Annotated in this window: 47 protein-coding genes and 2 rRNA genes (1 of these 49 only partly in view); 22 read left to right on the top strand and 27 right to left on the bottom strand. The window is 57.3% G+C overall.

From position 1 onward, the window contains the following. On the bottom strand, positions 1–260 hold the start of the coding sequence (locus WBR25_RS00560; RefSeq protein WP_005355542.1) for a sigma-70 family RNA polymerase sigma factor. It extends 310 nt beyond the left edge of the window; only the first 260 of its 570 coding nucleotides appear in the window; its start codon is at positions 258–260; its stop codon lies beyond the left edge, outside the window. 140 nt (positions 261–400) lie between these two features. Continuing rightward, complete coding sequence (locus WBR25_RS00555) at positions 401–967, bottom strand: LON peptidase substrate-binding domain-containing protein (protein WP_075116190.1); 567 nt, start codon at positions 965–967, stop codon at positions 401–403. A gap of 310 nt (positions 968–1,277) precedes the next feature. Between WBR25_RS00555 and argS the strand changes: the two genes are divergently transcribed. The 9 genes from argS (at position 1,278) to mgtE (ending at position 12,969) form a co-directional block, all read left to right on the top strand. Then, positions 1,278–3,023 (top strand): arginine--tRNA ligase, encoded by a 1,746-nt coding sequence (gene argS / locus WBR25_RS00550; protein WP_005355547.1) that lies wholly within the window; start codon positions 1,278–1,280, stop codon positions 3,021–3,023. 3 nt (positions 3,024–3,026) lie between these two features. After that, positions 3,027–3,872 (top strand): SPOR domain-containing protein, encoded by an 846-nt coding sequence (locus WBR25_RS00545; protein WP_322862996.1) that lies wholly within the window; start codon positions 3,027–3,029, stop codon positions 3,870–3,872. A 187-nt stretch (positions 3,873–4,059) separates the two neighbouring features. Next, on the top strand, positions 4,060–4,593 hold the full coding sequence (gene hslV, locus WBR25_RS00540) for an ATP-dependent protease subunit HslV (protein ID WP_257691419.1): 534 nt from the start codon (positions 4,060–4,062) through the stop codon (positions 4,591–4,593). 65 nt (positions 4,594–4,658) lie between these two features. Further along, positions 4,659–5,987, top strand: coding sequence for an HslU--HslV peptidase ATPase subunit (gene hslU / locus WBR25_RS00535; protein WP_005340773.1), 1,329 nt, complete (start codon positions 4,659–4,661; stop codon positions 5,985–5,987). Between the two features lie 264 nt (positions 5,988–6,251). Continuing rightward, positions 6,252–8,798 carry a nitrite reductase large subunit NirB gene (nirB, locus tag WBR25_RS00530; RefSeq protein WP_479749248.1) on the top strand — a complete coding sequence of 849 codons (2,547 nt, stop codon included), beginning with the start codon at positions 6,252–6,254 and terminating at the stop codon, positions 8,796–8,798. Further along, positions 8,798–9,115: a nitrite reductase small subunit NirD gene (gene nirD, locus WBR25_RS00525; RefSeq protein WP_017784191.1), complete on the top strand. Its 318-nt coding sequence runs from the start codon at positions 8,798–8,800 to the stop codon at positions 9,113–9,115. The genes nirB and nirD overlap by 1 nt, the downstream gene beginning before the upstream one ends. A 57-nt stretch (positions 9,116–9,172) precedes the next feature. Beyond that, positions 9,173–9,985: a nitrite transporter NirC gene (nirC, locus tag WBR25_RS00520; RefSeq protein ID WP_139410483.1), complete on the top strand. Its 813-nt coding sequence runs from the start codon at positions 9,173–9,175 to the stop codon at positions 9,983–9,985. 12 nt (positions 9,986–9,997) lie between these two features. Then, complete coding sequence (cysG, locus tag WBR25_RS00515) at positions 9,998–11,398, top strand: siroheme synthase CysG (protein ID WP_479749247.1); 1,401 nt, start codon at positions 9,998–10,000, stop codon at positions 11,396–11,398. A 146-nt stretch (positions 11,399–11,544) separates the two neighbouring features. Further along, the gene (gene mgtE / locus WBR25_RS00510; protein ID WP_058056414.1) at positions 11,545–12,969 is read left to right on the top strand and encodes a magnesium transporter; all 1,425 of its coding nucleotides are present in this window, start codon (positions 11,545–11,547) and stop codon (positions 12,967–12,969) included. Positions 12,970–13,050: 81 nt separating this feature from the next. Here the strand turns inward: mgtE and WBR25_RS00505 are convergent, their stop codons facing one another. Then, the gene (locus tag WBR25_RS00505; RefSeq protein ID WP_479749246.1) at positions 13,051–13,992 is read right to left on the bottom strand and encodes a hypothetical protein; all 942 of its coding nucleotides are present in this window, start codon (positions 13,990–13,992) and stop codon (positions 13,051–13,053) included. Between the two features lie 346 nt (positions 13,993–14,338). Between WBR25_RS00505 and WBR25_RS00500 the strand changes: the two genes are divergently transcribed. Continuing rightward, positions 14,339–16,330: a bifunctional 2',3'-cyclic-nucleotide 2'-phosphodiesterase/3'-nucleotidase gene (locus WBR25_RS00500; RefSeq protein ID WP_479749245.1), complete on the top strand. Its 1,992-nt coding sequence runs from the start codon at positions 14,339–14,341 to the stop codon at positions 16,328–16,330. Between the two features lie 266 nt (positions 16,331–16,596). On the opposite strand, the gene WBR25_RS00495 is transcribed toward WBR25_RS00500, so the two are convergent. From WBR25_RS00495 to WBR25_RS00480, 4 genes are all read right to left on the bottom strand, one after another. Then, positions 16,597–17,562 (bottom strand): ABC transporter permease, encoded by a 966-nt coding sequence (locus tag WBR25_RS00495; protein ID WP_005340795.1) that lies wholly within the window; start codon positions 17,560–17,562, stop codon positions 16,597–16,599. Positions 17,563–17,564: 2 nt separating this feature from the next. Then, complete coding sequence (locus WBR25_RS00490; RefSeq protein WP_005357011.1) at positions 17,565–18,683, bottom strand: ABC transporter permease; 1,119 nt, start codon at positions 18,681–18,683, stop codon at positions 17,565–17,567. Further along, a complete protein-coding gene (locus tag WBR25_RS00485; protein WP_042079884.1) occupies positions 18,683–20,266 on the bottom strand; it encodes an ABC transporter ATP-binding protein in 1,584 nt (527 codons plus the stop codon). Before WBR25_RS00485 ends, WBR25_RS00490 begins: the two co-directional genes overlap by 1 nt. Positions 20,267–20,351: 85 nt before the next feature. After that, positions 20,352–21,350 (bottom strand): BMP family lipoprotein, encoded by a 999-nt coding sequence (locus tag WBR25_RS00480; RefSeq protein WP_005340803.1) that lies wholly within the window; start codon positions 21,348–21,350, stop codon positions 20,352–20,354. A gap of 507 nt (positions 21,351–21,857) precedes the next feature. Between WBR25_RS00480 and uvrD the strand changes: the two genes are divergently transcribed. Further along, positions 21,858–24,029: a DNA helicase II gene (gene uvrD, locus WBR25_RS00475; RefSeq protein WP_041209786.1), complete on the top strand. Its 2,172-nt coding sequence runs from the start codon at positions 21,858–21,860 to the stop codon at positions 24,027–24,029. A gap of 80 nt (positions 24,030–24,109) precedes the next feature. Here the strand turns inward: uvrD and WBR25_RS00470 are convergent, their stop codons facing one another. The 5 genes from WBR25_RS00470 to ydfZ form a co-directional block, all read right to left on the bottom strand. Next, a complete protein-coding gene (locus WBR25_RS00470) occupies positions 24,110–24,661 on the bottom strand; it encodes a HEPN domain-containing protein (protein WP_479749244.1) in 552 nt (183 codons plus the stop codon). Beyond that, positions 24,658–25,824 (bottom strand): DUF262 domain-containing protein, encoded by a 1,167-nt coding sequence (locus WBR25_RS00465; protein ID WP_421258790.1) that lies wholly within the window; start codon positions 25,822–25,824, stop codon positions 24,658–24,660. Before WBR25_RS00465 ends, WBR25_RS00470 begins: the two co-directional genes overlap by 4 nt. Before the next feature lie 162 nt (positions 25,825–25,986). Further along, complete coding sequence (locus tag WBR25_RS00460) at positions 25,987–26,517, bottom strand: REP-associated tyrosine transposase (RefSeq protein WP_479749243.1); 531 nt, start codon at positions 26,515–26,517, stop codon at positions 25,987–25,989. A 209-nt stretch (positions 26,518–26,726) separates the two neighbouring features. Then, positions 26,727–27,164: a DUF2846 domain-containing protein gene (locus WBR25_RS00455; RefSeq protein ID WP_017788673.1), complete on the bottom strand. Its 438-nt coding sequence runs from the start codon at positions 27,162–27,164 to the stop codon at positions 26,727–26,729. A 203-nt stretch (positions 27,165–27,367) separates the two neighbouring features. Next, positions 27,368–27,565 (bottom strand): putative selenium delivery protein YdfZ, encoded by a 198-nt coding sequence (ydfZ, locus tag WBR25_RS00450; protein ID WP_005342516.1) that lies wholly within the window; start codon positions 27,563–27,565, stop codon positions 27,368–27,370. A gap of 311 nt (positions 27,566–27,876) precedes the next feature. Between ydfZ and WBR25_RS00445 the strand changes: the two genes are divergently transcribed. After that, positions 27,877–28,377: a DUF1993 domain-containing protein gene (locus WBR25_RS00445; RefSeq protein ID WP_111901569.1), complete on the top strand. Its 501-nt coding sequence runs from the start codon at positions 27,877–27,879 to the stop codon at positions 28,375–28,377. Positions 28,378–28,478: 101 nt separating this feature from the next. Here the strand turns inward: WBR25_RS00445 and WBR25_RS00440 are convergent, their stop codons facing one another. From WBR25_RS00440 to WBR25_RS00415, 6 genes are all read right to left on the bottom strand, one after another. Beyond that, positions 28,479–28,991, bottom strand: a complete 513-nt coding sequence (locus WBR25_RS00440; RefSeq protein ID WP_479749242.1) for a cupin domain-containing protein — start codon at positions 28,989–28,991, stop codon at positions 28,479–28,481. 278 nt (positions 28,992–29,269) lie between these two features. Beyond that, positions 29,270–29,926 (bottom strand): DUF3313 domain-containing protein, encoded by a 657-nt coding sequence (locus WBR25_RS00435; RefSeq protein ID WP_479749240.1) that lies wholly within the window; start codon positions 29,924–29,926, stop codon positions 29,270–29,272. A 390-nt stretch (positions 29,927–30,316) separates the two neighbouring features. Continuing rightward, positions 30,317–31,447, bottom strand: coding sequence for an ABC transporter substrate-binding protein (locus WBR25_RS00430; protein WP_236322930.1), 1,131 nt, complete (start codon positions 31,445–31,447; stop codon positions 30,317–30,319). A gap of 57 nt (positions 31,448–31,504) precedes the next feature. Beyond that, positions 31,505–32,140 (bottom strand): LysE family translocator, encoded by a 636-nt coding sequence (locus WBR25_RS00425; protein ID WP_100652235.1) that lies wholly within the window; start codon positions 32,138–32,140, stop codon positions 31,505–31,507. 40 nt (positions 32,141–32,180) lie between these two features. After that, the gene (locus tag WBR25_RS00420) at positions 32,181–33,002 is read right to left on the bottom strand and encodes a helix-turn-helix transcriptional regulator (protein ID WP_139399884.1); all 822 of its coding nucleotides are present in this window, start codon (positions 33,000–33,002) and stop codon (positions 32,181–32,183) included. A gap of 60 nt (positions 33,003–33,062) precedes the next feature. Continuing rightward, the gene (locus WBR25_RS00415) at positions 33,063–33,779 is read right to left on the bottom strand and encodes a substrate-binding periplasmic protein (protein WP_479749237.1); all 717 of its coding nucleotides are present in this window, start codon (positions 33,777–33,779) and stop codon (positions 33,063–33,065) included. A 299-nt stretch (positions 33,780–34,078) separates the two neighbouring features. Here WBR25_RS00415 and WBR25_RS00410 point away from each other — a divergent pair, with 299 nt between their 5' ends. Then, the gene (locus tag WBR25_RS00410) at positions 34,079–34,618 is read left to right on the top strand and encodes a hypothetical protein (protein WP_479749235.1); all 540 of its coding nucleotides are present in this window, start codon (positions 34,079–34,081) and stop codon (positions 34,616–34,618) included. A gap of 43 nt (positions 34,619–34,661) precedes the next feature. On the opposite strand, the gene WBR25_RS00405 is transcribed toward WBR25_RS00410, so the two are convergent. Next, complete coding sequence (locus tag WBR25_RS00405) at positions 34,662–35,861, bottom strand: 3-deoxy-D-manno-octulosonic acid transferase (protein WP_479749836.1); 1,200 nt, start codon at positions 35,859–35,861, stop codon at positions 34,662–34,664. 236 nt (positions 35,862–36,097) lie between these two features. On the opposite strand from WBR25_RS00405, the gene WBR25_RS00400 reads away from it, so the two are divergent. Both WBR25_RS00400 and WBR25_RS00395 read left to right on the top strand, forming a co-directional pair. Next, complete coding sequence (locus tag WBR25_RS00400) at positions 36,098–37,159, top strand: glycosyltransferase (protein WP_407959043.1); 1,062 nt, start codon at positions 36,098–36,100, stop codon at positions 37,157–37,159. Positions 37,160–37,211: 52 nt separating this feature from the next. Further along, entirely contained in the window at positions 37,212–38,189 is a 978-nt protein-coding gene (locus tag WBR25_RS00395; protein WP_479749233.1) for a WaaS/CpsH family glycosyltransferase, read from the top strand. Between the two features lie 38 nt (positions 38,190–38,227). On the opposite strand, the gene WBR25_RS00390 is transcribed toward WBR25_RS00395, so the two are convergent. The 4 genes from WBR25_RS00390 to rfaD form a co-directional block, all read right to left on the bottom strand. Beyond that, positions 38,228–39,304 (bottom strand): glycosyltransferase family 9 protein, encoded by a 1,077-nt coding sequence (locus WBR25_RS00390; protein ID WP_479749231.1) that lies wholly within the window; start codon positions 39,302–39,304, stop codon positions 38,228–38,230. Next, positions 39,301–40,527, bottom strand: a complete 1,227-nt coding sequence (locus tag WBR25_RS00385; RefSeq protein ID WP_371167163.1) for an O-antigen ligase family protein — start codon at positions 40,525–40,527, stop codon at positions 39,301–39,303. The genes WBR25_RS00390 and WBR25_RS00385 overlap by 4 nt, the downstream gene beginning before the upstream one ends. A 3-nt stretch (positions 40,528–40,530) precedes the next feature. After that, positions 40,531–42,291 (bottom strand): bifunctional glycosyltransferase family 4 protein/polysaccharide deacetylase, encoded by a 1,761-nt coding sequence (locus WBR25_RS00380; protein ID WP_479749228.1) that lies wholly within the window; start codon positions 42,289–42,291, stop codon positions 40,531–40,533. 118 nt (positions 42,292–42,409) lie between these two features. Beyond that, positions 42,410–43,366 (bottom strand): ADP-glyceromanno-heptose 6-epimerase, encoded by a 957-nt coding sequence (gene rfaD / locus WBR25_RS00375; RefSeq protein WP_040069912.1) that lies wholly within the window; start codon positions 43,364–43,366, stop codon positions 42,410–42,412. A 158-nt stretch (positions 43,367–43,524) separates the two neighbouring features. Between rfaD and WBR25_RS00370 the strand changes: the two genes are divergently transcribed. From WBR25_RS00370 to WBR25_RS00350, 5 genes are all read left to right on the top strand, one after another. Beyond that, entirely contained in the window at positions 43,525–44,169 is a 645-nt protein-coding gene (locus tag WBR25_RS00370) for a TetR/AcrR family transcriptional regulator (RefSeq protein WP_005340848.1), read from the top strand. 115 nt (positions 44,170–44,284) lie between these two features. Next, the gene (locus tag WBR25_RS00365) at positions 44,285–45,475 is read left to right on the top strand and encodes a glycine C-acetyltransferase (protein ID WP_265061881.1); all 1,191 of its coding nucleotides are present in this window, start codon (positions 44,285–44,287) and stop codon (positions 45,473–45,475) included. A gap of 55 nt (positions 45,476–45,530) precedes the next feature. After that, positions 45,531–46,559: an L-threonine 3-dehydrogenase gene (gene tdh / locus WBR25_RS00360; RefSeq protein ID WP_005340852.1), complete on the top strand. Its 1,029-nt coding sequence runs from the start codon at positions 45,531–45,533 to the stop codon at positions 46,557–46,559. Between the two features lie 197 nt (positions 46,560–46,756). Next, the gene (locus tag WBR25_RS00355; RefSeq protein ID WP_019444987.1) at positions 46,757–47,212 is read left to right on the top strand and encodes a c-type cytochrome; all 456 of its coding nucleotides are present in this window, start codon (positions 46,757–46,759) and stop codon (positions 47,210–47,212) included. Between the two features lie 84 nt (positions 47,213–47,296). Next, a complete protein-coding gene (locus tag WBR25_RS00350) occupies positions 47,297–49,573 on the top strand; it encodes a putative bifunctional diguanylate cyclase/phosphodiesterase (protein WP_100652217.1) in 2,277 nt (758 codons plus the stop codon). 2 nt (positions 49,574–49,575) lie between these two features. On the opposite strand, the gene rep is transcribed toward WBR25_RS00350, so the two are convergent. After that, positions 49,576–51,588: a DNA helicase Rep gene (rep, locus tag WBR25_RS00345; RefSeq protein ID WP_069529784.1), complete on the bottom strand. Its 2,013-nt coding sequence runs from the start codon at positions 51,586–51,588 to the stop codon at positions 49,576–49,578. 181 nt (positions 51,589–51,769) lie between these two features. On the opposite strand from rep, the gene WBR25_RS00340 reads away from it, so the two are divergent. Both WBR25_RS00340 and WBR25_RS00335 read left to right on the top strand, forming a co-directional pair. After that, on the top strand, positions 51,770–52,990 hold the full coding sequence (locus tag WBR25_RS00340) for a SufS family cysteine desulfurase (RefSeq protein WP_479749224.1): 1,221 nt from the start codon (positions 51,770–51,772) through the stop codon (positions 52,988–52,990). Between the two features lie 13 nt (positions 52,991–53,003). Further along, the gene (locus WBR25_RS00335; protein WP_201948443.1) at positions 53,004–53,438 is read left to right on the top strand and encodes a SufE family protein; all 435 of its coding nucleotides are present in this window, start codon (positions 53,004–53,006) and stop codon (positions 53,436–53,438) included. Between the two features lie 21 nt (positions 53,439–53,459). Here WBR25_RS00335 and tcdA read toward each other — a convergent pair whose 3' ends face one another. From tcdA to WBR25_RS00320, 3 genes are all read right to left on the bottom strand, one after another. Next, positions 53,460–54,296, bottom strand: a complete 837-nt coding sequence (gene tcdA / locus WBR25_RS00330; RefSeq protein WP_100652211.1) for a tRNA cyclic N6-threonylcarbamoyladenosine(37) synthase TcdA — start codon at positions 54,294–54,296, stop codon at positions 53,460–53,462. Positions 54,297–54,490: 194 nt separating this feature from the next. Then, positions 54,491–54,605: ribosomal RNA gene (gene rrf / locus WBR25_RS00325) — 5S ribosomal RNA — on the bottom strand. Positions 54,606–54,712: 107 nt separating this feature from the next. Beyond that, positions 54,713–57,602: ribosomal RNA gene (locus WBR25_RS00320) — 23S ribosomal RNA — on the bottom strand. Between the last annotated feature and the right edge of the window lie 69 nt (positions 57,603–57,671).

The following is a 57,671-nucleotide window of genomic DNA, read 5'->3' as shown; positions in this document are numbered from 1 at the left end:
AAGCACTGGTTGCGCATCACGGTATAGATCCAGGTGGTCGGCGCCCCCTTCTCGGGGTGGTAGAGACGCGCCTTCTGCCACACCAGCAGCATGGTTTCCTGCACCAGCTCCATGGCGTTGGCTTCGCTGCCGAGGTGGCGCAGGCCGTAGCTGCGAATACGCGGCGCAAAGTGTTGGAACAGGCGGGCAAAAGCAGCCTTGTCGGCCTGCTCTGCCACCCTGATCAGCAGAGATTTGAGGTCGCCATCCGGGTTATCCATCACGGGCGAGGTCCTGCGTATGGTCGAGTGTGGTTGGCCAGTATATGCCATTGCGCCATCCCTTTGGTGTGCTGTCGAACATGCTGTAGTGATGACTTGTACGGCGCTGCGGCAGTGGCGGATCAGCGGGTCAGAAAAAATCAGTGGCTGGCCACTAGTACCCCCTTGAGCAGGGCGATGGCGGGCTGATTGTCGGCAGCGGCCAGCAGCAGCTGCTTCTGTTCGGGGGGGATAGGCAGCACTTCCAGCCAGCGCTGGGCCACCCAGTTACCATCGTCCCAGCGGGGGGCGGGATAGAGGGCAGCATAGTCGGGATAGTCGGCAAACACCTCCCGCAATGCTTCGACCAGCGGTTGCTGATCGGGATGGAGCCGGCGGGGCGGCCAGGCCGTCAGCGGCGTCACCTCGCCGATACGCAGGCCATCCTGCTCCTGCCACAGATCCTCTATCTGCACCCGCTCCATCCCCTGCACTGTGATCCCCAGCATGCCGTCCGGCAGCCGGTCGAAATCGATGATGGTGACCCGGGTGGCGATGGGCAGCATGTTGCGCAGGGCGTCGGGCTGGCGAGGATCCACCATGCAGAGGGCAAAGCCGGACTCCCCCGCCTCGGCAATCATCCGCTGGTATCTCGGTTCGAAGATCCGCAGCGGCATGATGCCGCCGGGCAGCAGGTGGGCAGATAGGGGAAACAGCGCCAGTCGCATCGCAAACTCCTCGGTTGGGAACCTCTGTTGATACGCCGGGCCAGAGGGAGGAGATCATTCCCGTCAGCGGAAAGGAAAAACCCTTAACAATCAGGGGAAAATAGCCTGGACAAGCCGCTTCGATATGCAGTAGAAATGGATAAGCACCATAATTTCCGCCCAATATTCTGGAATATGGCGCCAAACGCAGTGAAATATCCGCCCGACAGCGAGCGGCGGGTCATCCCTATAGTTTTCTCGGGCCGATGCGGGTAAAATTCACGCCCTTATATATCAGTCATTTTTCGACGCGCAACCTTGGTGGTCAGTTATGAAAGAGCATATTCATCATCTACTTGAACAAACGGTAGCCAATCTCAAGTCAGCAGGCGTCCTGCCGGCGGACCTGGAAGCCCGCGTGCAAGTAGACCGATGCAAGGAAAAAGCTCACGGCGACCTGGCTACCAACCTGGCCATGCTGCTGGCCAAACCGGCCCGCAAGAATCCCCGTGAGCTGGCAGCTGCCATCATCGAGCATCTGCCTGCCTCAGACCTGATCGCCAAGGTCGAGATCGCCGGCCCCGGCTTCATCAACTTCTTCTTCGACCAGCGCTGGCTGGCCGGTCAGGTCGAGGCCATGGTGACCTCTGCCAACGCCAACGTACGGTTGCCCGCGCCACAAACCGTGGTGGTGGACTACTCCGCCCCCAACGTGGCCAAAGAGATGGCGGTGCACCACATCCGCTCCACCGTACTCGGTGACGTGGCTGCGCGCGCGCTGGAATTCCTCGGCCACAAAGTGATCCGCGCCAACCACATCGGCGACTGGGGCACCCAGTTCGGCATGCTGATCGCCTATCTGGAGAAGATGTCCAACGAGCACGCCAGCGACATGGCGCTCAAGGATCTGGAAGCCTTCTACACCCAGGCCAAGCGTTGCTACGACGAAGACGAAGCCTTCGCCGAGCGCGCCCGTAACTACGTGGTCAAGCTGCAGGGCGGCGACGAGTACTGCCGTACCATGTGGAAGAAGCTGGTCGACATGACCATGGAACAGAACCAGATCAACTACGACCGCCTGAATGTCTCCCTGACCAACAAGGACATCATGGGCGAGTCCATGTACAACGACATGCTGCCGGAGATCGTGGCCGACCTGAAAGCCAAGGGGCTGGCGGTCGAGAGCGAAGGCGCCACCGTTGTCTTCCTGGACGAGTTCAAGAACAAGGATGGCGAGGCCATGGGCGTCATCATCCAGAAGAGCGATGGCGGTTTCCTCTACACCACCACCGACATCGCCTGTGCCAAATACCGTTACGAAACTCTGGGCGCCGACCGGGTGATGTACTTCATCGACTCCCGTCAGCACCAGCACCTGATGCAGGCCTGGACCATCACCCGCAAGGCGGGTTATGTGCCGGAATCCGTGCCGCTCGAGCACCACGCCTTTGGCATGATGCTGGGCAAGGATGGTCGTCCCTACAAGACCCGCTCCGGTGGCACCGTCAAGCTGGTCGACCTGCTGAACGAAGCGGAAGAGCGCGCCGCCGCCCTGCTGGAGAGCCGCAACAGCGACCTCTCTGCCGAAGAGAAGGCCAATGTGGTCAATGCCATCGCCATGGGCGCAGTCAAGTATGCGGATCTCTCCAAGAACCGTACTACCGACTACATCTTCGACTGGGATCTGATGCTCTCCTTTGAAGGCAACACTGCCCCTTACCTGCAGTACGCCTACACCCGTATCCAGTCCATCTTCCGCAAGGCCAACATCGATGCCGAGACGCTGACCGGCAACGTGACCCTGAACGAAGAGGCCGAAGAGGTGCTGGCCCAGAAGCTGATCCAGTTCTCCGACGCGGTCAACGGCGTGGCCGACAAAGGCATGCCGCACCTGCTCTGTACCTACCTGTACGAGTTGTCCGGCAACTTCATGACCTTCTATGAAGCCTGCCCGATCAACAAGGATGGCGTGGACGAGGCAACCCGTCAGAGCCGTCTGCTGCTGTGCGCCGCCACCGCCAAGGTGCTGAAACTGGGCCTCGGCGTACTGGGCATCCATACCCTGGAGCGCATGTAATAGATGGCAACCCGGGATTATGTCGGCAGCCGCCCGCGACGTCGGGCGGGGGGCCGCAATACCAAGAAAGCGGCCCCTCGCCGCTTTCCTGTTATTCCAGTGCTGCTGGTCGTGGCACTGCTGGCAGGCTTTGGTGGCTTCCTTTACATGATCAATGGCAAGGGCAACGACGCCCCCACCATTGAGGAGCAGGTAAAGGCCAACAAACCAAAAGCGCAGAATAACGGGCTGCCTCAGGAGAAGTGGAGCTACATCGAACGGCTTGAGAACAAGCAGGTCGATATCATAGAGCCGCCGACCCAGCCGGGTGTGCTGCCGCCACCGCCGGCAGATACCGTTACCCTGCAGCCGGAAAAACTGCCGCAGCCGGTGCCGACCGACATTCCCCAACCGGGAACACCCATCGGCCAGCCCAAGCCCTATCAGCCCAATCCGGCGACCACCCCTTCCACCTCCGGTGCACCGGTTGCCAGCGCGCAAGAGCAGGTGATCGACCGCAAGGCCGAACGGGAACGGATGGAGCGGGAGATCCGCGCCGAGCTGGAACGGGAGCGCGCCGAAGCGGCCAAGGCCAAAGCGGCCACCCCGCCAGCCCAGACCGCAGCCGCCGACAGCGGTCGCTATATGATGCAGTGCGCCGCCCTGCGCTCGCAGGATTCCGCAGAGTCGCTCAAGGCACGTATCGCCTTCACCGCCGGCCTCTCTTCCAGCCTGCAGGTGATCAATGGCGCCAACGGCACCGTCTACAAGGTGATGGTGGGCCCCTTCAACGGCAAGGCGGCCGCCGACGCGGCCAACAGCAAGCTGCAGAGCTCCGGCATCAGCGGCTGCATTCCCAAGAAAGGGTAATCCGCTTACCGATGACGCAGGGCCGGGTGGCAACACCCGGCCCTGTTCTTTTGGTGTCACTCGCACCCACGCTGTTTGCTACCCCGTTTATCCCGACCAAAGGCAGGGTTGAAAAGCCCGTTTGCCATCCCCATCTTTCTTGCCATGCACAGTCAGGCCGTCATTCGGCTCAAGCGAGGTAAGTAAAGTGACTACCATAGTTTCAGTTCGCCGCAACGGTCAGGTCGTCATCGGTGGCGATGGCCAGGTCTCTCTTGGCAACACCGTCATGAAGGGCAACGCCCGCAAGGTTCATCGTCTCTATAACGGCAAGGTGCTGGCCGGTTTCGCTGGCGGTACCGCCGACGCCTTCACCCTGCTCGAGCGTTTCGAAGCAAAACTGCAGGCCCATCAGGGTAATCTGGAGCGCGCCGCCGTGGCGCTGGCCAAAGATTGGCGCACCGATCGCGCCCTGCGCCGCCTCGAAGCGCTGCTGGCCGTGGCCGACGAACACAAATCCTTCATCATCACCGGCAACGGTGACGTGGTGCAGCCGGAGCACGATCTCATCGCCATCGGCAGCGGCGGCAACTTCGCCCAGTCCGCCGCCATCGCGCTGCTGGAAAACACCGAGCTGGATGCCAGGACCATTGTCGAGAAGTCCCTCAAGATTGCGGGCGACATCTGCGTCTTCACCAACAGCAACCACACCATCGAAGTGCTGGACTACGCCGCCAAATAAGGCCGCCAGCCAACCCAATTTCCCAAGGGGTGGGCACTGCCCGCCCCGGATACAGGAACACCATCATGTCCGAGATGACCCCGAGAGAAATCGTCCACGAGCTGGATCGTCACATCATTGGTCAGGCCGATGCCAAGCGCGCCGTTGCCGTTGCCCTGCGCAATCGCTGGCGCCGGATGCAGCTCAACGAAGAGATGCGCCATGAAGTGACCCCGAAAAACATCCTGATGATCGGCCCGACCGGTGTCGGCAAGACCGAGATCGCCCGTCGTCTGGCCAAGCTGGCCAACGCCCCCTTCATCAAGGTGGAAGCGACCAAGTTCACCGAAGTGGGCTATGTCGGCAAGGAAGTGGACAGCATCATCCGCGATCTGACCGATGCCGCCATCAAGCTGGTGCGCGAAACCGAGATGGAGAAGATGAAATACCGCGCCGAGGAAGCCGCCGAAGAGCGCATCCTCGACGCCCTGCTGCCCAACCCGCGCAACACCTGGGGTGAGGAAGAGAAAGCCGACAACTCCAACACCCGCCAGATCTTCCGCAAGAAACTGCGGGAAGGTCAGCTGGATGACAAGGAGATCGAACTGGAGCTCTCCGCCTCCCCGATGGGCGTCGAAATCATGACCCCACCGGGCATGGAAGAGATGGCCAACCAGCTGCAGGGGCTGTTCCAGAACCTGGGCCAGAACCAGAAGAAGAAGCGCAAGATCAAGGTCAAAGAGGCCATGAAGGCGCTGATCGAAGAGGAAGCGGCCCGTCTGGTCAATCCGGAAGAGCTGAAGCAGAAAGCGATCGCAGCGGTCGAGAACAACGGCATCGTCTTCCTCGACGAGATCGACAAGATCTGCAAGCGCGGCGAGAGCTCCGGCCCCGATGTCTCCCGTGAAGGGGTACAGCGCGACCTGCTGCCGCTGGTTGAAGGTTGCACCGTCAACACCAAGCACGGCATGGTCAAGACCGACCACATCCTGTTTGTCGCCTCCGGCGCCTTCCAGATCGCCAAGCCGTCTGACCTCATCCCCGAGCTGCAGGGCCGTCTGCCGATCCGCGTCGAGCTGACCGCCCTGACCACAGATGACTTCGAGCGCATCCTGACCGAACCGAACGCCTCCCTGACCGATCAGTACAAGGCGCTGATGGCCACCGAAGGGGTCAATATCGAGTTCACCAAGGATGGCATCCGCCGTCTGGCTGAAGCGGCCTGGCAGGTTAACGAGCGTACCGAGAACATCGGTGCCCGTCGTCTGCACACCGTGATGGAGCGCCTGATGGAAGATATCTCCTACGACGCCTCCGAGAAGTCCGGCGAGACCTTTGTCATCGACACCGACTACGTCAACGCCCATCTCGGTGCGCTTGTCGAGGATGAAGATCTGAGCCGCTTTATTCTGTAAGCGAAGTTCTGTTTGTAAAAAAACGCCTCCAGAAATGGGGGCGTTTTGCATTTTAAGCCCCAGCCCCCTTCTCTCTATGTCCCACTCGCACCCAGCAGCAAAACACTCAACTGGTATACCTATTTTTGTATATCTTTGAATTTTATCGAATTACCCCTGACGAGATATATAAATAGACACTTGATTTGCATCAATTGCCCGCCCCGACTGACTGGGTAGCCTAGCCCCAGAATGATGTTTTATTACTCCAAACTAGAGGCAATCATGAGCAAAGTCAGACTGGTCGTTGTGGGCAACGGCATGGTGGGGCACCGCTTCATCGAAGAGTTGATCGAGCGGGCCGAGCCGGGCCGCTACGAGATCACCGTCTTCGGTGCAGAACCCCGTCCCGCCTACGATCGCGTCCATCTCTCCTCCTACTTCTCCCATCACACCAGTGAAGATCTCTCCCTCGTCAAACCCGGCTTCTACGACAAGCACGGCATCCGCCTGCTGCTCGGCGAAGCGGTGAAAAAAATCGACAGGGCCAACCGCGAAGTGCACTCCAACAAGGGCACTGTGGTCGGGTACGACAAGCTGGTGCTGGCCACCGGCTCCTACCCCTGGGTGCCGCCCATTGCGGGCAGTCAGCACCACGAGTGCTTCGTCTATCGCACCATCGAGGATCTGAAAGCCATTCGCAGCGCCGCCAGGAGTGGCAAGAGCGGGGTGGTGATCGGGGGCGGCCTGCTTGGCCTCGAAGCGGCCGGTGCCCTCAAGGCGCTGGGTCTCGAGACCCACGTGGTGGAGTTTGCTCCTGTGCTGATGGCCGAGCAGCTCGACGGTCAGGGCGGCCAGCTGCTGCGCCGCAAGATTGAATCCATGGGCGTACAGGTACACACCAGCAAGAGCACCAGCGAGATCCTGATGCACGGCGGCGAGCAGGCGAAGCACCGCCTCGCTTTCGCTGACGGCAGCCAGCTGGAAGTAGACGTGGTGGTCTTCTCCACCGGCATTCGCCCGCAAGATACCCTGGGCCGTTACGGTGATCTGGCCATCGCCGAGCGCGGCGGCATCGTCATCGACGATCACTGCCTCACCTCCGACTCCGATATCTATGCCATCGGCGAGTGCGCCGCCTGGCAGGGCCGCTTCTTCGGGTTGGTAGCGCCGGGCTACAAGATGGCCCAGATCACCGTCGACCACCTGCTCGGCGGCGACAGCCGTTTCGAGGGGGCAGACATGAGCGCCAAGCTCAAGCTGCTCGGCGTCTCCGTCGGCTCCATCGGTGATGCCCATGGCCGCACCCCGGGCAGCCACAGCTATGTGTTTCAGGACGATCAGGCCGGCGTCTACAAGAAGATCGTGGTGAGCGAAGACAACAGCCGATTGCTCGGCGCCGTGCTGGTGGGTGATGTGGAAGATTACGGCAACCTGTTGCAGATGATGCTCAACGCCCTGCCGCTACCGAGCCACCCGGACACCCTGATCCTGCCCGCCTACGCCGGTGCCAAGCCGACGCTGGGGGTGGATGCCCTGCCGGAAAGCGCCCAGATCTGCTCCTGCTTCGATGTCTCCAAGGGCGACATCGCCCAGGCGGTGGCCGAGGGTCACACCACGCTGGCCGCCATCAAGCAGCACACCAAGGCCGGTACCGGCTGCGGCGGCTGCGTGCCGCTCATCAGTCAGGTGCTCAACGCCGAGCTGGTGAAGCAGGGCATCGAGGTCAACAACCACCTCTGCGCCCACTTCCAACACTCCCGTCAGGAGCTGTTCCATCTGGTCAAGGTGGAGGGGATCAAGAGCTTCGACGAACTGCTGGCCAAACATGGCCAAGGCTATGGCTGCGAGGTGTGCAAACCGACCGTAGGTTCCATCCTAGCCTCCTGCTGGAACGAGCATGTGCTGAGCCCGCGCAATATCCCGCTGCAGGACACCAACGACATCTTCCTCGGCAACATGCAAAAGGACGGCAGCTACTCCGTCATCCCGCGCATGGCCGGCGGCGAAGTGACCCCGGCAGGGCTGCTGGCGGTGGCCGAAGTGGCCCGCGACTACAAGCTCTACACCAAGATCACCGGCGCCCAGCGCATCGGCCTGTTCGGAGCCCAGAAGGATGATCTGCCTGCCATTTGGCGCAAGCTGCTGGCGGCGGGTTTCGAGACCGGTCAGGCCTACGCCAAGGCACTGCGCATGGCCAAAACCTGCGTCGGCAGCACCTGGTGCCGCTTCGGCGTGCAGGACAGCGTTGGCCTCGGGGTCTTCCTCGAGAACCGCTACAAGGGGATTCGCACCCCGCACAAGATGAAGTTCGGCGTCTCCGGCTGCACCCGCGAATGTGCGGAAGCCCAGGGCAAGGATGTCGGCATCATCGCCACCGATGCGGGTTGGAACCTCTATGTGGGCGGCAACGGCGGCATGAAGCCGCGCCACGCCGATCTGCTGGCGTCTGACCTCGACCGCGAGACCCTCATCAAGCTGATCGACCGCTTTATGATGTTCTACGTCACCAGCGCCGACAAACTGCAGCGCACCTCGGTCTGGCTCGGCAATCTGGAAGGGGGCGTCGACTACCTGCGCGAGGTGATCGTCGACGACAAGCTGGGACTGGCCGAGACGCTCGAGCGCGATATCCAGACCCTCATCGACAGCTACGAGTGCGAATGGTCGCGCACCCTCAATGAAGAGGAGGCGCTCAAGCGCTTCAGCCACTTCATCAACAGCGACAAACGCGATCCGGACGTCCAGTTTGTCGCCGAGCGTGACCAGCACCGACCGGCGACCCCGGCCGAGCGCATCCCCGTCTACCAGATCGAGGTGGAAACCAAATGATGAAACTTGCCTGCCAACTCAACGACATCCTGCCGGGAACCGGTGTCTGCGCTCTGATTGAGGGTCGTCAGATCGCCCTGTTCCGCCCGAGCGCGGCGGCCGAGGTGTTCGCCATCGACAACCGGGATCCCTTCTTCGCCGCCAATGTGCTGTCGCGGGGCCTGATCTGCGAACACGACGGTGAACTCTGGGTCGCCAGCCCGCTCAAGAAGCAGCGCTTTCGTCTGAGCGATGGCCACTGTTTCGACAACCCCGCCATGTCGGTTCAAGGCTACCCCGTTGAAGTGCGCGACCAGCAGGTCTGGGTCGCCGTCTAAAACCAAATGCACTCTCTTTCGGGCTGCCAGAGGGCAGCCCTTTCAAGGACTCACAAGATGTACACGGAAACCATCAACAAGTGTGCCGCCAACGCGGCCCGCATCAACCGCTTCGAGCGCAGCGACAAGCTCGGCTTCTGGCTCAGCTCCGCCATGGCGGGGGCCTATGTGGGCCTCGGCATCATCCTCATCTTCACCCTCGGTAATCTGGTGGATCCGAGCATCCGACCGCTGGTGATGGGGGCCACCTTCGGTATCGCCCTGACGCTCGTCATCATTGCCGGCTCCGAGCTGTTTACCGGCCACACCATGTTCCTCACCTTCGGGGTGAAGGCGGGCAAGATCACCATGGCCGACCTGCTGCGCATCCTGCCGCAGACCTGGGCCGGCAACCTGATTGGCTCCATCGTGGTGGCGCTCATCTACTCCTACGGCGGCAGCCTGCTGCCGGACGCAGGCAGTCTGGCCCACAAGGTGGCGCTGGCCAAGACCCAGGCCCCGGCGCTGACCCTGTTTATGAAGGGGATCCTCTGCAACTGGCTGGTCTGCCTCGCCATCTGGATGGCGCTGCGCACCGAAGGGGCCGCCCGCTTCATCGCCATCTGGTGGTGCCTGCTGGCCTTTATCGCCTCCGGCTACGAGCACTCCATCGCCAACATGACCCTGTTCGCTCTCTCCTGGTTCGGCGCCCACTCCGAGGCCTACACCCTGGGCGGCATCGGCCACAACCTGCTGTGGGTGACCCTGGGCAACACCGTCTCCGGCGTCCTCTTTATGGGCCTCGGCTACTGGTATGCCACCCCCAAGGCGGAGCGCCCGGTCGCAGTGAGCGAGACCACCAGCACCGCCAACCAGACCCGAACCGCCTGATCCGGAGGCCCCATGGACTACTTGCCCATCTTTTGCCGACTCGACAACAAACCCGTGCTGCTGGTCGGCGGCGGCGAGGTGGCAGAGCGCAAGGCGCGTCTGCTGCTGGATGCCGGTGCCCACCTCACAGTCGTAGCGCCCGAGCTCGACCCCGAGCTGGCGGAACTGGCGGCCAACGGCAGCATCGAGTGGCTGGCCGGTGAATTTGTGCCGGAACAACTGGCGGGCAAGTGGCTGGTGGTGGCCGCAACCGATCGGCGCGAGGTGAATGCACTGGTTTACCAAAGCGCCAATCAGGCGCGGATCTTTGCCAACGTGGTGGATGACCCGAAACGCTCCAGCTTCATCATGCCGTCGATCATCGATCGCTCGCCGCTGATGGTGGCCATCTCCTCCGGCGGCAAGGCGCCGGTGCTGGCCCGCCTGCTGCGGGAAAAACTGGAAGCCCTGCTGCCGCAACATCTGGGGGCCGTGGCGACCTTCGCCGGCAGCCTGCGGGAGCGGGTCAAGGCCCGCTTCGCCAGCATGGGCGAGCGGCGCCGCTTCTGGGAGCGGCTGCTCGGGGCGGATCGGCTCGGGCAGGCGCTGGCGCGGGGGGATAGCGCCTCTGCCCACCAGCTGGCCGGCAACCTGTTTGCCGACGAAAGCCAGAGTGCTGGCGAAGTGGTGCTAGTGGGTGCCGGTCCCGGCGATCCGGGCCTGCTCACCCTGCACGCCCTGCGCCAGATGCAGCAGGCGGACGTGGTGGTCTATGACCGGCTGGTCTCCGACGAGGTGATGGCGCTGGTGCGCCGGGATGCCAAGCGCATCTTCGTCGGCAAGCAGGCGGGCAACCACTGCGTGCCGCAGGAGGGGATCAACCAGCTCTTGCTGGAGGAGGCGCAGAAGGGGCAACGGGTGGTGCGGCTCAAGGGGGGCGACCCCTTTATCTTCGGCCGTGGCGGCGAGGAGCTGGAGACGCTGGTCGGCAGCGGCATCGGTTTTCAGGTGGTGCCGGGAATCACTGCGGCCAGCGGCTGCGCCGCCTACGCCGGTATTCCGCTGACCCACCGCGATCACGCCCAGAGCGTGCGCTTCGTCACCGCCCACGGCAAGGGGGGCGCCCGGGATCTCGACTGGCCGCTGCTCGCCAAGGACAAACAGACGCTGGTGTTCTACATGGGGCTCTCATCCTGCGCCACCATCCGCGAGCAGCTGCTGGCCCACGGCAAGGCAGGCAACACCCCGGTGGCGCTGATCGAGCGCGGCACCCAACCCTGCCAGCGGGTCATTCGCGGCACTCTCGATGAGCTACCCGCGCTGGCGGTGGGGGTCGAGAGTCCGGCGCTCATCATGGTGGGCTCGGTGGTCACTTTGGCCGACCAGCTCGCCTGGTTTGGCCAGGCCCCGCAGCGCCAGCGAGCCCTCGCCTGAGGGAGCCTCGGCAACTCACCATGAGGCCACCAGCAGGTGGCCTCACTTTTACCTCCCTCTTCTCCCATCACGGTCATAACCTGTTGTTTTAAGTCTGGTATCCTATGGGCATTGAGCCCTTGGCTACCATCTCAGGAATTCATCCCATGTCTCTTCCCATCAAGAACAGCGCCCGGCAGCGCGCGGATGACAGATCCCGCATTCTCACCCTGCTGCTGCGCGATGATGCCCTCACCGACAGCCTGCTCGATCCGCAGGTGGTGCAGGATGCCGAGCAACGCGATCAGACCAGCGAACTCACAACGCTGGTCAACGGGTTGCCCGCCGCCGACGTCGCCGACGCGCTGGAATCGCTGCCGCCCGATGAGCGTCATGCCCTGTGGGCACTGGTGGAGGAGGAGAAGCGCGGCCAGATCCTGGTCGAAGCGTCGGAGACGGTGTGGGACAGCCTTATCAGCGGGATGAGCGACAAGGAGCTGCTGCACGCTCTGCGCACCCTGGATATCGATGATCAGATCTATCTGGGCCAGTACCTGCCCCGCAACCTGATGGGGCGGCTGCTCACCTATATGGCCCCCGCCGAGCGGGATCGGGTGCGGGAGGTGATCCGCTACGGCAAGCACACCGTCGGCGCCATGATGGACTTCGAGATCATCACCATCCGCCCCGAGGTGAGTCTGGCCACGGTGCAGCGCTATCTGCGGCTGCGCGGCAAGATCCCCGCCAACACCGACAAGCTGTTCGTCATCGACCGGCGCAACCACCTGCTGGGGGAGCTGGCCCTCACCACTGTCCTGCTGCACAAGCCCGCCACCCTGGTGAGCGACGTGATGGAGCGGGATCCGGTCACCTTCGATCCGGAGGATAACGACGAAGCGGCCGCCCGCACCTTCGAGCGGGATGACCTGCTCTCCGCCGCCGTGGTGGATGGCAAGGGCAAGCTGATGGGCCGCCTCACCGTCGAAGAGGTGGTGGATCTGGTCTATGAGGAGAGTGACACCGACCTGCGCCGGATGGGGGGTATCAGCGAGGATGAAGATGTGTTCGCCCCTGTCTCCAAGGCGGTCAAGACCCGCTGGGCCTGGCTTGCCATCAACCTCTGTACCGCCTTTGTCGCCTCGCGGGTGATCGGCCTGTTCGAGCACACCATCTCCCAGCTGGTGGCACTGGCGGCGCTGATGCCCATCGTCGCCGGGATCGGCGGCAACACCGGCAACCAGACCATCACCATGATAGTGCGGGCGCTGGCGCTGCAGCACATTCAGGCGGGCAACCTCTCCTTCCTGCTGCTGCGGGAGCTCGGGGTCGCCTTTATCAACGGGCTGGTGTGGGGTGGCACCATGGGCATCGCCACCTATCTGCTCTATCAGGATGCGGCGCTCGGCGCCGTGATGACCCTGGCCATGATGCTCAACCTGCTGGTGGCGGCGTTGATGGGGGTCATCATCCCCATGACCATGACCCGCCTCGGCCGCGACCCGGCAGTCGGTGCCAGCGTGATGATCACCGCCATCACCGACACCGGCGGCTTCTTTATCTTCCTCGGGCTGGCGACCCTGTTCCTGCTGTAAACCGTGCGTTGAAAACAACAAGGGAGCCACTGGCTCCCTTGTTGTTTCAGGCGCGTTTGCCCGCCCCTGCCGTTGGGCTGCTTATCGCTTGTCAGCGGTGATCAGCAGGCCATTGGTGTCGGGGAAGCCGATGACCAGCGCCTCTTTTTTGGCATCCGTGGTAAAGGTGGTGACATAGGCGACGCGGTTATCCATCGCCCGGGCCAGAGCGGCATTCCAGAGGTTTTCGATCGGCGTGGCGGCAGCGGATTGCTTGAAGTTGCACTTGCCAAACCCGGTCATGGTCAGCTTGCTCAACCCGGCCGTCGCACTCCCCTCGCCCACCAGCGTACAACCTGCCGCCGGAAACTCGATCGCCACCGTCAGCTTGCCACCGTTGTTGGTGGTATCCACCTTGCCCACCATGTCGCTGCTGAAGCCATCGCTGCCCGTGGCACTCCAGCTGGCCGTGGTCACCGCTTTGGTGGTCAGAGCCGTCACCGCCACATGACCGCTGAAACCGGAATAGATGGGGGAGTTGTCGGAGAACTTGGTGCCGGTCCGGGTGAAATCAAAAACCCAGCGCTTGATCTCCTTGCCCTGCAGATCGATGACCGGCTGATCCTGGAAGGTGATGAGGTTGTGGTCGTTGGTCACCGAGCTGAGCGCCGTGCTGGTGCCGAGTCGCTCGCTGTTGCGGATCAACTGCACCGGGTAGATCCCGTCTTTGTCGGCTTTCTGGTCAGCCTGACCCAGCCACTGGCTGTTGGTCTCGACCTTGCCCACCTGATGATCCACCCAGACACCCCAGTGCTGCACGGTTTCACCCTTCGGGTAGACCAGCGCCAGACCATCCAGATCCTTGATCATGCGCGGCGTCGCCTTGTCGCCGTCGCGGCTCATCAGATTCGCTTGGTAAAGACCCGCCTCCGGCAGGGCCAGTGGCACCCGCTTGGCGATGCTGTTGGCAACTTTTTCGCTGTCACAGGCAGACAGGGCCGCAGCGCAGGCGATGGCCAGCAGCGCTTTGTTGTGCATTTTCATGAAGTTTTATTCCTTGCTGTCGCTTTGTAATTTTTAGATGCAATCAATCGCCGCTGAATTTAAGGGAAAGGTCATCTATCAGTCGAATGGAGATCTGTAACCAACCATTACAGCCTCGCAGGAGCGGCAGGCCGCGCAGCTTGCCCCGACCGCACTGCGGTAACGACAGGTGACTAACGGCGGAAAAGCAGCGAGGGTAGCGAACCAAAAAACAGATGAAAATCAGAGTCATAACTCTATTAACAGGAGGGTAATTAGCCCGAATTGCCAGCCTGCTCACAATCGGATTCTTTTGCTGTCGATAGAATGCACCACGCTGGCATACCCATAACAAGAGAATCCAACAATGAAAACCACCCTCAAACTGAGCGCGGTGGCAGTTATCTTTTTGCTGTCCGGCTGTGATGACAACAACTCTCAGGCCCCCGGTGATCTCACCCTGCGGCTGATCGAAACCTCTGATATCCACTCCAACCTGCTGAGCTACGACTACTACCAGAACAAGCCGGATGCCTCGCTGGGCTTTGCCCGCACCGCTGTGCTGATCCGCAAGGCCCGCGAAGAGAACGCCAACAACTTGCTGATCGACAACGGCGACCTGATCCAGGGCACCCCGCTGGCCGACTATATCCACGACCAGCAGGTCAAACAGCAATGGCTGAGCAAGCAGACCCACCCCGCCATCAAGGCGCTCAACACCATGAGCTATGATGTCGGCAACCTGGGCAACCACGAATTCAACTTCGGTCTCGACTTCCTTTCAGAGACCCTGAAAGGGGCCAACTACCCCTACATCAACGCCAACGTCTTCCAGGCCGATGCCTTCAGTCGTGATGGCAAGGGCACCATCGACTGGAGCAAGCAGAAGTTCAAACCCTATGTGGTGCTGGATCGTCAGGTGAAGGATGCCAACGGCAATACCCAGACCATCAAGGTCGGGGTGCTGGGCCTGACTCCGCCCCAGATCACCCAGTGGGACAAGCGCAATCTGGAAGGCAAGGTGGTGGTGGCCGATATGGTCGAGACCGCCGAGCACTATGTGCCCGAAATCCGCGCCAAGGGCGCTGACATCGTCGTGGTCGTGGCCCACACCGGCATCATAGGTGACCCGCGCGAACCCATGATGGAGAACGCCGCCCTGCCGCTGGCCAAAGTGAAAGGGGTCGATGCCCTGCTGCTGGGCCATGCCCACCGCACCTTCCCGGGTGACTACCCCAACATGACCGACGTGGACAACGAGAAAGGCACCCTGGCGGGCGTACCGACCGTGATGCCGGGCGTCTGGGGTAACCACCTTGGCATCATCGACCTGCACATGACCAGGAAAGAGGGTCGCTGGGAAGTGGCCTCCAGCCAGTCCCAGCTGCGCAAAATCGACAGCAGCGCCAGCAGCACCGAAGATCAGGCGGTAGTCGATCAGGTCATTGCCGAGCACGAGCAGGCCAACCAGTGGCTGGACGAGCCCCTCAGCAAGATCACCAAGCCGATCCACAGCTTCTTCGCGCTGGTACAGGATGACCCCTCCATCCAGATCGTCAGCGACGCCCAGCTGTGGCACGCCAAGAAGCTGCAACAAGATGGTCAGCTCAAGGAGAAATGGCCCATCCTCTCCGCCGCCGCGCCATTCCGTGGCGGTCGCAACGGCCCGACCGACTTCACCTATGTACCGGCTGGCGATATCTCCCTGCGCAACGTGGCCGACCTCTATGTCTACCCCAATACCCTGCAGGTGGTCGCCATCAATGGCGCGACCGTACAGGAGTGGCTGGAGAAGAGCGCCGTCCAGTTCAACAAGATCGATGCCGCCAGCACCGCCACCCAGTGGCTGGTGAACGAGAAGTACCGCACCTACAACTTCGACGTGATCGACGGGGTGAACTATCAGGTCGATGTGACCAAACCCGCCCGTTACGATGTGGATGGCAACAAGGTGAGCGACAGCTATCGCATCACCAACCTCACCTATCAGGGCAAGGCGATCGACCCGGCCCAGATGTTCTACGTGGTGACCAACAACTACCGCGCCAGCGGTGGTGGCAACTTCCCGGGCATCAACGCCAAGGTGATCGTCCATGAAGATCAGTTCGAAACCCGCGAAGTGCTCTCCGAATACCTCAAGGATCTGGCAGAGAAGAATCCGGCTGGTTTCGAGCCACCGGCAGACAACAACTGGCAGCTGGCCCCCCTGCCCGCCAATCTGGATCTGCGTATCTACAGCTCGCCACGCAGCGAGGCGCAAGCCCTGACCGGTGGCAAGCTGAACTATGTGGAGACCCTGCCGCCCACCGATGCCAAACACCCCGGCTTTGGCGTCTACAAGCTGGTGCTGGCACCCTGAACCTCAGGGTTAATCCGGCAATAACCAGTGCAACCCCCTCCTGATAAGAGGGGGTTTTTAATGGTACTGGCAGCGGGATATGCACCTGTAAGCCAGCCGCTACCTGCGGCAACTCGCGCAGCCCCTTTATCCCTTCACGCCATCGCCTCCCTCTGTCGAACCATCCAGATCCCGGCTGGTCTGCCCTATCCCGCCCATAAAAAAACAGGCCCACCGAAGTGGGCCTGCAGTTATTTGCGTGATCGGGAGTATCGCGATAAAGGGCGCTACTCCCGCTCCTTCACATAAGGTGTACCAAGTGCCTTGGGGGCCACCGCACGGCCGATAAAACCGGCCAGCAGGAACACGGTCAGGATGTAGGGCAGTGCCTCGATGGCCTGCACCGGAATGGCGAAGCCACCGATGCTGACCCCTTGCAGGCGGATGGCGACCGCATCGAGGAAGCCGAACAGCAGGCAGGCGGCCATGGCATTCCAGGGGCGCCACTTGCCGAACACCAGCGCCGCCAGCGCCATAAAGCCCTTGCCCGCACTCATGTTGGGGATGAACTGAGCCGTCTGGGCCACCGCCAGATAGGTGCCACCGATACCGGCCAGCAGGCCGCCGATGAGGAGCGCGGTGTAGCGCATCCGCACCACAGAGATACCGGCGGTATCGACCGCTGCAGGCGCCTCACCCACCGCCCTCAGCCGCAGACCGAAGCGGGTACGGAACATCACCCACCAGGCCAGCGGCACGCAGGCGAACGCCACATACTCCAGCAGGGAGTGGCCGCTCAGCAGCTCGCTGTAGAGCTGGCCGATCACCGGCACATCCCACAACTCCTTGGCATAGGGCAGATCGATGGGGGCGAAACGGGCATCACCGGAGAGTGCCGGAGTCTGGCCACCCTGATCGAACCAGTAACGACCCAGCGTCACGGTCAGACCGGCCGCCAGAATGTTGATGGCCATGCCGCTCACCACCTGATCACCGCGGTGGGTGATGGTGGCAAAGCCGTGCATCAGGGCAAACAGGATGGAGACACCCACCCCGGCCCCCAGACCTACCCAGGCAGAACCGGAGACCGCCGCAGCCGCACCACTGGCGAACGCCGCCGCCAGCAGTTTGCCTTCCAGCGCGATATTGACCACCCCGGAGCGCTCGCAGAACATACCCGCCATGGCCGCCAGAATGAGCGGCGGCGCAGTACGAATGGTCGCATCCAGCATCAGGATCAGAATTTCAAACATGATCAGACTCCTTTAGCTTGCGCGGCTGAGCGGTTGGCAAACGCCAGATAGAGCTGCTCGATGCGCGGACGCATCATGTGCTCAAGGGCACCACAGAACAGGATCACCAGACCCTGCAACACCACCACGATGTTGCGGTCGACACCGAACTCGAAGCTGAGCTCGGCGCCCCCCTGATAGAGGAAACCGAACAGCAGGCTGGCGATGATGACGCCGACCGGGTGGTTGCGCCCCATCAGCGCCACCGCGATACCGGTGAAACCGAACCCTTCCACGAAGTTGAGCTTGATCTGGTGCAGCTCACCCTGCAGCACGTTGAGGGCAAAGAAGCCCGACAGCATGCCGGAGATCACCATCGCCAGGATCACCACCTTGGGATAGGAGATACCGGCGTAGGCAGAGGCACTCTGGCTGGCCCCGACCGAGCGGATCTCGTAACCCCAGCGGGTGTGCCAGATAAAGACCCACACCAGCGCCGCACAAATCAGCGCCCAGAAGAAGCTGATATTGAGGGGGCTGTTGGGGATCTCCATCCCGAACAGGTTCGCCAGCCCGCTCATCTTGGGCAGCCAGCTTGCTTCGGCAAACACCTTGCTCTCGGTCGCCATCGAACCGGGCGGTTTGAACACCTCCACCAGCAGATAGGCCATCAGCGAGGCGGCGATGAAGTTGAACATGATGGTGGTGATCACGATATGGCTGCCGCGCTTGGCTTGCAGCCAGGCCGGAATAAAGGCCCAGGCCGCACCGAACAGACCACCGGCAATAATGGAGAGCGGCAACAGCAGGGCAAACGGCAGCACATCGCCGAGCATCAGACAGACCAGACCGACACCGAGACCGCCGATATAGGCCTGACCTTCACCACCGATGTTGAACAGACCGGCGTGGAAGGCGACCGCCACCGACAGACCGGTAAAGATAAAACCGGTTGCGTAGTAGAGGGTGAAGCCGACCCCTTCACCTGTGCCGAACGCGCCGTACCACATGATCTTGGCGGCATCGACCGGGTTGATGTCGAGGTAGTAAAACAGAATGGCCGACACCAGGAAGGCCAGCAGGATGTTGACCGCAGACAAGACGCCTACGGAGACCCAGGCAGGAATACGTACTTGGCTCATCAGTGGGCCTCCTTGGCTACGCCAGACACGCCAGCAACTTCGTCCGGCACTATGTTCGCCATCATCAGACCAATGGTGCGCTCATCCGCCTTGGCACCATCCAGCTCGCCGACGATGCGACCATCGGCAATGACCAGAATGCGATCTGCGAGGCTCATGATCTCGTCCAGCTCCACCGAGACCAGCAAGACGGCCTTGCCCTTGTCACGCATGGCGATGATCTGCTGGTGGATATACTCGATGGCACCGATGTCGACCCCGCGGGTCGGCTGGCCGATCAACAGCACATCCGGGTCCTGCTCCACTTCACGGGCGATCACCAGCTTCTGCTGGTTGCCACCGGAGAAGTTGGCGGTCTTGTGATCGGGATGGGGCGGGCGCACGTCCCACTTCTCCATCTTGGCCTGACAATCCTGCTGGATCGCCTCCTTGTTCTGCAGCCAACCCTTGTTGTATTGCGGGCGACGGTGATAACCGAGAATGAAGGCCTCTTTCGCCTCGAAGCGGTTGATCAGCCCCATCTTGTGGCGATCTTCCGGCACATGACCGAGGCCGTAGTTGCGCACCAGCTCCGGATCGGCCGGGTGCTCTGCGCTCACCTTGTGCACGCCGCTGCGGCTGCTGATGGTGAAGCCGCCCTTGCTCGGCTTGAGAATACCGCCAAGCAGGCTGAGCAGTTCGGACTGACCGTTGCCGGAGACCCCGGCGATGCCGACCACTTCACCGGCCCGCACCTCGAAGCTGACCGATTTGACCCGCTCCACCTTGCTGGCATCGACGTAGCTGAGCCCTTCGATCTTCAGCTTGGCTTCACCGGGCTGGGTTGGCCCCTTGTCGACCTTGAGGCGCACCTTGCGGCCCACCATCAGCTCGGCCAGCTGCTCCTTGTCGGTATCCTTGGTGGCGACGTGTGCCACCATCTCGCCACGGCGCATGATGGAGACCTGATCGGTAATGGCCAGGATCTCCCGCAGCTTGTGGGTGATAAGGATGATGGTTGCCCCCTGATCCCGCAGCTTTTTCAGTACCTCGAACAGGTGATCCGCCTCTTGCGGGGTCAGTACCCCGGTCGGCTCGTCGAGGATCAGGATGCGGGCGCCGCGATAGAGCGCCTTGAGAATTTCGACCCGCTGTTGCAAGCCAACCGGCAGATCTTCAACCTTCTCGTGCAGCGGCACGTCTAGGCCATAATCCCGCGCCAGTTCGCCCAGCAGCTTTTCGGCTGACGCCACGCTCTGCTGAAGGTGCCAGCCGTTCTCAGCGCCGAGGATGACGTTTTCCAATACGGTGAAGTTGTTGACCAGCATGAAGTGCTGGTGAACCATGCCCACGCCTGCGGCAATCGCATCTTGTGAGCCATGGGGTTTGAAAGGATTCCCGTCGATCAGCATCTCGCCTTTGTCGGCATGGTAAAAACCATAAATGATGCTCATCAGGGTGGACTTACCGGCGCCATTTTCGCCGACAATGCCGTGGATACTGCCTTTGCGAACCTTAAGGTCGATCAGCTTGTTGGCGTACACTTCGCCGAACCGCTTATCGATACCTCTTAATTCGATGGCATAGCGATCTGTCTGGTCCATGATGCAGCCCTGCGTTTCATGAAATAAGACTAAAAACCGGCCCGTGCGGGCCGGTGGTGCGTTGAGAGTCGTAGCAGCTATCTAATTAGTATTTGCAGGTGTTATCGCTCATGTAGTCATGAACCTTGACCTTGCCAGCGATGATTTCAGCCTTGATGGCATCCACCTTGGCTTTCATTTCCGGGGTGATCAGCTTCTCGTTGTCCTTGTCGAGAGCCCAATCCACACCGCCTTCGGCCAGACCCAGGTTCTTGATACCCGGCTTCCACTCGCCTTTGGCAGCGTCATCCCAGGTCTGGTAAGCGGCCAGACCCACAGACTTGACCATAGAGGTCAGCATGGTGCCCGGTTGCAGGTGGTTCTGGTTGGAGTCCACACCGATGGCGAACTTGCCACTGTCCTTGGCTGCCTGATAGACACCGATACCGGTACCGCCAGCTGCGGCGTAAACCACGTCAGCACCCTTGGCGAACTGGGACTTGGCCAGCTCGGCACCTTTGGCCGGGTCAGCAAACGCGGCCGGGGTAGAGCCCGCCATGTTCTGGAACACTTCGATCTTCGGATTGACGAACTTGGCACCCTGCTCGTAGCCGCACTGGAATTTGCGGATCAGCGGGATATCCATGCCGCCCACGAAGCCGACCTTGCCGCTCTTGGAAGCGATGGCAGCCAGCGCGCCCACCAGGAAGGAACCTTCATGCTCCTTGAAGATGACGGACTGGACGTTCGGCTTGTCGACCACCATGTCGATGATGGTGAACTGGGTTTTCGGGAATTCGGTCGCTACTTTCTCGACGGCAGAGCCCATGTTGAAACCGACCGCCACGATCGGGCCGTTGCCACGGCTGGCCAGACGACGCAGACCCTGCTCGCGCTGGGCTTCGTTCTGGGGTTCAAACTCTTTGACCTTGACGCCCTTGTCCTTGTTGTAGAGCTCGACGCCGTTACGGAACACGGCTTCGTTGAATGATTTGTCATACTTGCCCGCGGTGTCATAAATGACGGCTGGCTCGGAAGCAGCCTGAGCAGAGAGAGCAGCGAGAGTGAGGGAGGCCACAGTGGCCAGCTTGAGCACTTTAGTCACGATCGTATCCTTGATTGTTATTAAGTGAGGGAACTTGCTTGCCTGTCAGAGCAGGCTATCTAGCACGCAGGCTTACTCTAAGTCAGCCCCGATGCGGGTCAAGCAAATGATAAGGGAAAAACGTTTGCGTTAACGGTTTGAATTCTAAGCAAATAACCTTATAAGCAGTTGTTTTTTAGCTACTTTTCAGTTTTTTATGCTAACAACCAAAAGACCCAAACGACATTTCTCTTATTGTTCAGCAAGTTACTGTAAACCGTTTTCCCCTGTTATTCATCCAGCCCCCCGGCAAGCCCGTGATCCGGCTCGCAAAATCCCCACAAACCGCGCGAGCAAGAGTTGGCTACAGCTGGGAACCTCAGCCCCCTCTTCTTTCTGTGCTAGCCAAAATTGGCCGCATCGGCGCCCCTGCAAGTCCCCATCTCGCCCCTCCCCCCGAGTTTGGATTTGGTCTGGCAGGGGGGATGGCCGTATAATCCCCGCCTGTATAAATAAACAGGAGTGGTGATGGACGTTTCAACCCTGCTCGACGGGCTCAACGACAAACAAAGAGATGCCGTTGCGGCACCCCGCAGCAACCTGCTGGTGCTGGCCGGTGCCGGCTCGGGCAAGACCCGGGTGCTGGTGCACCGTATCGCCTGGCTGATGCAGGTGGAACGCTGTTCACCCTTCTCCATCATCGCGGTCACCTTTACCAACAAGGCGGCGGCCGAGATGCGCGGCCGGGTCGAAAAAGTGATCGGCGACGGCGTGCGCGGCATGTGGATCGGCACCTTCCACGGTATCGCCCACCGCCTGCTGCGGGCCCACCATCTGGATGCGGGCTTGCCGCAGGATTTCCAGATCCTCGACTCCGACGACCAGTACCGTCTCATTCGCCGGGTGCTCAAGGCGCTCAACCTCGACGAGAAGCACTGGGCCCCGCGCGCCGTGATGGGCTACATCAACGGCAAGAAGGATGAGGGGCTGCGCCCCGGCGACATCGACCTCTATGGCGACCCTGTCACCCGCACCTATCAGCAGATCTACAAGACCTATCAGGAGACCTGCGATCGCTCCGGTCTGGTGGACTTCGCTGAACTCTTGCTGCGCGCCCACGAGCTGTGGCTCAACAAGCCGCACATCCTCGAGCACTACCGCGACCGCTTCCAGAACATCCTGGTGGACGAGTTTCAGGATACCAACGGCATCCAGTACGCCTGGTTGCGGATGCTGGCGGGCAACAGCGGCAAGGTGATGATCGTCGGCGACGATGACCAGTCCATCTACGGCTGGCGCGGCGCCAAGATCGAGAACATCCAGCGCTTCCTGACCGACTATCAGGGGGCCGAGACCATCCGCCTCGAGCAGAACTACCGCTCCACCGCCAATATCCTCAAAGCGGCCAACAGCGTCATCGCCAACAACGCCGAACGCCTTGGCAAGGAGCTATGGACCGAAGGGGCCGAAGGCGAGCCGATCTCCCTCTACGCAGCCTTCAACGAGGTGGACGAAGCGCGCTTCGTGGTCGGCCGTCTCAAGGATTGGAAGGAAAAGGGCGGCCTGTTGGCCGACTGCGCCATCCTCTATCGCTCCAACGCCCAGTCACGGGTGCTGGAAGAGGCGCTGATGCAGGACGCCATGCCCTACCGCATCTACGGCGGCTTGCGCTTCTTCGAGCGCCAGGAAATCAAAGACGCCATGGCCTACCTGCGTCTTATCAACAACCGTGGCGACGACGCCAGCTTCGAGCGGGTGGTCAACACCCCGACCCGCGGCATCGGCGATCGCACCCTCGAGATCCTGCGCGGCAACGCCCGCGATCAGGGGCTCAACCTGTGGCAATCGGCCAAGGCACTGCTCAACGACAAGGTGCTGACCGGTCGCGCCGGCAACGCGGTGCGCGGCTTTGTCGAGCTGATCGACGCGCTGGAGGAGCAGGTCGCCATGCTGCCGCTGCACCAGCAGGCGGATATCGCCATCCAGAACTCCGGCCTCAAGGCGATGTATCTGGCAGAAAAGGGCGAGAAATCCCAGGCGCGGGTAGAGAACCTGGACGAACTGGTCACCGCCTGCCGCCAGTACCAGCGCCCGGACGAGCTGGAGGATATGAGCGATCTCTCCGCCTTCCTCGCCCACGCGGCGCTGGAGTCCGGCGAGAATCAGGCGGACGAATATGCCGATGCGGTGCAGCTGATGACCTTGCACAGCGCCAAGGGCTTGGAGTTCCCGCTGGTGCTGCTGGTCGGCGTCGAAGAAGGCATGTTCCCCAGCCAGCAATCGACCGAGGAGTCGGGCCGGCTGGAAGAGGAGCGCCGCCTCTGTTACGTCGGCATGACCCGCGCCATGGAGAAGCTCTACATCTGTTATGCGGAGAGCCGCCGCATCTACGGCCGCGAGATGTTCCACAAGCCGAGCCGCTTTATCCGCGAGATGCCCGCCGAGTGTCTGGAAGAGATCCGGCTGCGCACTCAGGTGAGCCGCCCCACCCAGTACGGCCGCTTTAGCCAGAACGAGGTGCAGCAGAGCTTTGACGCCAGCGGCATCAAGCTCGGCCAGCGGGTACTCCATCCAAAATTCGGCGAAGGGGTGGTACTCAACTTCGAAGGGGTCGGCCAGCAGAGCCGGGTGCAGATCCAGTTCGACGACGTCGGCGCCAAGTGGCTGGTAACGGCGTATGCCAGATTGGAAGCGCTCTGATTTTTCCCGCCTTTTGATACAACCAACCCGGCTTAGGCCGGGTTGGTTATTTCAAACATTACAATAGAATATAGGGTCAATTAAGTAATCGTCTGCTGACCTTCCCTATATTCTACAATAAGAGCAGGCAACCTATTAATAAAGTTGTTGTTGGCATTTATAAATTTGTTATAAATTTCCTCTGCTGTATCACTCACTTGAAATAAGGCATAGTTCTCATGTGCAAGCTTATTTCTAAGACGTCCAATTGATATGAAGTCAGAAATGGCTAACGACAACTCATCTGACTCCCTAACTTTGGTTGCCATATACGATTTAAATCCATCCCCCATCAATGAGAAAAACTGATTTGCGTTACTTGAATCCCAATTAAACAATGTGTGATATTGTCTTGTAAGTGCCTTCCTAGAAATAAATTCTTTTGTTAGCTCACAATTACTTGGATTTAGGTTTGTTTTTATTTCTTCAACTACCCGCGCTTCAAAAAAACTAGCTGCCGATAGAACCATTATTTTTGAAAATTGGGATTTATACTCTGTCGCAAAGCTAATCATCCCTTGCCCAAGAAGGAAGTTATAGTTATCAATGTAATCCTCATACATTGATTCTATAGCCGCAAATCCATCATTCATTGGTAATGCCTATTATATATTTCTTTAGCACGTTCTAAGCGTTTAAGAACAGACTCTTTCCGTGTTGTTTTCCCTGTGCTGTAACGCATAAAGTCAGCATCATTGCGTAGGTCCCAAATATAACGCTTCGTTATTTTATTTACAGCTACTGTCTCCGCCATATAAGAATCTATACAGGAAGCATAAAATGCAGATTCAAAGAGAGTGATGCTTAAACGATGAGATCCTGCAACGAAATCGCTATCTTCAAGGTCTTCACATGCATCCATGAATGCCCCCCACAAATCACCAATGAGCTTAATGGTTTCTGGTGTGAATTTCTTAGCCTGATTAGAAAAACTATTAAGAAAACCTGATATTGATCTTTTATAACTCTCAGAGTTAACTAGCATCGCAACAGTTCTTAAAATAGCCTCAACATCACTTAGACGCAGATCTTCCTGCGGTTTCCCCAAGAGAGCTCTCCATCTTGCATTCTTATTTAGCTCCAATAGCGAAATAATAAATGGTGATTGATATAGGCTCATTCTAATCTCTTGTGGCGCCAAGTTAACACCACCACTGTTCAAACGGTTAAAGATCTCGAACATGGCACCATCTTCATCATCACCAGCAACTGGCTTTATCACCATATTTCTTATGGTTGCAAGATTAAGCGTCATTTGATAGTCGCCTAACGTTTCATAGTTTTTTCCATGAAATCTATTTTCCTGCCCTTCAAATACGCCATCTAATTTTAAATTGAACTTTTGGAAAAACTCATCATCCGCCATTATCTCTTCAGGAATATAGCCATGAGCATCAAATATATCTCTCAATTCAGAACGTTTTTCTTTTTTAGGGAAGCGGCCACTTACAAAATAATAAAGTGACATTAGTCTTTGCTGCCCATCAATCACTAAAAATTCATTTCTACCACTTTCATAGAGGAAGACTTGTGGTATAGGTAATCCAATTAGCAGTGACTCTATTAGCTTGGATGCCCTCTTGATATCCCATACATAATGCCGTTGAAACGCAGGGATTTTGAATACCTTTGACTTTATAAATGAAATAATGGTTAGTATATTAAAGTCATTAGGTGTTGTTGTAAGTTGAAATTCATTTATTGGGTAGCTTTCATCTTCAGCGTCGGTGTAACTATCATTATTGTAGGCGTCCATATATATTACCTTTCATAATTTAAATTTGTGATATATTGCCCCATCTGAGTCGAATAGGTCAATGGATCATCGACTTAATAAAAAGCTGTAGGTTCGATTAGCGAAGCGTAATCGGACGTTCGCGTAATCGGTCGCTTACAACGGAACAATCCTGTTAGGGGTTTACTCCAATCCCCCCAACGCCCCATCCACCGACCCGCACCAATCTGGTGGATAGACGCCGCTTACCACATAACGATGGAAGGTGGAATACGGCCAATCGGCCACCCGCGTGACATGACCATGCTTGAGCGGGTTGATATGGACGTAATCCATATGGCGGCGGTAATCCTGCTCATCCCGGATCAGATGTTCCCAATAATGGCGTTGCCAGATGCCCCGCTCCCCGTGACGTAACCGCGTCTGGCTGCGCCGCTCGTTCACCGGCAAGGCGCGGGAAAAGTGGCTTTTGATCAACCGCCACCGCAGGGGGAAATCGGTGTCTCCTTCCGGCAAAGAGAGAATGCAGTGGAGATGGTCGGGCAACACCACCCATGCATGAATGACGAAGGGGTGAGCCTGTTGCACCTTGGTAACGCTATGGCGCAGCAAGTCGATCTGCTCCACCAGCAACCGGTTATTGCGCCGCTCCAGCAGGTTGACGGTAAAGAACCAGGTTCCTCCGGGCCACCATGCCCGCCGCCAATTGGCCATCCCTTTCCCCTCGTTGAGACCGAAAAGCCAAGCATAGCCTTGCCTCACTTCGATCTGCTTGCGGGCCGTGATGATGCGGATGTTACTTACGCGATCGTCCGATTACGCTTCGCTAATCGAACCTACATGGACAGGAAATCTGGAACACCCACTTTCGGGCAAAGGCGTAACTGGTGGAGCTACGCCTTGTTTTTGGTGAAAGCCTCTGGTCACTTGACCAACTTGCTCTCCATCACCCCTTGCTTACCCTCCTCTTCACTGACCTGACTCAGCTTGGAGCGGGCCATCAGCAGGCCCATCTTGACCTCCTGCCAGACGTAGTAGTTTTTACCCGCCTCGGTGCTGAGAGTCAGGGTGGCATCGTTCTCCGACTTGGAGGTGATGGTGTGGCTGCCCGGTGTCACCTGCTTGAGGATGTAGGTGTGGGCCACGGTATCGCCGACCGCCATACCATCCACCAGCAGCGGCATTTTGACGGCGGCACCGAAGGTCTCGTTGCGATAGATATAGAGGTTGGCCGCATCCTTGGGCGCCACAAACTGCTTGGCCTGGGCGTCTGCGGTGGCATCGGCCATGGGTACGGAAGCACAACCAGAAAGCAGCGCCGCCGACAGCAGGGCGGCACTCATCATTATTTGCCTGAACATAGTCGTTATTTTTTAGTGGGTTAACGGGGTTTAAAGGTTCGCATGAGCCTGCGCTGGCTGACAATCACTCAAATCGGTCGGGGTGTGACCCGGTTCAATTTTTCGGCATTTGGTGGGATAAAGGGGGGAACTCAGAAACCCGGCCGCCAGATGGGGCGCGGTGGCCGGGTGAATTGTAAAGAGTAGGGTGACAGGGAAAGGGATCAGCCTAGTCTAATCAACTCGATGGGGGCGTAGCGCTCACCGGAGTTTGCCAGCAGCACGCACTTCTCATGCTCCGCCTGATAGGGGGTCATATTGTCGGTGTGGGCCTCTTTCAGAAAATCGACTGCGCCAGTGGCGGCAATCATCACGCGCTGACCCAGGTTCAGCACATTGCGGTTACGGTCATAGATCTTCATCTCATTCTCCTTTTCTTGTGTCCTGGCGAATGCGCAGGCGCGTGTCCAGGACAACGGCATTCAGCCTACGCCCCTGAAAAAAGGTGATTTATGTCACAGATCAAAAAAGGGATGATAAGGGACTCGCAGGCTCAAAAAGCGAGCATGGCCCCTTGGCCAACGGCTGTCGCACGCAGTGGTGCTGCCCTGCCCTTTTCGTCGCGGCAGGCTCGAACCCGGCAGCGGTTGGGGTATATTGGTGGCCGATTAGCCAGTCTCATTCACCGTGACCGCGCAAGCGGGCCGCTGTTTCAACAAGATGGAGAGTGCTCATGAATCGCGACATTACCGCCCAGTTCATCAAGATGCTGACCAATCTGGATCACTGTCTGGCCAAGGCCGAGGCCCACGCTGCGGCGAAGCAGTTCAACGTGGAGAACTTCTTCGGCGAGCGGCTGATCGTCGATATGCTACCGCTCTCCAAGCAGGTGCTGATCTGCTGCGATTCGGCCCGCGCCGTGGTCGCCACCGCCAGCCACAGCGAGCTGCCGGTGCTGGGGGATGACCCCAAAACCATGGCGGACCTGCGCGCCCATCTCGGCAAGACCATCAGCTATCTGCAAGGCAAGCTGGACGCAGACTACAGCCAGTATGCCAGCGGCCGTTACGTGCCCCACTGGGCGGGCGGCAAGGGGATGGATGGCCATACCTGCGTCCATGAGTACGGCATTCCCAACTTCTACTTCCACCTCACCATGGCCTACGCCCTGCTGCGCCGCGCCGGGGTCGATCTCGGCAAGCGCGACTATCTGGGCGGGCTCAACCTGCAATAAGCGCTGCACGCCACTGGCGGCAAACAGATAGCAAAAGCCTGCCAAGCGGCAGGCTTTTTTATGCCGGATGGCACTGGGCTGGTGCGCAGAAGGGCTGCGCCCTAGAAGGGGCCGTTGCGCTCGCGCAGCTTGTCGGGCAGGCCGTCGTGATCCCCCAGCTCGCGCGCGGGCACGTCATCCCAGTGCAGCTTGCCGAGGGTGATATTGCGCTCGGGATGCACGGCGTAGTGGATGCGGTTGTCCTCCCGATCGGTATCGCCGATGCAGAGCAGCCGGACAGTCTCTTCGGTGTTGTTGATAAAGGCGTGGGCCAGCCCGTCACCGGCCTTGAAACCGACCGAGTCCCCCGGTTGCAGGCGAAAGAGCACGCCGTCGAGCCAGACATCCGGCGTCCCCTCCAGCACGTGAACAAACTCGTCTTCGGTCTTTTCGGCATGGGGCCAGCTGGTGCGATGGCCGGGCTCGACGATCTCGTGGTGAATGCCGATGCGGCTAAAGCCGAAGTGCTTGCCGAGGGCGCAGCCGCGAGAAAGGGGCTCCTGACTGCCGGAGTAGTAGCGCGGCGTCTGCTCTTGCAGCTCGCTCCAGTGTTTGATGCAGGGGTGGCGATTCATAGTGGTTCCTTTTCTATGAGGATGCGGTCACGGGAAGGGTCATCCTAACTGCCTGAATGCGGCGGAGAAAAGCAGAAATCGGTCAGCCCACTTCGCAGCAGATGGTGAAAAGACGAACTCGGCTGCGGGTCAATTCCCATCCTGCAAGGGCTGTACGGCCATGCCAGCGGCAGCGGTGCGGACAAAAATGGAGACAAAAAGAGGGAGCCGCTGGCTCCCTCTCTCGATTTGTCTGCCCTCGTTTTCTGAAGCTGACATTCCGCTCTTATTTCCCGCTCTTATTTCCCCAGATTGTCCGCCAGCTGTTTGGCACGGCTGGCCGCCCACTGGTCGATCATCTTCTCCATCTCCCCGGCGGTGATGGGCTCATCCTTGTGGGTGGTATCCGTGCTCTCGCGGGCATCCATCACCCGCACCAGCAGCTTGCCGCTCCGGGAGTCGAGCAGTTGGGCCATGCTGCCCACCTTGAGCAGGTAGGGCTCCTTGCCGATCACCTCGCGGGTGACGTTGATGGCGATCTTGGCCGGCAGCAGGTCACGCAGCTTGGGGTCGGGGCGGGTCAGGTCGAAGTTGGTGACGGCGGCCTGGATCCGCATCACTTTCGGGCCGGGGGCTGTGGCGATCTTGACGCCCTGCTTGATCAGCTCGCTCTGGAACTTGTCGTGGTAATAGCGGCCAATCTGGTTCTGTTCATTGGCGGTCAGCAGATACCACTGGCCGTTCTCCTGCCGGATAAACTGCAGCGGATCGAGCAGCACCTCATTGTATTGGCGCAGGTCAACGCCCGGCTCCTTGTAGACACGCTGATTGGGGTTGCTCTCGCTCTGCTGGAAGGCTGTCAGCGGGATCGCCTGCAAGCTGTGGGATACCTGATTCGTGACGGCGCAGCCACCCAGAAGGGCCGCAGCCACGGCAACCATCACGACCTTTTTCATATTTGCTCCTGCATTTTACTGTTTGTTTTTGCTGTGGATTTCGCACCACATGGCTGGAGAACCCGTGCCGGATGCCGCCAATGTCACAGAGAAATAACCTATTCATCACCTTCCCACAAGCAACAGATCAGGATTGTTCAGCTCACATCCAAGTTGTCACAATTGAGGCACTTTTGTACAGGGTCAGCCAGGGTATGAGCGGCAGTCTGGCGAGGGTTCGGTTGTTTAATCCGGCTAAATGGGGCTGCGGAAAGCGCTCGGTTTTTTCAAACGATGCGAGCCAGCGGGCGGCGTGAGTTGAACGGGGGAATGCCCTGGAACGCGCGATGACCGATCATCAGCCATCCTGCGCAAACTTGCCTGCCGCCGGAGAAGCGGCAGGCTCATTCATCAGTTATCCAGATCCCAGGGGCACTGCTTGACCAGCCCCTCTTTGCCGCTGGCGACGATCGCCTGCTGCACCATCCGTTTGTAGCGATTCTTGATATGGGCGGGCAACGCGGGCACCAGCAGCCGCTCGTCAAACTCCGGCAGCGGGCGATCCGGCAGCACCGCCTGCTCCTGCGGGCTTAGGGGCGGCCGGGAGGCCATATTGCTGGCCGAGATGGTGGGCGTGCCCACCAGCATCTGGCGTTGCAGCGGCGCGCTCAGCAGAAAATCCACCAGCAGGTAGGCGGCCTTGAGCCGTGCGGGATCATCCCCGACATGGCGGGCGATGGAGATCGCATCGAGGGCATAGATGGCCCCCTCCTGCACCATGGCGATCCGCCACTGCTGATCGTTCTGCTTGTTGCACTCCACCAGCTCCAGCCCCCAGGTGGTGGCAAAGGTCTGCTGGCGCAGATCCTCACAGCGGTTGGCCTGATTGAACCAGAAGCCGCGACTGGCTCGCAGCCGCTGCGAGAGCTGCTGCTCCACCTCTTGCTGCAAGGTCTTGTCGGCCAGCATCTCGCCGCTGGCAAACAGGGCGGGCGACTTGCCCAGCGAGAGCAGCACCGAAAAGAGCAGCGGCTCGAACTGGTCGCAGAACTCGGCAAACTGGCCTGGCGGCGAGCTGTTGGCAAGCACCTGCCAACTGGTGGGCGCTTGCGGCACCTGCTTGCTGTCATAGGCGAGGCTGAACATGGCGTAGGAGAAGGGCACCGAGTAGTTGCGCTCCCCCTGCTTGTCATACTCGGTGTTCTTGAGGGCGGGCTTCACCTCGGCGTAGTGCTGCAGGCGACTGAAATCGATGGGGAGCAGCAGCTTGAACAGCGGCTGGTGATGGGCCTTGTAGAAGTAGCTGGTCGGCAGCACCACATCGGCGCTGCGGGTGCGCAGGGAGCGGTAGACGCTGTCGAAATCGGTCAGCAGCGGCTCGATCCGGCTGACCGTCGCCTCCACCCCATGGGCTTTGGCGTAGTCGGCAAACTGTTGTTCATAACCCGCAGGCAGATAGCCCCACTCCAGCAATTTGAGCTGAACCGGGGCCGCCAGCGCCGGGGTCATCCCCAACAACCAGCAAAGAGGCAGTAGACGCATGGCCGGGCACTCCTGACAGGTAAACCTTGTTGGAGTATAGGCCCATGCGCCCACCCGTCAGGCCACCAGCTCGGCCCCCATGCTCGCCAGAATGGAGAGGCTGACCACCGCAAACAGCACGCCGGTCACCAGATTGAGTGGCCGCTGCACCCGCAGCAGCAGGCGCTGGGCGCGATCGGTGGAGAGGCTCCACGCCAGCAGCCCGAACCAGCAGAGGGAGATGATGAAGAGCTCGCCCACCAGCAGGCTGCGGGTCATTCCATCCACCTCTGGCGTCACCATGGCGGCCAGCAGACCGATAAAGAACACCAGCGCCTTGGGGTTAAGCAGGTTGGTGGCAAGGCCAGTGCGCACGCCCCTGCCCCAGCCGCGCAGCTCGTTGGCGGCGCTGGCCATCAGGGTACTGCTCTGCTGCCGAGCCGCCATCAGGGCGCCCCACCCCAACCAGCCCAGATAGAGGGCGCCGCAGCACTTGATCACCATAAACAGCAGCGGGTGACTGGCGATCAGCATGCTGATCCCGGTCAGGCTCAGGGTGGCGTGCACCATGATCGCCAGCGAGATGCCCAGCGCCGCGCCAAGGGCGGTCGGCCGGTGCAGGCTGGTGCGCAGGATCAGGGCGAAATCGGGGCCGGGGCTGGCCAGTGCAATCAGGTGCATCAGGCCGAGGGTAACGAACAGACTGGTCAGCATAACAACTCTCGCTTTAACGACGGAGAGCCAGCATGGCGGATCAGCGGGGGGCGCGGCTTGTAAAAGATTGCATCTGGGCACGAAATTCGGCGGGCGTCAGACCGAATGCCTGGCGAAAGCCGTGGTGGAAGTGACTCTGATCGAAGAAACCGACCGCCAGCGCCACCTCGCTCACCGCCATCCCGCTCGCCAGCAGCCGTTTGCCCTGCTCCAGCCGCAGCCGTTTCAGCCAGGCGTAGGGGGTCATGCCGCTGCGCTTCTTGAACTGGCGCAGGAAGGCGAAACGATCGAGCCCGAGCAGCCCCGCCAGCTCTTCCAGCGAGTGGGGCTCGTCGAGGGCGGCCATCAGGTAGTCGCGCAGGAATCGCAGTTGGGGATCGGCCAGCTGGTGTACCTCAGGGGCCAGATGCAGCAGCTCCCCCAGCAGGGCGAGCAGCTGGCTCTCGATCAGCAGGCCATCGGCCTTGGGATTGTCGAGATAGCCGTGCAGCTGGGCAAAGCCCTGATAGAGGTCTGGGCGGCTCTGCAATCCCTTGTCGAAGAAGGGTTCCGGCTGCTCCGGCAGCCAAAGCGCCAGCTGCTGCGGATCGATGGCGAAGACCCGCACCTCGTACCCTTCCGGCAGCAGGCTGAGGCCGTCGTGCACCTCGTCCGGGTTAACGGTAGAGAGCACCCCGCGCACCAGATGGTGACTGTTCCCCTTGTGGATAAACTTCTGGCCACCCCGCTGCACCAGCCCGATATGGTAGTCGAGATGGACATGGCGGCCGTAGCTGAACGCCCTGTGGTGGGAGTGTGACAGCTCAACCCCCGGCAGGTGCGGGGATTGCCAGTAGCGGATGAGGGAATCGGTGGTACTCATGGCTTATAGATACACCAGAAGCGGGCCTTGGACTTGTAGATTATTGCACGCAACCCCCTCTCAACGCCCCCACAGCCGCGGGGTTGACTCCACCAGCGAGGCGAGCGGCACCCGCTCCACCATCTGACGCATACGCTGCACCAGTTCGGGATTGCCTTCCCCCAACGACTTGTTCAGCACAATATGCACCTGCAGTGGGGTGACCGGCAGGTAGATGAGGCGGGTCGCCGCAGGGAGCTTGGCACGAAAATGGTTGGCGGAAATATCGTTGGAGAAGAGCGCTGCATCGATGCGCCCGCGCAGCAACTTCTGCATGTTGCCATGCTCCCAGCTGAGCTGGGAGAGGGTGTCGATGTGGATCTGCGGATGCTGCAACAGCGGCGGCACGATCGCCTGACTCGACCAGCCGATGGTGGTGCCGAAGAGATCTTCCTGCCGTTCGACCGAGTGAAGTCGCGATGGCACCAGTACCACCAGCACTGGCCGCAGCAGCAACAGGTGGGGGTCGATATAGCGAAAGTGACGAGCACGCTCGGGACTGTAACTCAGCAGCGGGGTCAGATCGCACTCGCCGCTCTCGAGGTTGCTGAGCAGCCGCGCCACATTGAGCCCCTGCCACTCAATGATACGCCCGATCGCGGGTTCGATATGACGGCGAAAGTAGTCGATCACCGGCCCGGAGACCTCGCCCTGCTGATCGATGGTGACCAGCGGCGCCAGCTGAAAGACGCATCCCCGCAGTGGCGCGTTGATCGCCACGGCTTGGCTGATGGTCATAAGAGGGAGAAGAAGTGCCGATAGCAGTAATAACAAACGCGTGCCCGAACGAGAGATGCCCATAGGTGCCGACCCGATGCCCTGATAGCCATCAGCATGGCACAAGGCAAAGGGGCGGGCTATCCGCTCCTGCTGCGCTTCGACCTCTTGCGCCACCTACACCCATGACCAATGGGCCCCCGTTTTATTGCGGTGAAAATCAATAATTCCGCTGCTTTGATGGATTTTGGTCTCTTGAGATATAGTGCGGCCCCATTCATCAAACCGGCGGGTGAGCGCCCCGCCGGACAGGTAAATTCATGAGACTGTTTTTGCTGTTGTTGTCGTTGTTTGCTGCGACTGTAAGTTCTGATGAAAAGCCGCGCCTGCCCTATTACGACTGGGGTCGCTGCCCGTTTGAAGGTTGCACCTATAAGACATGGACCACCAAGCAAGAGGTGATCGTCAGAGCCGAGCCATCCCTGACGGCCAAAGCGCTGTTCCGGCTACCCCGCGGCCAGCAGGTGGAAGGGCTGACCGGGGTCGTCATTACCGAACAACCGGGGATCGTCGAGATACTCAGATCGGTCAAGCTGGGCTACAGCAAAGAGGGCAAAGGGCCGCTGTTGAATATGAAGGCAGGGGAAACGCTTTATATCCTCGGCGGACTGGGCGAAGGCAATAGCCTGTTCTGGTACAAGGGCAAAACCTACATCCTCGATTATGACTATGCGCGCAAAGAGATCAGATACGGCCGGTCACCGCAGAACCGGTGGTGGGTAAAAATCCGGGACAAGCAGGGGCGTGAGGGTTGGGTTGCCGAAGCCAAAAACTTCGCCCATATGGACCGTTTCGAATAGTGACAGCCAGCCCCCCGAGATCGGGGAGCTGGCCGTGGATGACTCACTGCTTGGGTTGCAGCTTCATCTCTTGCAGATACTCCAGCACCTGGGTTTTGTAGTCCACCTGATAGGAGAACTTGGTGCTGTCGCACGCCGCAATCAGGTTGACCGCGGTGCAGAACAGGGTGGCTGCCAGCAGCCCCTTGCCAACCCACTGCGGATAACGACGGCTCCAGCGCACCAGTAACAGCAGGATCGGGAACAGGGCGTAGGGGAATATCAGCATCAGGTGCCAGTAGTTGAAGATGATGGGCGAGAGGGCCGCACTCACCAGCACCGCCAGCACTGCCGCCAGCGCATAGAGACCGAGCCAGCTTTCACCATCCACTGGCGCGCGGTCGCTACGCAACAGACGCGGCTTGAGTTCGCGCCACAGCTGCCAGTTGGCCTTGGCCGCCAGCAATACGGTCGCCGAGCCGACCCCGTAAATCACCACCCGCCACAGCCAGACTGCCGCCATCTGCAGGTATTCGTGCCCCGCCAGCCAGATGAACTGGGTGTCATTGACCAGTTTGCTGGCAAACAGCCAGGAGCCGTAGCGCAGCCAGTAGAGCACTGATTTCAACACCGGATAGACGTGCACCAGCCCCCAGCCGATATAGCGCTGGCGCGCCTCGGGATCGACGTTTTGGGTGATGTGGCTGTTGCTCATCACTTCCATCACGTAGGGGATCAGGGAGGCACCGATCAGCAGGGTAGCCACCACCACCCCGCTCCAGCTCACCTTGAGAATGCGGCGCCAAAACAGATAGGTGGACATCACCGCCAGCAGCGGCCAGGAGTAGTGCAGTTGCATCGCCATACCGATGGCCAGCAGGTGAACGATCATGTGCCAAAAGGAGGCCCGCTCGCGCATATGCCAGGCCGACCAGCAGTGCATGGCCGAGAAAAGGAACAGATAGGAGGGGTTGTAGAGTAGACTCTCGTACTGGAACCAGGGGTTGAGCCAGCAGAGCACCAGAAACAGCAGACGCACCCTGTCATCAAACACCTGACGGATCACCGCATCAAACAGCAGGAATCCGACCAACCGCATCGCCAGCAGCAACACCATGGGGGCATAGGGAGAATCCCACAGCAGCAGCGGCCCGCCAATCAGCCAGGCCGACAAGCTCCCCGGCACATTACCCACCGCACTCGCCGCATTGCCATAGCTGAGCCAGACCCCCTCATAAGCCCCAAGGTAACCCTTGTAGAGCATCTGGGTCTGATCGCCGGTGAGGAGTTGGTGATCGGAAAACAACCAGGAAAGCAACAGCCCGGCAAATATACAGGCCGCGAATAATGCGTTATGGTAGCGCCCACTAAGACCAATCATTGATCCATACCTATTGAAAAAATTGCTAACGACTTTAACAGTTGCCACCTGATTTTGCTCGTTTACGATTCACATTTTTAGTAGATTTACCAGTCAGTTATGAGACCCGCGGAGCAGTTATGACCCCACCAGTTAAAAAGTTTTTATTCATTGTTGAAGACTTGTATGGTGGTGGTGCGGAAAAGGTTTTGCTCAATACCGCATCATTGCTAAAAGATGCCGGTGCAGATGTAACTTTGTTTACCTTGCGGGAAAAAATAGACCATACGCTACCTGACAACATTCACCCGATTAATCTTGGCATTGTCACAAAGCTGACTAAAGCTATATCCAATGTTGCGGTTGAAAAAATACAAGCGTCGCTGATCCTGAAAAGAATCAAAGAGATTTCACCTGACGTCATCATCTCATGCTCATGTGATAAAATTACCAGGCACCTGCCTGATACACTGAATATCTATTACTGGATCCACGGTAATGTCACCGGTTTTGCCAAAGACAATGCCAAAGGATATGAAAAATTCAAGCGCTTCTATAATGGCAAGAAACTGATCTGCGTATCTCGTGGTATCGCGGACGACATTTTGCAAAATGTAAAAGCTACACCCAAATCGTGTCAGGTTATCTACAATCCTTTTGATATCGAGAAAACTCAGGCGTTGGCCAATGAGCCTTTCAGCAAGCCATTCGACAAGTATTTTATCCATGTTGGCACCTTCGAAGAACGAAAACGCCACGATCGTCTCTTGCAGGCATATCAGCTAAGTGGCGTTGATACGCCACTCGTCCTGATGGGCAAAGGGGAGCGACGCCCTCACATTGAAGCCATGATCGAGGAGATGAACCTTGCCAACAAGGTGAAAATCATCGATTTTCAGAAGAATCCCTATCCCTATATCAAAGCGGCCCAAGCACTTATCCTGACATCAGATGCTGAAGGATTGCCAACAGTGCTTATTGAAGCACTTATCTGCCATACCCCGGTGATCAGCGTGGATTGTCCGTCTGGACCGGCAGAGATTCTTACTGGGTCACTGCAAGATAACCTTTGCGCCCTTTTTGACATTCCCAAAATAGCGCAAAAAATATCTCGTATGGATATTGATAAAATGCATATACCAGATCATTTTTACAGCCCATTCTCTAGTACAGAGACCATAAAATCATTTATGTCACTTTAGTTTATTAAATTTAATGAAATAACATTGAAATGTCATTTTGAGAGCTAATCCAATGAATATCCTATTAATAGGTATTGATAACGCAGGGCTCATTACCCCGATAGTTGAAGAGATGCGACAGCAAGGACACGCGGTTACATTTATTGAGAATGGGGAAATATCTATATATGATTACCTGCATCCAGTAGAGAGAATATCAAACTTAATTTCAAAGGCTCTGTTTAAAAGGAATTTAAAACAAGAAAGAAGCTGGCTGTCGACAACCCAGTTTTTGAATGGTTTTACAAAAAACCGCCACTTTGATATCACTATCCTCACTAATCCTGATATTTACACGGCAGAACATCTGACACAGATCAAAAAATGCACCAACAGGATGATTTGCCACCTGTGGGACAGTACTCTCAGAATGCCAAATAATATCAAAAACATTTCACTTTTTGATAAAGTTTTGAGCTTTGATCCGCAAGATGTTAAAAAGTATGGTTTTACACCAGTAACTAATTACTATAAAAATAATTTAACCCCACTCCAACCAAACAGAAACTATGATGGTGATGTGTTTGGTATTTTTAGTTTTGATCGTGAACGCTACGCCTTTATAACTGCATTTCTGGATGCCAACCCAGGCTTAAAAATTAAAATCATGATTTATGTTGATCACCACCGAAAGATCAAAAAAATAAGAGACAAGAGAATCGAAATAATTACCAAGCCAATTACTGGTGATGAACTATTGGCAATCTCATCGGCTTATCACTGTATTCTTGATATAGGATACCAGTCACAAAAAGGCTTGTCTTTTAGATTTTTTGAGTCTCTTGCCTATGAACAAAAAATAATATCAAATAACAATACCGCAGAGACATATCCGTTCTTTCATCCCAACAATATATTTTGCATAACAGATGAAGATCTAAAAGTATCACCTGACTTTTTAGCGATCCCTTATCATCACATATCTGACGAGATAAAAAATCAATACAGACTAGATATATGGGTAAATAAATATATCAAGGCGATGCTTTAATTTTTATTCTGCACCAGGCTATGGTGCAGAAATTTAAATTATTGTGTTATGTACTGAACATACCAATCATTAAATTGATTCTCAAACTCATCCATATTAATGTAGTTTACACTTTGTTCTTTTTTGACATCAACATACATTACCATGGCTTTCTCAAAATTTGGTAACCACTCCCGGTTTTCACCTTTACCAAAATTGTCATTATATATTCCAAATATAGGCTTTTTAAGCCCTGCGGCAATGTGTACTGTCGCGGTATCTACAGACACGATACCGATACTATTTCTTATTTGAGCGAATAGAATACCTAAAGAATGGGATGAGTCATGTGTGATAACTCTTTCCCTTAAGATATCAGGCATTCTCCTGATATTGTGTTCTGTTTCAATTTTCTTTATCGGTGGATAGAGCAAACATACATTATATCCAGGCTTGCTCAACATAACCTTCAGGATCTCGATAATTTTTTCATCATTAAATGATCGCGCGCTGCCACTACCGTAAGGATTAAAACAGATTGTGGGATTATCAGGCCAGCTAGATTTAACGCTTGACTCATCTTCAAGATATTCTGGAACAATATAATCTGTATCGGGGTTATCAATCCCAATTTTATTAACGGCCAAGGCAAATTTCTGTGAGAAGTGAATATTCTTGGTTAAATGACCAATTTTAATATTCACACATTTTATTTTGTCATCTATGCCAATAACATTTTTTACAGATAATTTTGAGATAAAGAAAATATCTTTCATCTTCATTTCATTAGTAAGATGAACAAGATATTCAACATCTCCTATATCTCTAGCCAATGAGGCGAGTGCTGCATAACTTGGTCTTTTCGGAATAGAATAAACTTCATCAAAAAGAAATTGGTTTTTAAATAAAGACCTCATCTCAGGAGTTGTAATTGCAACTACTTTTTTGCCTGGAAACTTCTTTTTTATTTCACGAGCAACCCAAGATGATACTATGGCATCCCCCAATTTGGCATCCCAACGAACAAAGACTATAGCACCATCATCACTTGAAGCTGATTTCAAAGACCGGTCAAAAAGCACAATCCCTATTTTACGACGAATGATATCGCGCCATGATTGCAATTTCTTAATCATTTTCTTCCCTCCAGAGGCGATACCTTTATTGTGGTAGTTAAAGCCGAAAATAAAAACATGAAGAATATCATCCCGGAGTTATGACTTATAAATGCTTGACTCAAGCTATAATCAACAAGAGTTAATGATGAAACCGCCAACATACTACTAACCAACAAGTTATCTCTATTTTTACTCGCAACCCAAAGTGGATAAAAGTACAGCAGAGCTAACATCAAGAAGCCTATAATGCCGCGTTTAGCCAATTCATCTAAAAATTGATTATGTGCATGTGAGTTAAAATTATAAATGAACTCGGATATAGAACCATTATTATATTGGTTTAATTGTGATAAGCGAATGCCGTTATTTCCCCAACCAAAAATTGGTTTTTCCAAAAAAGAGTTATATGCACTTTCCCACAACTGCAATCGAATGCCTAGAGATGTATCCGGGTTCACACCATCAAAATAATGAACAACATCTGCTTTCGCATTATATATCCTGTCCATTACGCCACTTTGCGGAAGCATAGCCAAGAAAAACAATAAGGCACATACTGTACTTGCATAGAGACCATCTTTGAGGGATAGCTGTTTTCGAAAATAAAAAACTATTGTAAACAATACGATTGGAAGTAAAACCCAGCCACCTCTGGTCCCGGAGAGAAAACTGCCTATCCCCCCCATTAAAAATGAAAGAAGCATAATGGCAGCAATGCTTTTCTTCCCTAAATGGCGGAACCAAAAAAAAGCACATAGACATAACAATGCCAATGTCATGCTGATGTTGCCTGACTGAATTGGCATGCTTTCATCAAAAGCTCGTGGCATTCCTAAATAAACTTTCTCATATATCGCAATTAGACCTGAACTAATTGCTCCAATAGAAAGCCCCGCAATAAACACATTAATATTCACGGGAAACAAACTCAATAAAGGCAATGTCATTGCAGCCATTAATAGGCGACTGGGTCGGTCTAACTCTTTTAGAGCACCACCATCAATCCAGATTGACACTGCCTGGATGATAAAAAAAGAGATGAATATATATGATAATATTTTTACCTCAGAACTCATTGCCACATAATACTTTTTACGCCAAAAGACAAAAACACTTGCCAAAACTAAAATGCTAGGCCCATATCCATAGCCACTGGGAACAGTTAAAACTATTGCACCAAATAAAAAAGCTGCAAATTGCACAATATTATTTAGTCGTAAGTACTTTTTATCTAAATTCACAAGTCATTTCCTAAACACATAATTACCGCGAATTTTGCGCCACAATCCGAACACATCGGTTCGGGGGAAGATAGCAATCCGGCGGATCTGGTAGGGGTCCTGGTGCATCGCTTTGGGGCCGCTATTGGTAGCAACGGCAAAACGATACCCGGCAGCGATAGCCTGCTCCTTGGCACTCTCGTTCATATCTCCGTAAGGGTAGGCAAACGAGAGCAACGAATGGCCAAGCAGGGCCTCCAGTTGGCGTTTATTCTCCTGAATTTCATGGGCTTGTTGTTCGGGTGTGAGCTTGCTCAAGCGGGGGTGAGTCAGGGTATGACCACCAATTTCCACATGACCGCTGGCGGCCAACGCCTTGACCTGCTCACCACTCATCAATGAAACCTTGGTGTCCGGATTGGTCGGATGCTCCACATCCCAACGGTTATAACCTTCGCCAGTCACCACGTACACCACAGCTTTATAACCATATTTTTCCAGCAGGGGCAGCATGCGGGTCAGGTTGTCCTGATAGCCGTCATCGGCGGTGATCATCAGGTACTTCTTGCCGTATTGCAGACGGTGGATAAAGCCTTTGTCCGCCAAATCGCGGAAAGTCAGGGTTTCGTAGCCGAGCCACTTCATCAGTCGCAGATGCTTCTCGAACATGGTGATCGGCATCCAGGTGCCATGCACCCCTTTCTCGCTATCCTGTTCGATAAAACGGTGGTACATGATGACGGGCATCTCGCGGCGCAGGGTTTCGACTACGGCATCCTGATAGATGGTTTCGAGGCCAGATACTACCCCCTGCAAGCCATACTCATCTTGAATGCGTTGCCGAATGGCTTCCGGCACCGTCTTGCTGGTCAAAGCGGTCTCGATTTCTCCCTTAAGGGCAGCAAAATCGATAGCCAGATCCTTGGGGCCGATATCGCCAAAATTGCTGGCCAGAGCATCATCCAGATTCTGTTCGGTCACCAGACCAATGGCCCTGGCTTCACCAATGGCAAAGGCGGGCCGACCACAGAGCAGTGCTTCCATCGCTACCCGACCGGCACCGATCACCAGATCGCAACTCGCCAGCAGAGCGGGGACATCATCGACATAGCCAACAAACTCGGCGCGTCCTTCGAAACGGGCAAAGCGCTCCGGTACCTTGGTACCGCTGACAATCCGCACCTTGCAGGCATCCAGGTCGAGCACTTCATCGAGCAGACGGTAACAGAGCTCCCCTTTGGGGCCGCTCAAACGGCCAATGATGGCAATCACCGGCTTTGGGTTGTCCGGCGCAGGCACAGGCTGGAATTTGTCGATTTCGATACCGTTGCGCAGCACCTGCACGATGGCAGGATCCACCCCCAGATTGTCGACAATTTGATGGGCAATATCCTCACAAACGGCAACCGCCCTAAGCCCAAGGGCATGGAATGCCTTGCGCGAAGCATGCACCGGCTGGCGACCATGCACCGTGGTGATCATCGGGGTGCCAGTCAGCTTACAGGCCACATAGCTGCTCCAGCCGGAGGCGCGGGAGTGAGCATGCACCAACTGGATATGGTGCTTCTTGATGAGATAGATGAGGTAGAAGACGTGCCAGAAGCGGCGCAGAATGCTGCGCTTGTTGAATCTCAGCTTGAAGACGGGGCCAAGCGTCGGCTTGGTCAGGGTATCTGACACATAAAAGACGTTGTGACCACGCCGGGTCAGTTCGTTACCGACCGTGGTGGCATAGACCTCAGCTCCCGTTACCTCGAGCTGGGAGAGTGCCATCAATATATTCATCGCGCGGTTACCCGGTAGAGAAGAGAGGAACGGCAAGCAGCCACAGAGACCAGAAACCGGAAGCAGGCGAGTGCCCACTTCCGGTTTTGCGCTCAAACTGCTGCGTTGTGCTCACCCGTTAGCGGTTGAGCCAGGCCATGTAATCCGCTACCCCTTCGGCAACGGTTTTGAACTCGGCGTCATAACCCACGCTGCGCAGCTTGGTCATGTCAGCCTGGGTGAAGCTCTGGTAGCGACCCTTGAGGTGATCCGGGAAGGGAATGTACTCGATGGAACCCTTCTGATGATGCTTGATCACCGCTTCGGCCACGTTCTGGAACGGCTCGGCACGGCCGGTACCACAGTTGAAGATGCCGGAGTGCTGCGGGTTCTGCCAGAACCAGAGGTTTACCTTGCAAACGTCGTCGATATAGATGAAGTCACGCATCTGGCCACCGTTCGGGAAGCCATCGCAACCTTCGAACAGCTTGGGATTCTCGCCCTTCTTCACCTGGGTATTGAGGTGGAAGGCAACGGAAGCCATGGAGCCTTTGTGCTGCTCGCGCGGGCCGTAGACGTTGAAGTACTTCAAACCGACAACCTGAGAGTTGATCTCCGGCATCCAGCGGCGCACGTACTGGTCAAACAGCTGCTTGGAGTAGCCGTAGACGTTGAGCGGCTGTTCGAACTTGGGATCTTCGATGAAGTTGTCGTTGCGGCCACCGTAGGTCGCGGCAGAGGAGGCGTAAATAAACGGAATTTCGCGCTCGATGCAGTAGTGGAACAGATCCTTGGAGTACTCGTAGTTGACCTCCATGATGAACTTGCCGTTCCACTCGGTGGTCGCAGAGCAGGCGCCTTCGTGGAAGATCACCTCGATGCCGTTGTCCCACTCTTCAAACTCGTCGCCGGAGACGATGCGCGCCTGAAACTCGTCTTTGTCCATGTAGTCAGCGATGGTCAGATCGACCAGGTTGACGAACTTGGTGCCGTCGGTCAGGTCATCAATGACCACGATATCGGTCCGTCCTTGAGCGTTCAGCTGCTTGACCAGATTGCTGCCGATAAAGCCAGCACCGCCAGTTACTACGATCATGGAGTTTGCCTCTCGTACGTTGATGGCTACATGTGACTGCTTGTTAAAGCTGTGTATAGTGAGCCAATTTGAAATTGCCGAAAAGTTTATCACGGGCCGTCCGGGGATTCGACCTTGTTCAAAACTGCCCCGAGCGGAACCTGTTGGAGGAATGAGTGATGAAAACCAGAGACAGGATCATTCACAGCGCGACCGAGCTGTTCAACGATCAGGGTGAACGCAACATCACCACCAACCACATTGCGGCGCACATGGGCATCAGCCCGGGCAACCTCTACTACCACTTCCGCAATAAAGAAGACATCATCCACTCCATCTTCGACCAGTATGCCCGCCACCTGAGCGAGAGCTTCGTCCCGACCCGCAACCGTGAGATCACCCTGCAGGATCTGATGGGCTATCTGGATGCCATCTTCTATCTGATGTGGCAGTTCCGCTTCTTCTACGCCAATCTGCCGGACATCCTGAGCCGTGACGAACCACTGCAACAGAAGTACCTCAAGGCCCAGGAGCAGATGCGTTCTTCCGTGGTCGCGCTGCTCAGAAGCCTGCGCGAAGGCGGCATTATCGATGTCAGCGATGAAGACCTGCCGGATCTGGGCCAAACCATCAAGATGGTGGTGACCTGCTGGATCCCGTTCCAGATTGCCCAGGCCCCCAACACCCGCATCACCAAACCGCTGCTCTATCAGGGCGTATTAAAGGTGCTGTTCCTGCTGCGCCCCTATGTGCAACCTCAGGTGGCCGGACAGATCCAGCAACTGGAACAGCACTACCGTCAGCTGGCCCAACCAGCTGGGTGAGATCTGTTTCACATTTGTTGAATATCAGCACAATCATTTGAATTTACCGCAACAGATTGCAGTAAAATGTCGCCCTCTGTTGATACGCAGCTGAAATAGTCAATAAGGATCGAGGATGTCTAACGGATTCTATCGTCACCTGACCGAGCAACTGAACCAGGTGCAAGCTGAAGGGTTGTACAAGCAGGAGCGCATCATCACCTCCGCCCAGCAGGCCAGCATCGCCGTCGGCGGTGAGCAGGTACTGAACTTCTGTGCCAACAACTATCTGGGGCTGGCCAACCACCCGGATCTGATCGCCGCCGCCCATCAGGGACTCGACAACCACGGCTTCGGCATGGCCTCGGTGCGCTTCATCTGCGGCACCCAGGATCAGCACAAAGCGCTGGAGCAGAAGATGTCTGCCTTCCTCGGCACCGAAGACACCATCCTCTACTCCTCCTGTTTCGATGCCAATGGCGGCCTGTTCGAGACCCTTTTCGGTGCCGAAGATGCCATCATCTCCGATGCCCTCAACCACGCCTCCATCATCGATGGCGTGCGGCTGTGCAAGGCCAAGCGCTATCGCTACGCCAACAACGACATGGCCGAGCTGGAAGCCCAGCTCAAGCAGGCTGATGCTGACGGCGCCCGCTTCAAGCTGATCGCCACCGACGGCGTCTTCTCCATGGATGGCGTCATCGCCGACCTCAAATCCATCTGCGATCTGGCAGACAAATACGATGCGCTGGTGATGGTGGATGACTCCCACGCCGTCGGCTTTATCGGCGAAAACGGTCGTGGCACCCACGAATATTGCGGCGTGATGGATCGGGTCGACATCATCACCGGCACTCTGGGCAAGGCGCTCGGCGGCGCATCCGGCGGCTATACCTCCGGCAAGAAAGAGGTGATCGACTGGCTGCGTCAGCGCTCCCGCCCTTACCTCTTCTCCAACTCGCTGGCCCCCTCCATCGTTGCCGCCACCATCAAGGTGATCGACATGCTGGCCGAGGGTCACGACCTGCGCGCCCGCCTGAAAGAGAACAGCCGTTACTTCCGCGAGCGGATGAGCGCCGCCGGTTTCACTTTGGCAGGCGCCGACCACGCCATCATTCCGGTGATGCTGGGGGATGCCAAACTCGCCTCCGAAATGGCAAGCCGCATGCTGGCAGCCGGCATCTATGTGGTGGGCTTCTCCTTCCCGGTCGTGCCCAAGGGCCAGGCGCGCATTCGCACCCAGATGTCTGCCGCTCACACCCGCGAGCAGCTGGACAAGGCGATCGACGCCTTTATCCGCATCGGCCGTGAACTCGGCGTTATCTGATTTGAATCAAGGGGCTGCAGCCCCTTTTTTCTGCATTCATATTGAAGGAACAGCCATGAAAGCACTCTCCAAACTGCACAAAGAGGTCGGCATCTGGATGACGGATGTGCCGGCCCCCGAGCTCGGCCACAACGACCTGCTGATCAAGATCCGCAAAACCGCCATCTGCGGCACCGATATCCACATCTACAACTGGGACGAGTGGTCCCAGAAGACCATTCCGGTACCCATGGTGGTCGGCCACGAATATGTCGGCGAAGTGGTCGCCATCGGTCAGGAGGTGCGCGGCTTCGCCATCGGCGATCGGGTCTCCGGCGAAGGGCACATCACCTGCGGTCACTGCCGCAACTGCCGCGCTGGCCGCACTCACCTGTGCCGCAACACCATTGGTGTTGGCGTCAACCGCCCGGGTGCCTTTGCCGAATATCTGGTGATCCCCGCGTTCAATGCCTTCAAGCTGCCGGACAACATCCCGGACGAGCTGGCCGCCATCTTCGACCCGTTCGGCAATGCGGTACACACCGCCCTCTCCTTCGATCTGGTGGGTGAAGATGTACTCATCACCGGGGCAGGCCCCATCGGCATCATGGCAGCCGCCGTCTGCCGCCATGTGGGTGCGCGCCACGTGGTGATCACCGACGTCAACGAATATCGACTGGAGCTAGCCCGCAAGATGGGCGCCACCCGCGCGGTCAACGTGGCCAAGGAGAAGCTGGCCGACGTGATGAGCGAGCTGGGCATGACCGAAGGCTTCGACGTGGGGCTGGAGATGTCCGGCGTCCCGAGCGCCTTCCAGGAGATGCTCGACAAGATGAACCACGGCGGCAAGATCGCCATGCTTGGCATCCCGCCCTCCACCATGGCCATCGACTGGAACAAGGTGATCTTCAAGGGGCTGTTTATCAAAGGGATCTATGGCCGCGAGATGTTCGAGACCTGGTACAAAATGGCCAGCCTGATCCAGTCCGGGCTGGATCTCTCCCCCATCATCACCCACAGATTCCACATCGACGAATTCCAGCAGGGGTTCGATGCGATGCGCTCCGGCCACTCCGGCAAGGTGATCCTGAGCTGGGATAAATAGGCCGTTTCACCCCTTGGTTACCCGAAACCCGGCGAATGCCGGGTTTCTTTTTATCTCCACCACCCGAATTGCCGTGATATCGGCCAAAACTTTGCACGCAGAGTGTTTAACACTTCACACACAAGCGTTTAAATGGCTGTAACTATTCGGTTATAATCCCGTCGTTTACATGGATAATAAAAGACTGCTGGGAGTATATGAGCGTGTTGAAAAAACTGAGCTATTTGCTGGCTGTCGGGATGACGGCCGCCAGCTTGTCTGGGGCAGTGCTTGCTGCCGATGAGATGTCACCGGAAGCCATTGCCGAGCGGATCAAACCAATCGGTCAGGTCTATACCGCCAAGGATCTGGAAGGTATTGCCGGCGCGAGTGCTGCACCGGCGGCGGCCGCCTCTTCCGGTCCCCGCGATGGCGAAACGGTATACAAAGGCGCCTGCTTTGCCTGTCACGACACCGGCGCCGCCGGTGCCCCCAAACGGGGTGACAAGGCAGCCTGGGATCCTCGCATCGCCCAGGGCATTGATACTCTCAAGAAACATGCCATTGAAGGCTTTACCGGCAAGTCCGGCATGATGCCTCCGCGCGGCACCTGTGCGAACTGTAGTGATGAAGAGATTGAAAACGCCATCCACTACATGATCGACAAGCTGTAAGTATTTGAAAGGGCCGCAATTGCGGCCCTTTCAATCTATCGGCTTCCGACTACTCTTGTAAGGTAGACATATCGGGAGTTGCACATGTCGGCCCAATCCATCGAACCCCACTACTCAACTCCTCTGTTGGCGTTGGTCTCTGCCATTATGGACTTCCCGGCGCCACAAACCGCCACGTCTGACGATTACGATGCACTGATCCAGCAGATTGACCAACTCTGCCCGCTGCAACATTTCGGCATGCTGGGCCTCTCCGATACCGGTCTGAACTGGCTTTACGCCTACAAGGTCAGCGACATCTTCAAGCAACAGCTGGGCCGTGAGCAGTCCCGCATCACCGATCAACTCACCCAGCTGGATGAAGCCGAAGGGTGGTGCGTCTTCCCCATCGAGCATGGCCAGATACAGTGGTTGCTGGCGCGTGGCACACCAGCCGACCTGCCGACCCTGCGTCTACTGCTGGAGTGTCTGGCCAAACGGCTGACCGAAACCCAGGCGGGCTCCCATCTCACCGAGCTCCCTTCGCCGCTGATCCGCAAAGACCCGAACTGGAAAAAGAAAATCGAGAGCATCAGCCGCATCATGCGGCTCGCCAATACCTTGCCGGCCCAGGCGCTCTTCTCCCAGCTGGAAGCGGTACTGCGCCAGATGCTCACCATCGAGGACATGCTGCTGGTCAGGCTAACCAGTCAGAAGCTGGAAAAGATCTACCCCGCCCATCCCCATCAGGGAGACGAGTTCATCAGCGGCTTGTGCCACAGCACCAGCAATATCGAGGTGAGCAGGGAGTCCCGCTACTGGCACAGCATGCCGCTGCGGCTGCAACAACAGTACTTCGCCCACTTCATCATCAGCACGGCTCAACCGCTGGAGACCGACGACAAGCTGTTTCTCGACTTCCTGCGTGGCCAGCTCACCCTGCTGCTGGAGCTGAGACGGATCCGCCAGCAGCTCAACGACATCAATACCGAAGACTCCATCAACCAGCGGCTGCAACAGCTGCGTCAGACCAACCTCAGGCTGCAAAAGCAGCTCAAGCAGCATCAGGAGCTGGAACGGCGGCTGCAATTCGATGCGCTTCACGACCCGCTGACCCAGCTGCCCAACCGCGCGCTGTTGATGAACCACCTCAACCACGCCATGACCCACTACAACCGCTACAAATCGCCGGGATTCGCGGTAATTTTTATCGATGTGGATCATTTCAAGCAGATCAATGACACCCTGGGCCACAGCGCTGGCGATCAGCTGCTCAAGGAGGTGAGCCGCCGCCTGCAGACCTGCATCCGGCAAAACGATCTGGTGGCCAGACTGGGGGGCGACGAGTTCGTTATCTATCTGGACAGCAGCAAGAGCGACGATGACATCAGCCCGGTGCTCAACCGCATTATCAGCCGTCTCTCCTACCCGTTCCGGCTACTCGGCAACGAGCTGAGCATTACCGTCAGCCTTGGGGTATCGAGCGTCTCCGAGCAAACCTCAGATATCAGCCAGCTGCTCCATCAGGCCGATCTGGCCATGTATCAGGCCAAGCGCAATGGCCGCAGTCGCATCGTCAGCTACTCGGATGATTGCATCAACCAGAACTGGAATTCGCCGGAAGAGATGCTGGCCAGAGCCCTGCGGGAGGGGCGTATCGTCCCCTACTTCCAGCCGGTGATCCGGCTGCAGGATAGCCGCCTGACCGGACTGGAGGTGATGGCGCGCTGGCTGACCGAGGAGGGCATCCTGAAGGATGCGTTCGACTTTATTCCGCTGGCAGAGCAGTGCGGCCTGATTCTGGAGCTGGATTACCAGATCCTGCGCCACACCTGTCAGCAACTGAAGAACTGGCTGCCAATCTCCGGGCAGGGCAAGTTCAAGATCGCCATCAATCTGTCGGGCAAGCATCTGGTCAACCATGACCACATCATGCGACTGATGGGGATCATCGAAGAGGAAGGGGTCGCCCCCGGCTATCTGATTTTTGAATTCAACGAGCGGGAGCTGTCGCGGCAAGATTCCGATGCGCTGGCATCCCTGCACGAGCTGCGCGCCAAGGGTATCCAGATCAGCCTCGATGATTTCGGCACCGGCTTCTCCTCCCTCAACGCCTTGTTCCACTTCCCGGTGGATTACATCAAGGTGGATGACAGCTTTACCCAGAGGATGCTGCAATCGCCCAAAGATTTGGCGCTGATCCGCGCCATGCGGGATATCTGTCAGGATCTCGATTACACCCTGGTGGTCGAGGGGATCGAGAACCAGCAGCAGTTGCAGAAGCTCATCGATATTGGCTGCCGGATGGGGCAAGGGCGCTATATCTCTCCGCCCATGCCGGGAGCAGATATAGTGCCGCTACTGACCCCGGCCAATCCTTAGGGTTAATCCTTCTTGAACAACGCCCGCAGGTTGGCAACACCGACCTGCCCCTTCTGCTGGCGCTCCTCGGCCGTCACCTTCTTCTGGTTTTCCCATTCAAGGTCATCCTGCGGCAGCTCCAGCAGGAAGCGGCTCGGCTCCGGACGTACCGACTCGCCAAACTGGCGCCGCTCCTTGCAGAGGGTAAAGGTCAGCTCGGTCTGGGCCCGGGTGATGCCCACGTAGGCGAGACGCCGCTCCTCCTCGACGTTGTCCTCGTCTATGCTGGTCTGGTGGGGGAGCAAGCCCTCCTCCATCCCCACCATGTAGACATAGGGGAACTCCAGCCCCTTTGAGGCGTGCAGGGTCATCAACTGCACCTGATCCGCGTCGTCCTCCCCCTCGTTGCGCTCCATCATGTCGCGCAGGGTGAGGCGAGTGACCACCTGAGCCAGCGTCATCGACTCTTCCAGCTCATCTCCTTCCAGCATCTCGGTGATCCAGCGATAGAGAGTAGAAACGTTCTGCATCCGCATTTCTGCCGCTTTCGGGCTGGGGGAGGTCTCGTAGAGCCACTCTTCGTAGTGGATCTCCTTGATCATGTCCCGCACCGCCTCCACCGGATTGCCACGCAGCGCCTGATCGCCAAGGCGTACCAGCCAGTTGGTGAAGGCCTGTAATGCAGTGAGGCCACGGCCTGAGAGGTGCTGCTCCAGCCCCAGCTCGAAGCTGGCGGCAAACAGGCTCTTGCCGCGCTGATTGGCATACTGACCCAGTTTTTCGAGGGTAGTGGGGCCGATCTCGCGACGCGGCAGGTTGACCACCCGCAGGAAGGCTGTGTCCTCATCCGGATTCACCAGCAGCTTGAGGTAGGCCATGATGTCCTTGATCTCGGTGCGGGAGAAGAACGAGGTGCCGCCGGAGATGCGATAAGGAATCCGGTTGGTCATCAGCGCCTTCTCGAAGATGCGCGACTGATGGTTGCCCCGATAGAGGATGGCGTAATCCTTGAACCGGGTGCGGTTCATAAACTTGTGGCCCATCATCTCGGCGGCGATCCGCTCCGCTTCGTGCTCCTCGTTCTTGGCGAACAGCACCTTGAGCTTCACCCCCTCATCAAGCTCGGAGAAGAGCGCCTTGTCATAGACGTGCGGGTTGTTGGCGATCAGGATGTTGGCGCACTTGAGGATACGCCGCTTGGAGCGGTAGTTCTGCTCCAGCTTGATCAGCTTGAGACTGGGGAAATCCTCGCTCAGCAGCACCAGATTCTGCGGCTTGGCACCGCGCCAGGAGTAGATGGACTGGTCATCATCACCCACCACGGTAAAACGGGCCCGCTCACCGACGATCTGCTTCACCAGCTCGTATTGGCTGGTGTTGGTGTCTTGGTACTCATCGACCAGCAGATAGCGGATCTTGTTCTGCCAGCGCTCGCGCACCTCCTGATTGCTCTTGAGCAGCAGGGTCGGCATCACGATGAGGTCGTCAAAATCCAGCGCGTTATAGGCCACCATCTGGCGGTGATAACGCTCGTAGAGCTGGGCCATCAACACCTCTTCCGGCCCACGGGCGATACGCATGGCGCGGGCGGGCAGGATGAGGTCGTTCTTCCAGTTGGAGATCTGGCTGATAAGGGCCGAGAGCTTGTCCTTGTCGTTGTCGAGCTCGTCTTCAGTCAATTCTTTCAACAGCGCCAGCTGGTCGGTGTCATCGAACAGGGAAAAGTTCGCCTTGAGATTCAGGCTCTTGTGCTCCCGGCGGATGATATCGAGCCCCAGAGTATGGAAGGTGGAGACCATCAGCCCCCGCGCCTCCTTGCGACCCAGGGTCTGGCCGACCCGCTCCTTCATCTCCCGCGCCGCCTTATTGGTAAAGGTGACCGCTGCTATGTTGCGCGCACTGTAGCCGCACTGCTGCACCAGATAGGCAATCTTGTTGGTGATGACGCGGGTCTTGCCCGATCCGGCACCCGCCAGCACCAGGCAAGGGCCGGAAACATACTTGACCGCTTCGTTCTGATTGGGGTTGAGCTTCATGGGCCGGATCTCTTGGCTTATGATGAGGGGCGGCATTGTACCAGAAATCACCCGACGAGCCGTACCTGCTGCACGGCAGGCAACCGCCCATCTGGCTTATCGCGCCTTGTGTTCGGGCGCTATTTTCAGGATCATGGCCGACCTTTCGAGATGATGACTTTTTCCAGATGATGAGGGGAGCATGAATCAGCAACAGCACAACCAACTGCGCAGCCAGTTTCCGGCCTTGGCGCAGGAGGTAAACGGCCACCCTCTGGTCTATCTGGACAACGCCGCCACCACCCAGAAACCACAAGCGGTACTGGATGCCATCGCTCACTACTATGGGGTCGACAACGCCAACGTGCACCGCGCCGCCCATGCGCTGAGTGGTCGCGCAACTCGCGCCTTCGAGGCCGCCCGCGAAACGGTCGCCCGCTTTATCAATGCGCCACGCTGCCAAGAGGTGATCTGGACCCGTGGCACCACGGAGGCGATCAATCTGGTGGCCCAAAGCTGGGGGATGAGCGAGCTCAAGGCGGGGGACGAAATTATCCTCAGTACGCTGGAGCACCACGCCAATATCGTCCCATGGCAACTGGTCGCCCAGCGTACCGGTGCTGTGATCCGGGTCATCCCGCTCAATGAGCGGGGCGATCTCGATCTGGCCGCCTATCACGCCATGCTGGGGCCACGGACCCGGCTGGTGAGCGTGGCCCACGTATCCAATGCCCTCGGTACTGTCAATCCGGTCACCCGGATGGTGGCTGCCGCCAAAGTGGTTGGCGCCGTGACGCTGATCGACGGCGCCCAAGCGGTGGCTCATCTCGAGGTGGATGTGCAAGCCATCGGCTGCGACTTCTACGCCTTCTCCGGCCACAAGCTCTATGGCCCGACCGGCATCGGTGTGTTGTGGGGCCGCACCGAGCTATTGGAGCGGATGCCGCCCTGGCAAGCCGGTGGCGAGATGATCGATCGGGTCAGTTTCAGCGGCACCACCTTCAATACCCTGCCCTTCAAATTCGAGGCGGGCACCCCCCATATTGCTGGCGCTATCGGCCTCGCCGCCGCCATCGACTTTGTGATGGGGCAAGATCGGCAATGGCTCGTCAAACATGAGCAAGCGCTGACAGACTATCTGGTCGCAGGCCTGCAACAGGTGCCGGGGCTGCGTCTGGTCGGCGAACCCGGCCAACGCGCCGGTGCGGTCTCTTTCTTGCTCGACGACATCCACCCGCAGGATGCCGCCACCCTGCTCGATATGCAGGGGATCGCCCTGCGAGTCGGCCATCACTGCGCCATGCCATTGATGGAATCACTCGGGATCGGCGGCACCATGCGCGCCTCGCTGGCTTGCTACAACAATCGGGACGATGTCGACGCCCTGCTGGCCGCCCTGCACAAACTCAGTGACTTCTTCTAAGGCAGACAACCGAATGAGTGACCTCGCAAGCTATACCCAGATTGGCCTTGAGCCCAACGCCGACACCATCCGCCAGCAGTTTGCCGCCGCCCACGGCTGGGAGAACCAGTACCGGCTCATCATCCAGCTCGGCAAACAGCTGCCAGCGCTACCCGGCGAATGGCAGCAGGAGGAGTTTCGCCTCAAGGGGTGTGAAAGCCAGGCTTGGCTGAAGGGAGAACAAAGCGAGGATGGCTGCTGGCATTTTGCCTGTGATTCCGATGCCCGCATCGTGCGCGGGCTGATCGTTATCGTGCTGGCGGCGCTTAACCACCAATCGTCTGCGGCGATCCAGGCTTTTGATATGGAAGGGTATTTTACCGAACTGGGGCTTGAGAAACACTTGAGCCCGTCACGAGGTAACGGGCTCAGAGCGATCGTGCTGGCGATCCGGGAGCAGGCGGTCTAACTCGCCTTGTTCAGTGGTCGATTAGGCTTCGCTAATCGACCCAGCATCTTCATTCCCTGCCTCTTTCTCGGCTCGGGCGCCCCGCTCGGCAATCTTCTTCAATACCCGGGACGCGGCAACCAGCCCGAAGGTTGCCGTCACCGGCGTCACGGCGCCAAAACCGGAGGCGCAATCCATCTTCATGGTGCCATCGCTGGCCGCCTTGGCCTGACAGGTACCCCCATTGCCATCTGGATAACTCAACTGCTCGGTTGAGAAGACACACTCCACTCCGAATTTGCGCGCAGGATTCTTGCTGAAGTTGTGCAACCGGCGCAGGTCGGAGCGAACCTTCGCAGCGAGCGGATCCTGAATGGTCTTAGCCAGATCGGCCACGGTGATTTGGGTCGGATCCATCTGCCCACCGGCACCACCCGCGACGATCACCGGGATCTTGTTGCGCTTGCAGAAGGCAATCAGCGCCACCTTGGCCTTGACCGAGTCGATGGCGTCCACCACATAATCAAACTCCCGCTTGATATGCTCGGCCAGGTTATCGGCGGTGACGAAATCATCCACCTCGATCACCTCGCAATCCGGGTTGATGGCGCGAATACGCTCGGCCATCACCTCGGTCTTGAGGCGACCGACCGTACCCTGCATAGCGTGGATCTGGCGATTGGTGTTGGTGATGCAGATATCATCCATGTCGATCAGGGTGATCTGGTTGATACCGGCGCGGGCCAGCGCCTCGGCCGTCCAGGAGCCCACACCGCCGATCCCCACCACACAGACTTTCGCCTGGCTAAAGGAACGCAGGGCACTCTGACCATAAAGACGGGCAATGCCCCCGAATCGTTGTAGATATTCTGCTTTCATACCACCACCTTGCTTGAGGGCGGCCATTATAACGGCAACCACCGCCAGCCGCGATGGCAGCACCGGAGAAAATTGGGAAGGAAAAACAGGGAAAACGGCAGAGAACAGAGAATAAAAGGTCAATTATTAGACGATTCAATAAATTGCAGGCAATAAAAAACCCCGCTCGATGAGCGGGGTTTCTTGTATTGGGTGCCTGGCAGTGTCCTACTCTCGCATGGCGAATGCCACACTACCATCGGCGCTACCGCGTTTCACTTCTGAGTTCGGCATGGGATCAGGTGGTTCCACGGCGCTATGGCCGCCAGGCAAATTCTTTAATCTAGAAAGCTGACGTGAGTAACGACTTGGTCATTATCACTGAATTAGTAGTTCGTTCATTCGCTACAAGGCCAGAAACACTTCTTGGGTGTTGTATGGTTAAGCCTCACGGGTAATTAGTATGGGTTAGCTCAACACGTCGCCGCGCTTACACACCCCACCTATCAACGTTGTGGTCTCCAACGGCCCTTTAGGACCCTCAAGGGGTCAGGGATGACTCATCTCAGGGCTCGCTTCCCGCTTAGATGCTTTCAGCGGTTATCGATTCCGAACTTAGCTACCGGGCAGTGCCACTGGCGTGACAACCCGAACACCAGAGGTTCGTTCACTCCGGTCCTCTCGTACTAGGAGCAACTCCCTTCAATCATCCAACGCCCACGGCAGATAGGGACCGAACTGTCTCACGACGTTCTGAACCCAGCTCGCGTACCACTTTAAATGGCGAACAGCCATACCCTTGGGACCGACTTCAGCCCCAGGATGTGATGAGCCGACATCGAGGTGCCAAACACCGCCGTCGATATGAACTCTTGGGCGGTATCAGCCTGTTATCCCCGGAGTACCTTTTATCCGTTGAGCGATGGCCCTTCCATTCAGAACCACCGGATCACTATGACCTACTTTCGTACCTGCTCGACCTGTCCGTCTCGCAGTTAAGCTGGCTTATGCCATTGCACTAACCTCCTGATGTCCGACCAGGATTAGCCAACCTTCGTGCTCCTCCGTTACTCTTTGGGAGGAGACCGCCCCAGTCAAACTACCCACCAGGCACTGTCCGCGAGCCCGATTCAGGGCCCTGCGTTAGAACATCAAACATACAAGGGTGGTATTTCAAGGACGGCTCCAGCGCAACTGGCGTCACGCCTTCAAAGCCTCCCACCTATCCTACACATGTAGGTTCAATGTTCAGTGCCAAGCTGTAGTAAAGGTTCACGGGGTCTTTCCGTCTAGCCGCGGGTACACCGCATCTTCACGGCGAATTCGATTTCACTGAGTCTCGGGTGGAGACAGCATGGCCATGGTTACACCATTCGTGCAGGTCGGAACTTACCCGACAAGGAATTTCGCTACCTTAGGACCGTTATAGTTACGGTCGCCGTTTACCGGGGCTTCGATCAAGAGCTTCGCTTGCGCTAACCCCATCAATTAACCTTCCGGCACCGGGCAGGTGTCACACCCTATACGTCCACTTTCGTGTTTGCAGAGTGCTGTGTTTTTGATAAACAGTCCCAGCCATCTGGTCACTGCGACTCCCGACAGCTCCATCCGCAAGGGACTTCACCATCAAGAGCGAACCTTCTCCCGAAGTTACGGTTCTATTTTGCCTAGTTCCTTCACCCGAGTTCTCTCAAGCGCCTTGGTATTCTCTACCCGACCACCTGTGTCGGTTTGGGGTACGATGACTTGTAATCTGAAGCTTAGAGGCTTTTCCTGGAAGCAGGGCATCAATGGCTTCCGCACCGTAGTGCGTTCGTCTCGTGTCTCAGTGTTGTGTCTCCGGATTTGCCTAGAAACACCGCCTACGCACTTTCACCAGGACAACCGTCGCCTGGCCCACCTAGCCTTCTCCGTCCCCCCATCGCAATTACAAGTCGTGCAGGAATATTAACCTGCTTCCCATCGACTACGCCTTTCGGCCTCGCCTTAGGGGTCGACTCACCCTGCCCCGATTAACGTTGGACAGGAACCCTTGGTCTTCCGGCGAGGAGGCTTTTCACCCCCTTTATCGTTACTTACGTCAGCATTCGCACTTCTGATATCTCCAGCATACCTCTCGATACACCTTCGCAGACTTACAGAACGCTCCCCTACCACTCACACATAAGTGTGAATCCGCGGCTTCGGTGCCTGGTTTGAGCCCCGTTACATCTTCCGCGCAGCCGACTCGACTAGTGAGCTATTACGCTTTCTTTAAATGATGGCTGCTTCTAAGCCAACATCCTAGCTGTCTGAGCCTTCCCACATCGTTTCCCACTTAACCAGAACTTTGGGACCTTAGCCGGCGGTCTGGGTTGTTTCCCTCTTCACGACGGACGTTAGCACCCGCCGTGTGTCTCCCGGATATTACTTACTGGTATTCGGAGTTTGCATGGGGTTGGTAAGTCGGGATGACCCCCTAGCCCAAACAGTGCTCTACCCCCAGTAGTATTCGTCCGAGGCGCTACCTAAATAGCTTTCGGGGAGAACCAGCTATCTCCGAGTTTGATTGGCCTTTCACCCCCAGCCACAGGTCATCCCCTAACTTTGCAACGTTAGTGGGTTCGGTCCTCCAGTTGATGTTACTCAACCTTCAACCTGCCCATGGCTAGATCACCCGGTTTCGGGTCTACACCTTGCAACTAGACGCCCAGTTAAGACTCGGTTTCCCTACGGCTCCCCTATACGGTTAACCTCGCTACAAAATGTAAGTCGCTGACCCATTATACAAAAGGTACGCAGTCACCCCGAAGGGCTCCCACTGCTTGTACGTACACGGTTTCAGGTTCTATTTCACTCCCCTCACAGGGGTTCTTTTCGCCTTTCCCTCACGGTACTGGTTCACTATCGGTCAGTCAGGAGTATTTAGCCTTGGAGGATGGTCCCCCCATATTCAGACAGGATGTCACGTGTCCCGCCCTACTCGATTTCACATCAAGGTCGTTTTCGTGTACGGGGCTATCACCCTGTATCGCCGGTTCTTTCCAGGACCGTTCCACTAACTTCCAAGATGCTTAAGGGCTAATCCCCGTTCGCTCGCCGCTACTGAGGGAATCTCGGTTGATTTCTTTTCCTCGGGGTACTTAGATGTTTCAGTTCTCCCGGTTCGCCTCTGTTACCTATGTATTCAGTAACAGATACCCGAGTTATCTCGGGTGGGTTTCCCCATTCGGAAATCTGTGAGTAATAGCGTCTCTTACCGACTTCTCACAGCTTATCGCAGGTTAGTACGTCCTTCATCGCCTCTGACTGCCAAGGCATCCACCATGTACGCTTAGTCACTTAACCATACAACCCCAAGAAGTGTCGGTGAAACCGGCACAGCTTGTTGTCGTACAACAAGGACCAAATAAAATT

The sequence above is a fragment of the Aeromonas sp. MTB genome, assembly GCF_056632455.1.
Note: the sequence above shows the minus strand (reverse complement) of the source record. Positions and strands in the feature narration are given on the sequence as shown.

Coding starts and splice junctions, on each gene's coding strand:
- WBR25_RS00555 (WP_075116190.1), bottom strand. CDS start 967: ATGCGACTGGCGCTGTTTCCCCTATCTGCCCACCTGCTGCCCGGCGGC.
- argS (WP_005355547.1), top strand. CDS start 1,278: ATGAAAGAGCATATTCATCATCTACTTGAACAAACGGTAGCCAATCTC.
- WBR25_RS00545 (WP_322862996.1), top strand. CDS start 3,027: ATGGCAACCCGGGATTATGTCGGCAGCCGCCCGCGACGTCGGGCGGGG.
- hslU (WP_005340773.1), top strand. CDS start 4,659: ATGTCCGAGATGACCCCGAGAGAAATCGTCCACGAGCTGGATCGTCAC.
- nirB (WP_479749248.1), top strand. CDS start 6,252: ATGAGCAAAGTCAGACTGGTCGTTGTGGGCAACGGCATGGTGGGGCAC.
- nirD (WP_017784191.1), top strand. CDS start 8,798: ATGAAACTTGCCTGCCAACTCAACGACATCCTGCCGGGAACCGGTGTC.
- nirC (WP_139410483.1), top strand. CDS start 9,173: ATGTACACGGAAACCATCAACAAGTGTGCCGCCAACGCGGCCCGCATC.
- cysG (WP_479749247.1), top strand. CDS start 9,998: ATGGACTACTTGCCCATCTTTTGCCGACTCGACAACAAACCCGTGCTG.
- mgtE (WP_058056414.1), top strand. CDS start 11,545: ATGTCTCTTCCCATCAAGAACAGCGCCCGGCAGCGCGCGGATGACAGA.
- WBR25_RS00505 (WP_479749246.1), bottom strand. CDS start 13,992: ATGAAAATGCACAACAAAGCGCTGCTGGCCATCGCCTGCGCTGCGGCC.
- WBR25_RS00500 (WP_479749245.1), top strand. CDS start 14,339: ATGAAAACCACCCTCAAACTGAGCGCGGTGGCAGTTATCTTTTTGCTG.
- WBR25_RS00495 (WP_005340795.1), bottom strand. CDS start 17,562: ATGTTTGAAATTCTGATCCTGATGCTGGATGCGACCATTCGTACTGCG.
- WBR25_RS00490 (WP_005357011.1), bottom strand. CDS start 18,683: ATGAGCCAAGTACGTATTCCTGCCTGGGTCTCCGTAGGCGTCTTGTCT.
- WBR25_RS00485 (WP_042079884.1), bottom strand. CDS start 20,266: ATGGACCAGACAGATCGCTATGCCATCGAATTAAGAGGTATCGATAAG.
- uvrD (WP_041209786.1), top strand. CDS start 21,858: ATGGACGTTTCAACCCTGCTCGACGGGCTCAACGACAAACAAAGAGAT.
- WBR25_RS00470 (WP_479749244.1), bottom strand. CDS start 24,661: ATGAATGATGGATTTGCGGCTATAGAATCAATGTATGAGGATTACATT.
- WBR25_RS00465 (WP_421258790.1), bottom strand. CDS start 25,824: ATGGACGCCTACAATAATGATAGTTACACCGACGCTGAAGATGAAAGC.
- WBR25_RS00460 (WP_479749243.1), bottom strand. CDS start 26,517: ATGGCCAATTGGCGGCGGGCATGGTGGCCCGGAGGAACCTGGTTCTTT.
- WBR25_RS00455 (WP_017788673.1), bottom strand. CDS start 27,164: ATGTTCAGGCAAATAATGATGAGTGCCGCCCTGCTGTCGGCGGCGCTG.
- ydfZ (WP_005342516.1), bottom strand. CDS start 27,565: ATGAAGATCTATGACCGTAACCGCAATGTGCTGAACCTGGGTCAGCGC.
- WBR25_RS00445 (WP_111901569.1), top strand. CDS start 27,877: ATGAATCGCGACATTACCGCCCAGTTCATCAAGATGCTGACCAATCTG.
- WBR25_RS00440 (WP_479749242.1), bottom strand. CDS start 28,991: ATGAATCGCCACCCCTGCATCAAACACTGGAGCGAGCTGCAAGAGCAG.
- WBR25_RS00435 (WP_479749240.1), bottom strand. CDS start 29,926: ATGAAAAAGGTCGTGATGGTTGCCGTGGCTGCGGCCCTTCTGGGTGGC.
- WBR25_RS00430 (WP_236322930.1), bottom strand. CDS start 31,447: ATGCGTCTACTGCCTCTTTGCTGGTTGTTGGGGATGACCCCGGCGCTG.
- WBR25_RS00425 (WP_100652235.1), bottom strand. CDS start 32,140: ATGCTGACCAGTCTGTTCGTTACCCTCGGCCTGATGCACCTGATTGCA.
- WBR25_RS00420 (WP_139399884.1), bottom strand. CDS start 33,002: ATGAGTACCACCGATTCCCTCATCCGCTACTGGCAATCCCCGCACCTG.
- WBR25_RS00415 (WP_479749237.1), bottom strand. CDS start 33,779: ATGACCATCAGCCAAGCCGTGGCGATCAACGCGCCACTGCGGGGATGC.
- WBR25_RS00410 (WP_479749235.1), top strand. CDS start 34,079: ATGAGACTGTTTTTGCTGTTGTTGTCGTTGTTTGCTGCGACTGTAAGT.
- WBR25_RS00405 (WP_479749836.1), bottom strand. CDS start 35,861: ATGCTCTACAAGGGTTACCTTGGGGCTTATGAGGGGGTCTGGCTCAGC.
- WBR25_RS00400 (WP_407959043.1), top strand. CDS start 36,098: ATGACCCCACCAGTTAAAAAGTTTTTATTCATTGTTGAAGACTTGTAT.
- WBR25_RS00395 (WP_479749233.1), top strand. CDS start 37,212: ATGAATATCCTATTAATAGGTATTGATAACGCAGGGCTCATTACCCCG.
- WBR25_RS00390 (WP_479749231.1), bottom strand. CDS start 39,304: ATGATTAAGAAATTGCAATCATGGCGCGATATCATTCGTCGTAAAATA.
- WBR25_RS00380 (WP_479749228.1), bottom strand. CDS start 42,291: ATGAATATATTGATGGCACTCTCCCAGCTCGAGGTAACGGGAGCTGAG.
- rfaD (WP_040069912.1), bottom strand. CDS start 43,366: ATGATCGTAGTAACTGGCGGTGCTGGCTTTATCGGCAGCAATCTGGTC.
- WBR25_RS00370 (WP_005340848.1), top strand. CDS start 43,525: ATGAAAACCAGAGACAGGATCATTCACAGCGCGACCGAGCTGTTCAAC.
- WBR25_RS00365 (WP_265061881.1), top strand. CDS start 44,285: ATGTCTAACGGATTCTATCGTCACCTGACCGAGCAACTGAACCAGGTG.
- tdh (WP_005340852.1), top strand. CDS start 45,531: ATGAAAGCACTCTCCAAACTGCACAAAGAGGTCGGCATCTGGATGACG.
- WBR25_RS00355 (WP_019444987.1), top strand. CDS start 46,757: ATGAGCGTGTTGAAAAAACTGAGCTATTTGCTGGCTGTCGGGATGACG.
- WBR25_RS00350 (WP_100652217.1), top strand. CDS start 47,297: ATGTCGGCCCAATCCATCGAACCCCACTACTCAACTCCTCTGTTGGCG.
- rep (WP_069529784.1), bottom strand. CDS start 51,588: ATGAAGCTCAACCCCAATCAGAACGAAGCGGTCAAGTATGTTTCCGGC.
- WBR25_RS00340 (WP_479749224.1), top strand. CDS start 51,770: ATGAATCAGCAACAGCACAACCAACTGCGCAGCCAGTTTCCGGCCTTG.
- WBR25_RS00335 (WP_201948443.1), top strand. CDS start 53,004: ATGAGTGACCTCGCAAGCTATACCCAGATTGGCCTTGAGCCCAACGCC.
- tcdA (WP_100652211.1), bottom strand. CDS start 54,296: ATGAAAGCAGAATATCTACAACGATTCGGGGGCATTGCCCGTCTTTAT.